The sequence below is a fragment of the Kitasatospora sp. NPDC001683 genome (assembly GCF_053596495.1).
On the sequence record NZ_JBSFGK010000013.1, the window covers coordinates 1 to 57,671 of the forward strand.

Below are 57,671 nucleotides of genomic sequence, written 5' to 3' on the forward strand. Positions count from 1 at the left end.
CGGTCTCACCGCAGATCGGGGTTGGGGGGTACCGGCGGGCCACCCGCGGGGGGGCGGGACCCCACGATTACTGGGCGTTCAGCCGATAGCTTCGAGACGACCTGCTGCTGCGGTTGCCGCCGAAGAAGGTTCGGTGGCAACCGCCCTGACGCCGCACCAGGAGCGCCCGCATATCGAGCCGCGTGATGAATTGAGCTGCGGCCGCCTCATCCTCCTGATTTATCCGCCACTGGGGCAGCCGCGGACCTGTCGGCGCGCACTTGATCAGCGCCGGAAAGAGTCAAGTGCGAACCCGTCAGACTGAGCCTGCGATCACGGCGAGCAACCATCGAAACCATAGTTGTGACTGCCAGAGCAGACATAAAGGTAGGAACAACGCAGCTGGTCACCAGTTCACGACGCCAAGCGGCCTCCGCCCCAGCGTCGAACCGTGAAACCGTGAGACGGGTGTGAGAGGCATGCCCCGGAGAACACCGAAGGCCGCTTCCTCGCGAACACGAGAAAACGGCCTCTGACCTGCGACAATGGGACTAACCCCAGTCGGGACGACAGGATTTGAATCTGCGATCCCTTGACCCCCAGTCAGGAATGGCTCTCCTTTTCCTGCCTGAAATGCGTTCGCCCGCACGTCGTGCGCGTGCAAACCAGCGCACTGCGTGCACCTCGTGCGGCAGTGCGCATGACGTGCGGTCCCCAGCTGGTCCCCAGGTCAGGGGCTTGACGGAGGGTCCGGGTGGTGTTCATGTCTCCAGGGTAGCGCCACTACGGCCGTGGATCCAGCGATTCCCACGGATCGCCCAGAAAGTCGCCGGAAAGGGAGTCCAGCACCGCCGAGCGAAATCAATCCGACCTGGCCGAAGGCCAGCCAGAGAATAGCCGTCGTAAATCCCGGAATCCCCGATGCTCTGCGGGCTCACGGGAATTCTCTGTGCTCGCCGTGGCGCATTCCGAAGACCGCTCCGGTCTGCGCTGGGTTTCGTCGCCGCCCAGCCGCACAACGCCGCCGCCCGCCGACGGGCGCTCGGGGGCGCGCCCGTCGGCGGGCGGCGGCTGTGCCGGTCGGCTCCCCCCAGGGGAGGTGTGAAGTCGGCCGGTGGCTCTACGCGGAGGCGATGGCGGTGAGGACCCGGGTGCGGGCCGCCTTCATCGCAGGGAGGACGGCGGCGGCGAGTCCGGCCAGGGCCGCTCCGACGAGCACCGCGAGAATGGTGGTCCACGGGATGCCGAGCGCGGTGATCCCATACAGCGTCAGAGCCTTCTGCCCGGCGATTCCCCAGGCCAGACCCAGGCCCAGGCCGAGCAGGGCGCCGTGCACCGCGATCAGTACGGACTCCAGGCGGATCATCCGGCCCACCTGGCCCCGGGAGGTGCCGACGGCCCGCAGGAGGCCGATCTCGCGGGTGCGCTCGATCACCGAGAGGGCGAGGGTGTTGATGACGCCGAGGACGGCGATGACGATCGCGAGGGCGAGCAGGGCGTAGACCAGGTAGAGGACGGTGTCGACCTGGCCGGCGATCGACTTCTTGTAGTCGGCCTGGTTCTGCACGGTCACCTGGGGGTAGCCCGCGAGAGTGCTGTCCAGGGCGTTCTGGACGTGCTGCTTGTCGGCGCCCGGCGCGGTGTTGAGGTAGAGGGCGAAGTCCTGGGCCTCGGGGGCGAAGCGGTTGAGGGTGTCGAGGGAGACCTCCCAGCTGCCGCCGTCCTTGCCCGCGCCCGCCGGGGGCTTGGAGATCGCGCCGACGGTGAGGGTGCCCACGTTGCCGTTCAGGAAGTGCAGTTCGACCTGCGAGCCGATGCTCAGGTGGTCGGCGTCGGCGGTGGTCTGGTCGACCATCACCTTGCCCGCCGCGACATCGGCGGTGGAGCCCGCGACGTACTGCGGTTTGACGGCCTGGTCGACCGTGTTGGTGTCGACGCCCGAGACCACGAGCTGGAACCCGTTCAGGTGGGCGACGGCGTAGCGCTGGCGGGTGACGGCCTGGATGCCGGGGACGGCCTTGACGTGGTCGGTGACCTCGTGGCCGATCGGGGTGGCGCCGTTGCCGGAGAGGACGTAGTCGGCGCCGAAGGTGTTGTCGACATCCTTGTTGACGGAGGTGGTGAGCGAGGCGGCGAGGACGGCGACCGCGCCGACCAGGGACAGGCTGATCATCAGCGCGCCTGCGGTGGCCCCGGTACGGCGGGGGTTGCGCACCGCGTTCAGGCGGCTCATCCGCCCGATCGCGCCGAAGAGTGCCGGGTAGGGCGCCCCCAGGCCGTAGACGATCACGCGGGAGAGCGCCGGGCCGAGGACGACCAGGGCGAGGAGGGAGGCGACGATGCCGCCGCCGAGCAGGGCGCCCGCCGTGATGACGGTGGCGTGGTGGGTGGCGGCGCTGTACAGCAGACCCAGGCCCGCCACGAGCAGCACGGTACCGAGCGCGGTGCGCCGGCCCAGCTTCGGCGCGGGCGGCGTTGCCGCTTCGCGCAGCGCGGCCATCGGGGAGATCCGGGCCGCACGGCGAGCCGGAAGGTAGGCGGCGAGCAGCGTGACGATCACGCCGACGGCGTAGGCGGCGATCGGGGTGACGGGGTTGATGACCAGGGCGGTGTCGGAGAGGTCGACGCCGAAGCTGGAGATCAGCGACTTGAGGCCGGCAGCCAGGCCGATGCCGGCCCGGAGGCCGAGGGTGGAGCCGATGACGCCGAGCAGCAGGGCCTCGATGAGGACCGAGCGCATGACCTGGCCGCGTCCGGCGCCCAGGGCGCGCAGCAGGCCGAGTTCGCGGGTGCGCTGGGCGACCAGCATGGAGAAGGTGTTGAGGATCAGGAAGATCCCGACCAGCACGGCGAGTCCGGCGAAGCCGAGCAGGGCCATGGTCACGACGCTGAGGAAGGAGCTGATCTGCTGGGCGGCGGTGGCGGCCTGCTGTTCCTTGGTGGCCACCGAGTAGCCGTCGCCGAGCGCGGTCTTGATCGCCGTCTGGGCGGTGGTGTGGCTGGTCCCTGGGGCGGTGTCGACCGTGATGCCGGTGAACTGGTCGGGCTTGCCGAGCAGTTGCTTCTGGGCGGTGGCGGTGTCGACGTAGGCCATGGTCACGCCGGGGTTGCCGGACTCGAAGGTGACGACGCCGACCAGGGTGCCCGGGGTGGAGCCGGTCGGGGTGAGGATGTGCAGCGGGTCGCCGAGGTGGATGCCCTTGTGCAGGGCGCTGGCCCGGTCGAGGACGATCTCACCACTGTGAGTCGGTGCGTGGCCCTGCACCAGGTGGACCTGCGGGTCGTCGTACCAGTTCTGGCCGAGCGTCGGGGCGCCGGTGGTGGGGCCGACGGGCTTGTTGTCCTTGTCGACGACGGTGAGGTTCTGCAGGCTCACCTGGCCGTGCGCGGCCTTGATGCCCGGGACGGCGGCGACCTTGGCCACGACGCTCGCGGGCAGGGTCGGGGTCTCGCCGGACAGGCCGCGGTCCTCGACCTCGGGGGTGAAGGCCTGCTTCGGCTTGACCGTGACGTCGGCGGCGGTCGAGCTGGAGATGTTCGTGAACGCGACGTTGATGGTGTCGGAGAACACCAGGGTGCCGGACACGAACGCCACGCCGAACAGGACGGCGAGGGTGGACAGCGCCATCCGGCCCTTGTGGGCCAGGAAGTTGCGGATGCTTGCCTTGAACATGCGTCAGCTCTTCCGTCCGGCGCCGTCGAACCTGCGCATCCGGTCGAGGACGGAGTCCGCCGTCGGGTCGAGTAGCCCGTCGACGATCCGGCCGTCGGCGAGGAAGAGGACGCGGTCGGCGTAGGAGGCGGCGACGGGGTCGTGGGTGACCATCACGATGGTCTGCCCGAGGTCGTCCACCGAGCCGCGCAGGAAGCCGAGCACCTCGGCACCCGCGCGGGAGTCCAGGTTGCCGGTCGGCTCGTCGGCGAAGATGATCTCCGGCTTGCTCGCCAGCGCACGGGCGCACGCCACGCGCTGCTGCTGGCCGCCGGACAGCTCGGTCGGCCGGTGCTTCAGTCGCCCGGCCAGGCCGACGGTGTCGATCACCTTGTCCACCCACGCCTGCTCGGGCTTGCGGCCGGCGATGTCCATCGGCAGGGTGATGTTCTCCAGCGCCGTGAGGGTGGGCAGCAGGTTGAACGCCTGGAAGATGAAGCCGATCTTGTCCCGGCGCAGCTGGGTGAGCTTCTTGTCCTTCAGCCCGGTGATCTCGGTCTCTCCGATGAAGATCTGCCCGCCGGTGGCGGTGTCGAGCCCGGCCAGGCAGTGCATCAGCGTGGACTTGCCTGAGCCGGACGGGCCCATGATCGCGACGAACTCCCCGCGCTCCACGCTGACGTCGACGGAGTCCAGCGCCACGACCCGGGTCTCGCCGGAACCGTACGCCTTGGTCAGGCCCTCGGCGCGGGCCGCGATGGCCTGTTGCGACGTTGCTGTGCTCACCGCACATCCTCCTGGGTTCGCTGCCCCGGCACGCACTTGGTCGCGTAGGCATGGCAGACTCTGGGCAGGCAGTAGCTTCTACGAGAACGTAGAATTTCTACGTTGAATGTAGAAGATAGCGCAGGAGGTGACCAAGTCCGTGGGCGTGCACGAACCCACCACAGCCACGGGGCGGGGCAAGGGCGAACTAGAGGCCGAGATCCTCGCGGCCCTGCAACAGGCGGCCCCCGAGGCGCTGACCCCGGGCGAGGTGCTCGAGCAGGTCGACGCCCGGCTCGCGTACACCACCGTCGTCACCGCGCTCACCCGCATGCACGACAAGGGCCTGCTCACGCGCGCCAAGCGCGGCCGGGCCTTCGCCTACACCGCCCTCGCCGACGATTCAGGCCTTGCCGCCCGCAAGATGCGCCGGGTCCTGGACGACGGCAGCGACCGCGAGGCCGTCCTGACTCGCTTCGTCGACGAGCTGTCCGACGCCGACGAGGACTTCCTTCGCCGGCTGCTGGACGGCGGCAAATAGGGCCCGCCGGATGCGCGTCGCTGTCTACCTGCCACTGCTCTTCCCGTTGCTGGCCGCGCTCGTCGCCCGGCCGGTCGGCGAGAAGCTGCCGCCCCGCCTGGCGACCTGGCTGCTGACCGTCGGTGCCCTGGTGCTGGCCGCCGGGAGCACGGCGGTCCTCGGCATGCTCGCGATCACCGGCCTGATCCGCATCCCGTTCCTGGCCCGGCTCGCCCAGGACCACTGGTCTCCGTACGCGGCCCAGCACCACGACCCCGCGTCGTTCTCCGTGGCCGTGCTCGCCGGCGTGCTGTTGACTGCCGCAGCCGTGCTGGCGGGCCGCATGCTCTGGCGCCGGTCCCGAACCCTCGCCCAGGCCGCCCGCGAGGCCGCCTGCCTGCCCGGCCGCGACCAACTCGTCGTCGTCGACGACCCGGCCGCCGAGGCCTACGCCATACCCGGACTTCCCGGCCGCATCGTGGTCTCCACCGGCATGCTGGACGCCCTCGACCCCGCCGAGCACCAGATCCTGCTCGCCCACGAGCGCGCCCACCTCGCCCACCACCATTACCTGTTCGTCGCCCTCGCCCAGTTCGCCGCCGCCGCGAACCCGCTGCTGCGGCCACTGGCCACGACCGTCACCTTCACCGTCGAACGCTGGGCCGACGAGAGCGCCGCCGCGGCCGTCGGCGACCGCGAACGGGTCGCCCGCACCGTTGGCAAGGCCGCCCTCGCCGCCCGCCGCACCCGTGCCCGCAACCGCATCCCCGCGGCAGCCCTCGGCCTGCTCGGGCGCCTCGGCCGCCTTCGCCCGAACACGCTCGGCCCCGTGCCACGCCGGGTCACCGCTTTGCTCGTCCCCGCCCCGCGCCGCCACATCTGGTCCGCCGCCGCGCTCTCCGGCCTCGCCGCCGCGACCGCCCTCTGCGCGGCCGAGGCCGCTCATGATCTGGAGGCACTCCTGGAGCTGGCCAAGCACGCGGCCACGGGCAGCTGACGGCCCCGGCACGAGGACGTTCAGCCGGACCTGCCCCATCGCTCAGGAACGTCGCGTCCGGGCGGGGTATCGTCGTTCGGCGCGGATGTCGGCCTACGATATCCGCCAGCCCGAGCCGGAGAGGGACCCGTAGTGCACACCACCGCGCGACCGGCGACAGCCCGGCTGCTGGCGGTGTGTGCCCTGCTGCTCGGACTGTTCCTCATGCACGGCGCCCCGGTCTCGACCGGCGGGTGCCACGAGCCCATGGCCATGGCCATGGTGGCCCCCGTCATGGCACCGGAGGCCCACACTCACCCGAACGCCTCCCCCGCGCCAGCCGTTGTCGGCCCCGCGGCCCACCTCGCGGCGGGCGCCGACGCGACGGGCAGCGACTCCTGCGTCTCCACACCCGCCCACGACCGCCTGACGGTCGACACGCCGCCGCTGCTCGCGATCCTCGCCCTCGCGCTGCTCGCGGGCTGGGCCCCGGCCTGGCGTCGCGCCCTGACGACAGTGCTGCGCCGCCGTGGCCCGCCGACCGGTGGCCGCTCTCTGCTCCTTCTGGTGTCCGTCGCGCGGACCTGACGGGGCCCGCCGGACCTCACAGCCCGAGGTCTCGGCGCCGGTCCCGTTCACACCGCGCCCCTTTGGCGTGCCCACCAGGAAGAGCTCTCTGTGATGTCCTCCTCCCGTCTGCCCCGCCGCCTCGCCCTGGCCGCAGCCGCCACCGCCGCGCTGCTCACCGCCGCGCTGACCGCCTGCGGCTCCTCCGGCATGGACCACGACATGTCCGGCATGAACCACGGCACGACTTCCGCCCCCGCCTCGGCGTCCGCGACGCCCGGCTCCGAGCACTCCATGCCGGGTATGCCGGGCATGGATCACAGCTCGACGCCCGGCATGGAGGGCAGCAGCGGCCTGTCCGACAACCAGGCCGGCTACCGCCTCACTACGAGGGACACTACCGTGCCCGCGGGCAAGCAGGCCGACTACGCCTTCACGATCACCGGCCCGGACGGCAAGCAGGTCACCGACTTCGCCGTGGAACAGACGAAGCAGATGCACTCCTACGCCATCCGCTCCGACCTCACCGGCTTCCAGCACCTGCACCCCACCATGGCCACCGACGGCACCTGGACCGCGCCGCTCGCCGCGCTCACCCCCGGTACCTGGCGGCTGTACACGTCGTTCACCCCGAACAGCGGCGACGGCAAGGGCAACTCGCTGGTCCTGTCCCGTACCGTGACCGTCGACGGCGCCGCCTCCACCGAGCAGTTGCCCGCCGCCTCGGCCACGGCCGAGGTCGACGGTTACACCGTCACCGTCAAGGGCTCGCCGATGGCGAACATGGCCCACGAGATGACGGTCAGCATCGCCAAGGACGGCAAGCCGGTCACCGACCTCCAGCCCTACCTCGACACCTACGCCCACCTCACCGCGTTCCACGCCGGGGACCTGGCCTTCGCGCACCTCCACCCCGAGACCACCGTCAACGGCGACCACGGCGGCCCGGACCTCACCTTCCACGCCGAGTTCCCCCAGTCCGGCGACTGGCGCCTGTTCCTGCAGTTCCAGACCGCTGGCCAGCTTCACACCGCGGCCCTGACCCTCAAGGTCAGCTGAACCAACGGCTCGGGGTGCCGCCCTCCCGGCGGCACCCCGAGCCGCGTCACCGCCGGCGCTGTCGTACGTCAGCAGGGCGTGCGCGACGATTGCCGACGGCCGGGCCGTCTGTACGGGCCGCATGATCGGCAACGAGGACCTGCCATCTCCGAACGGCCGGTCAGTGAGCCGGGCGGTGATGCCCGAACGCCTCACCGGCACCGGCAGGGTCGGCGCGTAGGCCGGTGAGGGTGACCGCGACCAGCCGCTGGACGGACTCGGGTGACGGGAGACTGGCCGCGGCAGCGAGAGCGAAGAGACAGTAGTTCGCGAGCTCGTCCGGGGTGACGTCGTCCCGGCGATCGCCGGCCGCAGCGCCCTCGGCCAGCAGGTCCCGGACGAGGCCGTTGAGCTGCGCGGCGGCATGAGCGGTTCGATCACCGTCGCGCAGCAACGCAGAAGGGGGAGTCACCGCCGTTCGCAGGTCGGCAGAAGATGCGAGTTGAGCGCGCAGCCTGGTATTGCGCCAGTCGTCGCTACAGATAGATCGCACAGCCTCCATCCCACGGGGCAGCAAGCACCCAGATGATCGCGCTGCGTACAAGGCTTCTGGAGCCAGACCCGCAATTCGGATGGCTGCATTCACGGAGCGCAGAAAATCTGGTCAGGCCTGTGTCATGGCGTGCTGGCTGTGTTCGGCGCTTGTAGGAGCCCGACAGCGACAGCCGCTTGAAGTGAATGGGTATGAACGATGGGGTGGTGCATACCTGGTCAGCGGACCGGGTGGAGGGCGGCGGTGTCGTCCGTGCGGAAGTCCAGGCTGCTGGTCACGTCGATGACGCCGTCCACGCTCCGGCACAGGCGCTCCACGACCGACACCAGTGCGCGGTGCTCGACCGTGCCGGTCAGTGTGATCCGGCCCTCGTTCACCCGGACGTCGACGCAACCCGGGGCGAGTCCCAGGGTGCGGTCGAGAATCTCGTGCGTGATCTCCTCGCGGATCGCCCGGTCCTGGCGGAGGAAGACGCGCAGCAGGTCGCTGCGGCTGACGATGCCGACCAGGCGGCCGGCCTCGTCGACGACGGGCAGGCGCTTGAGGTGCTCGCGCTGCATCAGGCGGGCGGCCTCAACCACGGTCCACTCGGGCCGCCCGCACACCGCCGGGCTGGTCATGAGGCCCTCGGCGGTGGTGGCCTGACTGCGGGTGTGCTCACCGGGCGACAGCTGCGGGGTGAGCAGCAGCCCAGCGGGGTCCTCCTGGGCGGCCTCGTTGAGCAGCAGGTCGGCTTCGGAGACCAGGCCGACCGGCCGCTCCTCGTGGTCCAGGACGGGCACCGAGGTGATGTCGTGCTCGGCGAGCAGGCGGGCGATCTCCTTGAAGCCGGTGTCGGGCCGGACGTGCACGACGGCCGTGGTCATAAGTTCTCCCACGATGCGGTGCCGCATGGTTGGCTCACTCCTTCTGTGGTGCCGGCGGCCCCGGGGCCGCTCGGTCGGGTGTGGTGGGTGCGGTGTGGCGCCCGGCTCAGATCCGGACGGGCGGTGTCGTGCGGTCGGGTGTTCAGACGGCCGTGTGGCGGACCACGACGACGGGGCACGGCGCGTGCTGCACGCAGTGCCCGCTGACGGAACCCAGCAGCGCGCCGACGAAGCCGCCATGGCCTCGGCTGCCGACGACCAGGAGGTCGGCGCCCCGAGCCGCGTCCAGGAGGCAGGACACGGCGCCGCCCTCCAGCACCCGGGGCCGGATCGCGACCGGGCATTCCGGGCCGGCCACCTGCGCGATGGCGTCGTCGAGCACCTTGCTCATCAGGGTGGCGAGGTCCTCGTCGGCCTGGATCGGCACGGTCCAGCCGGTGGACACCGGGTACTGCCAGGCGGTGAGCGCCTCGATGACGGCGCCGCGGGTGCGGGCCTGGTCGACGGCCCAGCGCAGCGCGTCGATCGAGGACGGGGATCCGTCCACGCCGACGACGATCCGGTGCTGCGGTTCATTCTGCTCGGTCACGGTGCTTCTCCCTGTGTTGTGGTCATCTCCACCATCGGCTGACCGGCGCGTGGTGGCGAAGGGCCGAGGGGGCCGCTGTGGCGGGACCTTCAGCCCCGGCGCGGGACGACTGCCGCGCCTCGGGACCGACGGACCTTCCGAACAGGGCCCATGAGTCCCTGCCACCGCCTCGCTCATTGCGGTGCAGTTGGTGCGCGAGACGAAGCCGCCACAGGAGTGGCCGCGATGTGGAGGCAGGTATGGAGCGCGAGGGGCCGGCCATCGAGCTAGCCGGACTGAGCAAGTACTACGGCCGCAAGACGGGTGTCGACCACCTCGACCTCGCCGTGCGGCGCGGCGAGATCTTCGGCTTCCTGGGCCCCAACGGCGCCGGGAAGACCACCACCATCCGCTGCCTGGTGGGCTTGCTGCGGCCGAGCGCCGGACGGATCCGGCTGCTGGGCCTGGACCCGGTCGCCGACCACCGGCGCCTGGCCCCGCGCCTGGGCTACCTGCCGGGAGAACTTCGCCTGTACCCGGAGCTGACCGGTGCTCAGACGCTGCGACTGCTCGGCGACCTTCAGGGCGCCGCGACGTCGCGGCGCGCGGAGCTGTGCGAGCGGCTCGGGCTGACGGTCGCCGACTTGGCCCGGCCGGTGCGGGAGTACTCGCGCGGTATGAAGCAGAAGCTCGGCCTGGTCCAGGCGCTCCAGCACGATCCCGAGCTGGTGGTGCTGGACGAGCCCACCGAGGGCCTGGACCCACTGGTCCAGGAGGTCTTCTTCGCGCTGCTGGCGGAGGCGTCGCACGCGGGACGTACGGTCCTGCTGTCGAGCCACGTGCTGCCCGAGGTGCAGCGCGCCTGCGGCCGGGTGGCGCTCGTGCGGGCGGGGCGGCTGGTGGCGGTGCGGGCCGTGTCCACCCTGCGGCAGGAGCGCGCCAGGCGGGTGCGGCTGGTGCTGGCCGACGGACTGGGTGCCCGGGGGCTGGGGTCGGCGGAGCGCTGGTCACCGCGCTGGCACGGGGACGAGGTCCAGTTGCTCGTCCCGCCGGCGGAGTTGGTCGCGGGACTCCGCGAGCTCCTGGTCGCGCTGCCGGTGGCGGACCTGTCGGTGGAGGAGGCCGGGCTGGACGAGGCGTTCCTCGACCTGTACCGGCAGGATGTCGAAGCAGCGGAGGTACGGTCGTGAGAGCCCGGTTCCCCTTGTTCTGGCTGGCTCTGTACCGGCGCCGCCGAATGGTGGCGTTCCTGGTGGCGGGCATGGTCGTCTTCGAGGCACTGATCGTGGCGGTCATCCGGGCGGTGCCGCCGACGCAACTGTTCGCCGGTTCCGGGCCGGCCGGACCGGGTGCGTTGAAGGCGTTCTCCGGTTCGACCGGCGATGTCTCCATCGCCAGCTACGCCGGACTGCTCGGGGCCGGTCTGGTGCACCCGTTCTGGATCGCCATGCAGCTGACGGCGATCGGCTCGTTCGCGGCAGCGGCGGTCGCAGCTGACGTCGAGTCCGGCACCGTCGAGCTGCTGATGGTCCGTCCGGTCTCGCGCCTGCGGCTGCTGGCCGAGCGGACCTTCGCCGTGGTCGCGGCCTCGCTGGCGCTCAACGCCGCCGCCACCCTGGCGGTCGCCGGTGGCGTGGCACTTTCCCCTGCCATCCACCACGCGGTCCCGCTGCGCGGCGTGCTCGCGGCCGGCCTGACGGGCTGCGCGTTCACGCTGTGCCTGTCCGGGCCGGCCCTGGCCGTCTCCGCCGCAGCTCGCCACCGGGCCCAGGTGATCGGCGCAACCATCGGGCTGGGGGCCGTCGGCTTCGCCGTCAACTTCATCGCCATGGCCTGGCATCCGGTCGCACCGCTGCGGTACCTGAGCCCGTTCCACTACTACACGCCCGGTGACGCACTCGCCCACGGGACGATCGTCTGGGGCTCGTTCGCCGTCCTGGTCGCCGTCGGGGCCGCCGGGATCGCCGCCGCGCTCCCGCTGCTGCAGCGCCGCGACTTGTCGCCCTGACGGCCGACCTGCCCGAGCTGCCGGGACCGTTGTTCCGCCACCGGGACCAATGGCCCACAGACCCGGACCTCAGCCGGGAGCAGGCTGGGGTCCACACCCCGATCGGCGCACCGCCGCAGCCGACCGATTCCGAACACCACAGCAGCACAGCAGAGTTGAGGAGAACTCCAATGGCGAAGGCATACCTGGTCGGCGGCGGCATAGCCGCCCTCTCCGCAGCGGCGTTCCTGATCCGCGACGGCGGCTTCACCGGCAGCGACATCCACGTCTTCGAGGAGCAGGAGGAGGTCGGTGGCAGCCTGGATGCGGGCGGCACGCCGGAAGCGGGCTACACGATGCGCGGCGGGCGGATGTTCGAGGCCCAGTTCCGCTGCACGTACGACCTGCTGTCCGGCATCCCGTCGCTGGACGACCCGGCGATCTCCGCCACGCAGGACATCATGAACTCCCACGAGGAGTCCCCATGGGACGACGCCACCCGACTGGTCGGCGCGGGAGGGGAGATCCGCGACGGCCACGCCATGGGCTTCTCCGAGCGCCACCGCCTGGAGCTGGTCGCCTGCCTGGCCACACCCGAGCGGATGCTGGACGGCAAGCGGATCACCGACTGCTTCAGCGAGGGCTTCTTCACCACCGACTTCTGGTACATGTGGTGCACCACCTTCGCCTTCGAGCCCTGGCACAGCGCGATCGAGTTCCGCCGCTACCTCAGGCGCTTCGTCCACCTGTTCCCGGAATTCGAGACCATGTCCGGGATCTACCGCACCCGTTACAACCAGTACGACTCGATCGTCCGCCCGCTGACCGCCTGGCTGCTGGAGCGCGGGGTGCGGATCCACACCGGCCACCGGGTGACCGACCTGTCCTTCCGAGCCGGGCCTGGCACGAGCGTCGAGCGCATCCACTTCACGGGTGCCCACGCCGACCTGCCGGTTGCCCCGGAGGACCTGGTGTTCGTCACCAACGGCTCGATGACCGCCGACTCCACCCTCGGCTCGCACACCGCCCCGCCGGAAGGCCCGCGCACCTCGCGCAGCCCCTCCTCCTTCCTGCTGTGGCACCGACTCGCCCGGGGCCGCGAGGACTTCGGCCGCCCGGAGGTGTTCGACCGCAGCGTCGCCGACTCCACCTGGGAGTCCTTCACCGTCACCGCCAAGGACCCGGCCTTCCTGGACTGGATGGAGACGTTCACCGGCCGTGCCACCGGTCGGGGCGGCCTGCTCACCCTCACCGACTCCCCATGGCTGCTCACCGTCGTGGTCAACCGCCAGCCGGTCTACCAGCAGCAGCCCGACGGCGTGTCCGTGTGGTGGGGCTACGGGCTCTTCCCCGACAAGCCCGGCACCTACGTCCGCAAGCCCATGCGGGAGTGCAGCGGGGAGGAGATCCTCCAGGAGGTCCTGCACCACCTGGCCGTGGACGCCGCCACCGCGGAGCGCGTCGCCGAGGCGTCCACCGTCATCCCCTGCCTGATGCCCTACATCACCAGCCAGTTCCTGGTCCGCCGGCACGGCGACCGGCCGCCGGTCGTCCCGGAGGGCTCCACCAACCTCGCCTTCATCGGCCAGTACGCCGAGGTCCCCGACGACGTCGTCTTCACCGTCGAGTACTCCGTGCGCACCGCCTGGACCGCCGTGGCGCAGCTCCTCGGCCTCGACCGGCAGCCCCCGGCCGTCCACAAGGGCCACCACGACCCGCACGTCCTGGCCCAGGCCCTGCACACCATGCACCGCAAGTGACGGTAGGAGGTCCGGGCCCTGGGCCCGGACCTCCACCGAGCCCGCCCGCGGCCTCGCGCCACCCCAGCACACTCGCACATCACCAACTCACCATTCCGGCAGCAGAACCAGCAGAGGAGCCCACCATGGCCGTCCACCACGCCCACACCCCCCGGATGCCCCACCGCTTCACGGCCAGGCTCCACCACCTCACCGCACAGCCGGCTGAGCGAGCCGTCGCTGGCACGACGGCGTCCGCAGCCATGGCCCTGGCGCTGGCCGCCGCCCGAGTCAGCCTCGGCTTCGTGTTCCTGTGGGCGTTCCTCGACAAGACCTTCGGCCTCGGCTACGCCACCAGGAACGCCAACTCGTGGCTCAACGGCGCTTCACCGACCAAGGGCTTCCTCAGCCACGTGTCGGCCGGCCCGCTCCGGTCCACCTTCCACCACTGGGCCGGGCAGGCATGGGCCGACTGGCTGTTCATGCTCGGCCTGCTCGGTATCGGCCTCGCCCTCATCGGCGGGATCGGCCTGCGGATCGCGGCGGCGAGCGGGACCCTGCTGCTGGCCATGATGTGGGCCGCCGAGTGGCCGCCCGCTCGCCACCTGGCGAACGGCGCCGCCAGCGGCTCCAGCAACCCCGTCGCCGACTACCACCTCGTCTACGCCCTGCTGCTGATCGTGCTGGCCGCCGCCTCCGCCGGCGACGGCTGGGGGCTGGGCCGCCGCTGGGCCGCTCTCCCGGTCGTGCGCGACCACCCCTGGCTGCGCTGACCCACCGCACGCAGTGGCCGACCGCGACACGATCGCGGTCGGCCACTGCGTTTCTCTCTGGCACGGGTTCACAGGAGCCGGTTCCGGTGAACAAGGCCAGGCACCGAGACACCGGGGAAAGCCGTCAGCGATGACCAGCGGCGTCGGCCAACTCGCGCGTCCCGCCACCCGGATCGGCGCTACCCGAGCACTGGCACACACCATGAGCACGACGAAGCTCCCCGGTCGGTCGGGTGGGTCTCGACCGACCGGGAGCGAATGTGGCTTGCGCGATCAGACGGTGTGCAGCCCATGGGCGGCGAACACCGCTCGGGCCGCGGTCAACTGGTCGCGGGTCGGTGTCGGGGCGTCGGCGAGGGTGAACTCCAGGCCGAGCGCGCGCCACTTGGCAGCGCCGAGCTTGTGAAAGGGCAGGACGTCGACCCGGGTGACGTTGCCGAGGGAGGCGGTGAAGGCTGCGACGCCCTCGATGTTCTCGGCGAGGTCGGTGAGCCCTGGAACGAGGACGAAGCGGACCCAGACCTCTGCGCCGAGGCCGGCCAGCCGGCGGGCGAAGTCCAGGGTGGGGGCGAGTCGCTGCCCGGTCAGGTGCCGGTAGGGCGCGCGGTCCCAGGACTTGATGTCGAGCAGGACGAGGTCGGTGTCGGCGAGCAGCGTGTCGGTGGCGCGGGCACCGAGGAAGCCGGAGGTGTCCAGGGCGGTGTGCAGGCCGAGTTCGTGTTTGAAGCGGTGGAGCAGCTCGCCGGTGAGAGCCGGCTGGAGCAGCGGCTCGCCACCGCTGATCGTCGCCCCGCCGCCGCTGGCGCGGATGAACTCGGTGTACTTGGCCGCCTCCTGGACGATCTCGTCGGCGGTGGTGCGTCGGCCGTCGCGCAGGTGCCAGGTGTCGGGGTTGTGGCAGTACAGGCAGCGCAGTGGGCAGCCTGCCAGGAAGGCGACGAAGCGCGTGCCCGGGCCGTCGACTCCGGTCGACAGGTCCCAGGAGTGCAGCATGCCGGTCACCGGGCACACCCCCGTCCTGCCCGCGGGCGGACAGGACGGGGGTGTGGCGACGCCGGCCGATCCGGGGATGGAGGCTTCGGTCATTCCGGTTCTCCTTGCGCAAAGGCGCGGTGCCGACACCCGTGGTCGGGGAGGGTGTCGGCACCGCGTGCTGGTGGGCGCGGCTACAGCGCGCCGTGGAAGGTGCGGCCGATCACGTCGAGCTGCTGCTCGCGGGTGAGGCGGACGAAGTTGACCGCGTAGCCGCTGACCCGGATGGTCAACTGGGGGTGGTTCTCCGGGTGTTCCATGGCGTCCAGCAGGGTCTCGCGGTTGAGGACGTTGACGTTCATGTGGAAGCCGTGGCAGGTGGTGTACCCGTCGAGCACGCCGACCAGGTTGGCGATCCGCTCCTCCTGCGTGCGCCCGAGCGCGTCGGGGGTGACGGTGTTGGTGAGCGAGATGCCGTCCTCGGCCTGCTGGTAGGGGAGTTTTGCCACGGACAGGGCCGCAGCGACGTATCCGTGGCGGTCGCGTCCGTTCATCGGATTGGCGCCCGGGGAGAACGGTTCGCCGGCCTTGCGGCCGTCCGGGGTGGCGCCGGTCTTCCTGCCGTAGACAACGTTGGAGGTGATGGTCAGTACGGACTGGGTGTGCTCGGCGCCTCGGTAGGTGGGGTGCTTGCGCACCTTCGCCATGAACTCCTCGACCAGCCGGACGGCGATCGAGTCGGCCCGGTCGTCGTTGTTGCCGTACGCGGGGTAATCGCCCTCGATCAGGTAGTCCACGGCGAGCCCGGTCTCGTCCCGCACGGGCCTGACCTTCGCGTGCTTGATGGCGGAGAGCGAGTCTGCGGCCACCGAGAGCCCGGCTATCCCGCAGGCCATGGTGCGGCGGACGTCCCGGTCGTGCAGCGCCATCTCGATCCGCTCGTAGGCGTACTTGTCGTGCATGTAGTGGATGACGTCCAGCGCGTGGACGTAGGTCTCGGCCAGCCACTCCATCTGCTGGTCGAGCTTGGCCAGCACGGCGTCGTAGTCGAGCACCTCGTCGGTGAGCGCGCCCGTCTCGGGGCCGACCTGGGCGCCGGACTTCTCGTCCCGGCCGCCGTTGATCGCGTAGAGCAGGGTCTTGGCGAGGTTGACCCGGGCGCCGAAGAACTGCATCTGCTTGCCGACGGCCATCGCGGAGACGCAGCAGGCGATGGCGGTGTCGTCGCCGAAGCGCGGGCGCATCAGTTCGTCCGACTCGTACTGGATGCTGGAGGTGTCGATGGACACCTTGGCGCAGAACTCCTTGAACCCTGGCGGGAGTTGCGTGGACCAGAAGACGGTCAGATTCGGCTCGGGGGCGGGGCCGAGGTTGTAGAGGGTCTGCAGGTAGCGGAAGGAGGTGCGGGTCACCAGCGGCCGTCCGTCCTCGCCGATGCCGCCGATGGACTCGGTGACCCAGGTCGGGTCGCCGGAGAACAGCTCGTCGTACTCGGGGGTGCGCAGGAAGCGCACGATCCGCAGCTTGATCACGAAGTCGTCGATCAGCTCCTGCGCCTGCTCCTCGGTCAACCGGCCCGCGTCGAGGTCCCGTTGCAGGTAGATGTCGAGGAAGGTGGAGGTGCGGCCGAGCGACATCGCGGCGCCGTTCTGCTCCTTCACGGCGGCCAGATAGGCGTAGTAGAGCCACTGGGCCGCCTCGCGGGCGGTCGTGGCCGGGCCTGAGACGTCGTGTCCGTAGCTCGCGGCCATCTGCTTGAGCTCGCCCAAAGCCTTGATCTGCTCGGCGAGTTCCTCGCGCTCCCGAATGGTCTCCTCCAGCCGCGACGGGTCTCGCGGCAGCTGGTCCAGTTCGGCCTTCTCTGCGCGCTTGGCCTCGATCAGCCGGTCGACGCCGTACAGCGGCACCCGGCGGTAGTCGCCGATGATCCGGCCGCGGCCGTAGGCGTCGGGCAGGCCGGTGATGACGCCGGCCTTGCGGGCGGCGAGGATGTCGGGCGTGTAGGCGTCGAAGACGCCGTCGTTGTGGGTCTTGCGGTACTCGGTGAACACCTTCTCCAGGTCCGGGTCGACCGGGTAGCCGTAGGTCCTCAGCGCCCCGGCGACCATCCGCCAGCCGCCGTTCGGCATGATCGCGCGCTTGAGCGGGGCGTCGGTCTGGAGTCCGACGATCAGCTCCCGTGCCCGGTCGATGTATCCGGGCGCGTGTGCGGTGATGCCTGCGGGGATGTCGTGGGCGACGTCGTACACCCCCTTCGCACGTTCCTCGGGGAACCGGTCGGTGATCTGCTTCCAGACCGCGAGGGTCCGCTCGGTGGGCCCGGCCAGGAACGAGCCGTCTCCCTGGTAGGGGGTGTAGTTGTGCTGGATGAAGTCGCGCACGTCGATCGTCTCGCGCCACCGGTCGCCCTGGAATCCGTGCCAGGCGGTCGCGGTTCCGTGCTGCTGTCCGGTCATGGTCGGTCTGTCCTTCTCGCTCGGGTGGTGGTCAGGACTGATCGCCGTAATAGGCCTGGCGCATCAGCTGCTGCATGTCGGTGAGCAGCGGCATCCGGGGGTTGGCCGGGGCGCACTGGTCCTCGTAGGCGTTCATCGCCTGCTGTGGCAGGGCGGCCAGGAAGGACGTCTCGTCCACGCCGGCTTCCTTGAAGGAGCGCGGGATGCCCACCCGGTCGCGCAGTTCCTCGACCGCGGCGGCCAGGGACTCGACGCCCTGCTCGGGGGTGCCGGCAGGCAGTCCGAGCATCCTCGCTATCGCCCGGTAGCGCTCGGGGGCCACGTAGCTGCGGTACTTGGGCCAGCTGGTGACCTTGGCCGGTGCCGTGCCGTTGTAGCGGATGACGTGCGGCAGCAGCAGCGCGTTGGTCCGGCCGTGGGCGACGTGGAAGGTGGCGCCCAGGGTGTGCGCCATGGCGTGCACCACACCGAGGAAGGCCGAGCCGAAGGCCATGCCGGCGATGGTGCCCGCGTTGTGCATCTTCTCCCGGGCAGCCGGGTTGTTCGGGCCGTCGGTGACGGCCTGCTCCAGGTTGTCGAAGATCAGCCGGATGCCCTGGAGGGCGAGTCCGTCGGTGAAGTCGTTGGCGTAGACGGAGACGTAGGTCTCGATGCAGTGGGTGAGGGCGTCGAAGCCGGTGTCGGCGGTGACGTCCTTGGGCAGGTGGGTGGTCAGCGCCGGGTCGACGATGGCCACGCTCGGGGTGAGCGCGTAGTCGGCGAGCGGGTACTTCTGGCCGGTTGCGGTGTCGGTGATGACCGCGAACGGGGTGACCTCGGCCCCGGTGCCGGAGGTGGTCGGGATGCACACCAGCTTCGCCTTCTCGCCGAGGTCGGGGAAGGTGAAGGCGCGCTTGCGGATGTCGAAGAACTTCTCCTTCAGGTCGGCGAACTCGACCTCGGGGTGCTCGTACATCAACCACATGACCTTGGCCGCGTCCATCGGCGAACCGCCGCCGAGCGCGACGATGGTGTCGGGCCGGAAGTCGCTCATCAGCTCGGCGCCCCGCCGCACGGTGTCGATGCTCGGATTGGGCTCGACGAAGTCCACCACCCGCACCTCGACCGGCTCCGGGCGGCGGTCCAGGATCCCCCGGATCCGTTCGAGGTGCCCGATCTCCACCATGGTCCGGTCGGTGACGATGACGATCCGGTGGGCGTTCGGCATGCTCGCCAGGTACTTGACCGAGTGGCGCTCGAAGTAGATCTTCGGCGGGACCTTGAACCACTGCATGTTGGTGTTGCGCCGTCCGATCCGCTTGATGTTCAGCAGGTTCAGTGCCGAGACGTTCCCGGCCACGGAGTTGTGCCCGTAAGAGCCGCAGCCCAGCGTCAGCGAGGGGGTGAAGGCGTTGTAGACGTCGCCGATGCCGCCCTGCGAACTGGGCGCGTTCCAGATGATCCGGCACGCCTTGACCGCGTGACCGAACTCCTCGACGAACGCCGCGTCCTCGGTGTGTACAGCCGCCGAGTGCCCCAGGCCGTTGAACTCCACCATCGCCGCGGCCAGTTCCACACCTTCGCAACGCGAGGAGGCGGTCAGCACGGCCAGCACCGGGCAGAGCTTCTCCCGGGTCAGCGGCTCGGTCGGCCCGACCCGCTCCGCGTCCACCAGGATCACCGAGGTGTCTGCCGGTACCTCGAACCCTGCCGATGCGGCGATCTCCTGGGCGCTGCGGCCCACCACGTCGGCGTTCAGCCGCTCCCCCGCGCAGGAAGTCCCGTCCCCGGCTCCGAAGAGGTACCGCTCCAGCAGCGACTTCTCCTCGGCGCTCGCGTGGTGCGCCTTCAGCGTGCGGAACTCGGCGAGCGCCGCGTCGCGGATCTCCGCGTCCAGGATGACGGCCTGCTCGGAGGCGCAGATCATGCCGTTGTCGAAGGTCTTCGACAGCACGATGTCGTTGACGGCCCGCCGGATGTCGGCGCTCCTCTCGACGTAGGCGGGGACGTTGCCGGCGCCGACGCCGAGGGCCGGCTTGCCGCAGGAGTACGCCGCCCGGACCATCGCGTTGCCGCCCGTCGCCAGGATGGTGGCCACGTCCGGGTGGTTCATCAGGGCGTGGGTGGCCGCCATCGACGGCTCCTCGATCCACTGGATGCAGGAGCGCGGCGCTCCGGCCGCCACCGCCGCGTCCCGCACGATCCGGGCCGCCTCCGCCGAGCAGCGCTGGGCGGCGGGGTGGAAGGCGAACACGATCGGGTTGCGGGTCTTCAGCGCCAGCAGGCACTTGAAGATGGTGGTGGAGGTGGGGTTGGTGACCGGGGTGATGCCCGCGACCACGCCGACCGGCTCGGCGATCTCCACGATCCCGTCGATCTCGTCCCGGTGCACCACCCCGACGGTTTTCGTCCGGGCCATCACGTGGGTGACGTTCTCGCAGGCGAAGACGTTCTTCACGGCCTTGTCCTCGAACAGGCCGCGCCCGGTCTCCTCCACCGCCAGGGCGGCGAGGCCGGTGTGCTGGGCCAGTGCGGCCAGGGACGCCTTCTTGACGATGTGGTCGACCTGCTCCTGGGTGAAGTCGGCGTAGTCCCGAAGAGCCGTCAGCGCGTCGGCGACCAAGGCGTCGACGGCGGTGGCGGGTGCCGGGGCGGGGACGGGAGGAGCCGGCTCCTCGGTCTGCGGGCGGCGGGGCATGGCGGGACCACCTTTCGGTTCTTCGTCCGGGGATCGAGCGCCGGCGGGCGTCGCCCGCGCTTCCACTGAGAGCCTTCCCGAGCGGCGCACCACGGGGAGGCGGCCGTTGGGGTACACCTGCGGGCCGAAGGTCCCTCGTTCACAGGCTGCCGGGCCCGGCCACGCCCCGGGGCCCACACGCAGGTGGCCGTGGCAGGACCGGGTGTCGGTCCTGCCACGGCCACCATGGCGTGGTCGATCAGTCGTGCGGCACCACCGCGACCGGGCCGTGCGTGTGGTGCAGCACCGCGTGGGCCACGGTGCCCAGCCCGGGCACGGCCGGCCGGTTCCTCGGGGTCCGCCGGCCCACCACCACCAGGGAAGCGCTGCGAGATGCCTCCACCAGCGCCTTTCCGGCCGGCCAGCCGGTCACCTCGGCTTCCACGCTCACCTCGGGAAACTTCTTCTGCCAGGGCGTCAGCGTGTCCTGGAGCCGGACCAGCGCCGCGGCCGCCAACGCGGCCGTGATCTCCGGCGGATCCAGCGGAGCCGCCGTCACGTACCCGCCGGCGGGCAGATCGCGGCTCTCCAGCACCCGCAGGTTCGCTCCCCGTTCGGCGGCCTTCTCGAAGGCGAAGGCGAGTACCTCGGCGCCGGGCCGGCTGCTGTCCACCCCGACCACGACGTCACCGGGCGCGCCGCCCTGGCCGTCCGCGCCCGCCCTGACCAGGATCACGGGGCATGCGGCGTGCGCGGCCGCGCGCAGCGCCACCGAGCCGACCGCGAGCCCGGTGAGCCCGCCCAGCCCGCGCGAGCCGAGCACCAGCTGCCCCTCGCGTTCTCCGGCGGCGATCAGTGCGTGCACCGGGCTGCCGGGGACGTGCTCGCAGGAGACGTCCAGGCCCGGCAGCACCTCCACGAGGTGGCCGCGCAGGGCGAGCACCGCCCGGGGCAACGACTGGGTCTGGTCCACCGGCGCCGCCGACAGCTCCGGCTCGGCTCCACCGGCGTGGATCATCCGCAGCGCCATGCCGCTCCGGTGGGCCTGGTAGGCCGCCCACTCGGCCGCGGCCGCGCTCTGCGCCGATCCGTCGACTCCCACCACCACGGCATGGGACATGATCACGACCTCCTCCGTTCAGCGGCCGCGGCACCGATGCGCCCGACCTCGGGTCTGACAGACAGCCTCGCGGCCGACGAGGGTCGGCCACAGGGGCCGACCAGTCCCCGGCCGGTACCGAAGGTCCCGGCCGGGGCCGCGGTCATGCCTCGGGCACGACCGCCACCGGGCAGGCGGCGTGGTGCAGGACGGTGTGGGCCACCGGGCCGAGGACACCGGACCCGTCCGCCGTCCGGCGGCCGACCACCAGCAGCCGAGCCTTCGCGGACGCCTCCACCAGCACCTGACCCGGTGAGCCGTCCGCGGTGTCCTCGACGACCTCGACGCCGGGGTGGGCCGCCTTCCAGGGCGCCAGGACCCGGGCGAGCAGGGCGGCCTCGCCATACCGGCGCTCGCCGGCCCCCACCACCGCCGGACCCGCCCCGGCGTGCACGACCCGCAGCGGCAGGCCGTAGCGTCGCGCGGCGAGGAGGGCGAAGTGGAGTGCCGCCTCGGCGGGGCGGCGGGCGTCCAGCCCCACCACCACGTGCTCGCGCGGGTGCGCGCCCGGCTCCTCCACAGGGAGCAGTACCGTGGGACAGCCCGCCCGCGCGGCGATGTGCAGTGCGGTGGAGCCGACCCGCAGCTCCGGGAAGCCGCCGCTGCCGCGTGCCCCGAGGACCAGCAGTTCGGCGTCCTCGCCCGCGGCGACCAGTGCCGAGGTGACGGCGTCATGGACCTCATCGGTGCGGACCGGCAATTGGGGGTGGCGCACCGCGAGGACGTGCCGGACCTCGTGGAGGAGGTCGCCGCTGGGCCGGGCCGGCCGGCTCCAGCTGGGGAGCAGGTGCGGCATCAGGGGAAGGGCGTGCAGTACGCGCAGCGGTCGGTCGCGCAGCAGTGCCTCGCGTGCGGCCCAGTCGGCGGCGGCCAGGCTGGCTTCGGAGCCGTCGACGCCGACGGTGACGGTCAGGTCCATGGTGCTCATCTCCCTTTGGTGGGGGTGCCGGCCGGGCCGGGTCAGCTGCCCGGCTGCCAGTCGGCGATCTCCGGCAGGTCGGTGCCGTGTTCGCGGATCCAGTCGTGGTGCCGGCTGCGCTGGTCGGCCATCGCTTGCCGGACGGCGGCGGCGCGCACCGCGAGGTCAGGGACACGGTCGATGACGTCCATGACGAGGCGGTAGCGGTCGAGGTCGTTGCGGACGACCATGTCGAAGGGGGTGGTCGTGGTGCCGGACTCCTTGTAGCCACGCACGTGCAGCTGCGGGTGGACGGCGCGGCGGTAGGCGAGGCGGTGGATCAGCCACGGGTAGCCGTGGTAGGCGAAGATCACCGGCTTGTCGCGGGTGAAGAGGGCGTCGAACTCGGCGTCGGGCATGCCGTGCGGGTGTTCCTCGGCGGGCATCAGCCGGGCCAGGTCGACCACGTTCACCACCCGCACCGCCAGCTCGGGCAGGTGACGACGCAGCAGCTCGGCTGCGGCGATCACCTCCTGGGTCGGCACGTCCCCGGCGCAGGCGAGCACGACGTCGGGCTCGCTGGTTCCGTCGTCGGTGCCGGCCCACTCCCAGATCCCGGCGCCGCGGGCGCAGTGCGCCCGGGCCTCGTCCAGGGTGAGCCAGTCGAAGCAGGGCTGCTTGCCCGCCACGACGACGTTGACGTAGTCGCGGCTGCGCAGGACGTGGTCGGCGGTGGCGAGCAGGGTGTTGGTGTCCGGCGGGAAGTAGACGCGGACGGCCTCGGGGCTCTTGTTCAGGACGTGGTCGACGAAGCCCGGGTCCTGGTGGGAGAAACCGTTGTGGTCCTGGCGCCAGACGTGGGAGGTGAGCAGGTAGTTGAGCGAGGCGATGGGAGCGCGCCAGGGGATCGTCCGGGTGGTGCGCAGCCACTTGATGTGCTGGTTGACCATCGAGTCGACGATGTGGACGAAGGCCTCGTAGCAGGAGAAGAGGCCGTGGCGGCCGGTCAGCAGGTAGCCCTCCAGCCAGCCCTGGCAGGTGTGTTCGGAGAGGATCTCCAGCACGCGGCCGTCGCGGGCGAGGTGTTCGTCGACCGGCAGGGTGGCGGCCTGCCAGGCCTTTCCGGTAACGCCGTAGACGGCCTGGAGGCGGTTGGAGGCGGTCTCATCCGGGCCGACCAGCCGGAAGTCGCGGCGCTCGGCGGTGTCGGCCATCACCTGTTCGAGCAGGTCGCCCAGCACCCGGGTCGGCTCGTGCAGCGTTGCGCCCGGCTTGTCGACGGGAACGGCGTAGTGCTCCAGCTCGGGCAGGGGCAGCTCGCGCAGGAGCAGGCCGCCATTGGCATGCGGGTTGGCGCCGAGCCGGTGACGGCCCTCGGGGACGCAGTCGAGGACCTGGGCGGTGGGCCGGCCCTGCTCGTCGAAGAGTTCCTCGGGCCGGTAGGAGCGCAGCCACGCCTCCAGCTGCGCGAGGTGCGCGGGGTTGGTTCGGACCTGGTCGAGCGGCACCTGGTGGGCCCGCCAGGTGCCCTCCACCGGCACACCGTCCACCTCGTGCGGGCCGGTCCAGCCCTTCGGGGTGCGCAGCACGATCACCGGCCACGCCGGGCGCTCGGTGGCCCCGTCCTCGCGGGCGGCTCGCTGGATGGCGGCGATCCGCTCCAGGGCGGTGTCCATGGCGGCGGCCATCGCGCGGTGCACGGCCGTCGGGTCGTCCCCGGTGACGTACAGCGGATCGTGGCCGTAGCCGCGCAGCAGCGCGTCCAGCTCGGCCTCCGGCAGGCGGGCGAGCACCGTCGGGTTGGCGATCTTGTAGCCGTTGAGGTGCAGGATCGGCAGGACCGCGCCGTCGTGCACCGGGTCGAGGAACTTGTCGCTGTGCCAGGAGGCGGCCAGCGGCCCGGTCTCCGCCTCCCCGTCGCCGATCACGCAGGCGACCAGCAGGCCGGGGTTGTCGAAGGCGGCGCCGTAGGCGTGCGAGAGCGCGTAGCCGAGCTCGCCGCCCTCGTGGATGGAGCCGGGCGTCTCGGGCGCGACGTGGCTGGGGACTCCGCCGGGGAAGGAGAACTGCCGGAACAGCTTCCCCATGCCCTCGCCGTCGCGGGTGACGGAGGGGTAGGTGTCGCTGTAGCTGCCCTCCAGCCAGGAGCCGGCCAGCACCGCTGGCCCGCCGTGTCCCGGGCCCCAGACGCAGATGGCGTCCAGGTCGTGCCGGGAGATCATCCGGTTGAGGTGGGTGTACACCAGGTTCAGGCCCGGCGAGGTCCCCCAGTGGCCCAGCAGCCGGGGCTTGATGTGCTCAGGCCGCAGCGGCTCGCGCAGCAGCGGGTTGGCCATCAGGTAGATCTGACCGACCGCCAGGTAGTTGGCGGCCCGCCAGTGGGCATCGAGTGCCCGCAGCTCGGCCTCGGTCAGCTCTCCGGGCGTTGACGCGGCGGTCACAGTCATGGCTGCGGTCTCCTCGGGAATCGGTCGACTTCACTGGCCGCCGACGGCGGGCCGTACCCATCGTCACGCCGCGCACCCGCTCCGACACAGGGCCGACCGGGTCACGGCTCGGCGACGGGGAATGGGACTTGCGGCCCATCCGAACCTCCCGCGCAGCACCGGAGGGGCTCGACGGGCGGGAAACCGAGGACCAACGGCCTCGGAGCGGGGCCTGTCGGCCCCGCGCGCCCGCGTCGGCGCTGCCGGAGGCTGACGGCACCCCCTGCCGACCGTCGCAGGGGCGGTCCCAGCAGACGAACGGAACCTGACATGATCGACAGTGGGCGTCACGCGAAGGCATACCTGGTCGGCGGCGGGATCGCCGCCCTGGCCGCCGCGGCCTTCCTGATCCGGGACGGCGACGTCCCCGGCGAGAACATCCACGTCCTGGAGCAGCTGCCCCTGGCGGGCGGCTCACTCGACGGCCGGGGCTCACCGGAACAGGCGTACGTGACCCGCGGCGGGCGGATGCTGGAGGACGAGGCGTACACCTGCCTCTGGAACCTGCTGGAGACGATCCCGACCCTGGACGACCCGGAGGTGTCCGTTCGCCAGGAGATCATCGACTTCAACCGGGCGTGGCCGACCGACGCCAGGGCCCGGCTGATCGACCGCGACCACCGCATCGTCGACGCCGCCCGACTCGGCCTCGACGCGCACGACCGGCTCGAACTGACCCGGCTGCTGGTCATGCCCGAGTCGGTGATCGGCGCGCGCCGGATCGACGAGCTCTTCTCCGAGCACTTCTTCGCCACCAACTTCTGGGCGATGTGGCGGACCACCTTCGCCTTCCAGAACTGGCACAGCGCCATCGAGCTCAAGCGCTACTTCCTGCGCTTCCTCCAGGAGTTCCCCCGGCTCCACACCCTGGCCGGCGTGCGCCGCACCCGCCTCAACCAGTACGACTCCATCGTCCGGCCGCTCACCGCGTGGCTGCTGGAGCACGGGGTGCGCTTCGAGCACGGCGTCACCGTCACCGACGTCGACTTCACCGAGCGGGACGGGATCCGCCGCGCCAGGCGCCTGCACCTCGACCGCGAGGGCAGCCACGAGGAGGTCGAACTCGCCGACCTCGACCTGGCGTTCATCACGCTCGGTTCGATGACCGCCGACGCCGCCTACGGCGATGACCACACCGCGCCCGAGCTGGTCCGCGACAAGCGCGACGGCAGCTGGACGCTCTGGGAGACCCTCTCCCGCAAGGCGCCGGACTTCGGCCGGCCGGCCGTCTTCAACGGCAGCATCCCCGAGGCCGCCTGGGAGTCGTTCACCCTCACCATGCGCAGCCCCGCCCTGCTGAAGCGGATCGAGGAGTTCAGCGGGAACGCTCCTGGCACGGGCGCGCTGATGACCTTCAAGGACTCGCCCTGGCTGATGTCGATCGTCGTTCCCCGTCCGCCGCACTTCGACGGCCAGCCGGACGACGTGTTCACCCTGTGGGGCTACGGCCTGTTCATCGACACGCCGGGCGAGCACACCGGCAAGGCCATGGCCGAGTGCACCGGGCAGGAGATCCTCACCGAACTCCTTGGCCAGCTCGGCTTCGAGGACCTCGCCGACGAGGTCCGCGCCACCACGACCGTCACCACCGTGATGATGCCCTACATCACCAGCCAGTTCGCCCGCCGCGACGTGCACGACCGCCCGCGCGTGATCCCGCACGGTGCCCGCAACTTCGCCCTCCTCGGCCAGTACGTCGAGATCCCCGAGGACGTCGTCTTCACCGTCGAGTACTCCGTGCGCGGCGCCATGCACGCCGTCTACCAACTGCTCGGCCTCAGCCTGCCCATCCCGCCGGTCCACCACGCCCTGGCCGAACCCGCCACGGCCCTGCGGGCCCTGCGGACCGCCTTCGCCTGAACACCCGGGCCGAGCTGGCGCCTGGTACGGGACCTTCAGGCCGCCCGCCGGGCACCGGTCGGCCCTGGCCGGGCAGCTCGCGCCCGCGAAGACTGGCCCGAGACGATCACCGCATCCCGCCCGTCCCGGAGAGGAAATCCCCCATGGCCGACTACCTGCTCGCCGCCATCGACGGCTCGGCGCCGAGCATCGCCGCCGCCCGCTGGGCGGCCGACGAGGCCACCCGCCACGACCTGCCGCTGCGCCTGGTCCATGCCCAGACCTGGCTCGACGACCTCCACGCCGACCCCGGCCAGCCGACCGACGTCCGTGCCCTGACCACGCGCATGCTCTCCGACGCCAAGCAGGCGGTCCAGGTCACCCGTCCGAGCCTGGAGATCCGCGCCGAGCTGATCGGGGGTGGCGAGCCCGTCGACGTGCTGGTCGACGCGGCCGCCGACGCGCGAACGCTGGTCCTCGGCTCCCGCGGGCTCGGCGGCTTCGGAGGGCTCATGGTCGGCTCCATCGGCCTTGCCGTCGCCGCCCGCAGCGAGGTCCCTACCGTACTGGTCCGCTCCGGTGAGACCGAGCGCCGCACCGGACCTGACGGACCCGAGATCGTCGTCGGCATCGATACCCGCGAGGCCGCTGCGGACGTCCTCGACTTCGCCTTCCGCGCGGCCGCGCGACGCGGGGCAGTGCTGCGCGCCGTGCACGGCTGGACACCGCCGCCCGTGTGGGGCTACGCCGGGTGGGTGCCCCCGCAGCCCGAGGCCGAGCAGTTCCGGGCGATCGAGGACGAACTCCTCACATTGGCGATGACCGGCTGGCGGGAGAAGTACCCCGAGGTCGCGGTGATCCAGGACAGCCGGATCGGCAGCGGCGCCGCAGCACTAATCGACGCGGCCGCCGACGCGGACCTCCTCGTGGTGGGCCGCCGGCGCCGCCCGCACCACCACGTCGGCATGCGGCTCGGGCCGGTCGCCCACGCCGCAATCCACCACGCCCAGTCACCGGTCGCTGTCGTCCCGCACGACTGACCCGCCCACCACATCGAGGGTGATGAGGATGGTCGGAATTCACCAAGGATCTGGTCGCCTCAGCTCGTCCACTGCGCAATGCAGTGAGGAGTCCGGGCAACGGGCAGCGGCGTGTTGAGGGCAGGGCGACCGGAGGTCGTCGCGCCCTGGTGATCGGTGCGCTGGGGAACATTCCGGCTGCTCGGTGCGCCTGATCTCCCTGCCTATGGCGTCGATGCTTGTCGCTTCGCCGAAACTTGGACAGCAGCTGGTCATTGCCGCCCCCATCCATCGCGGCGTCTTAGTGGAATTCGCCTGCGTGTTCCTCGCACCACTGGCGGAAGGTCCGCGGGGCGATGCCGGTGAGGTTGGTGATGTCGTCACTGACGACTCCGGCGCGTCCGGCGCGGAAGAGTTCGTTGAGGTTCTGCACGGCGACGGCCATCTCGGGCGGGGTGCCCTGCTCGATGCTCTGCCGGGCGAACTGCTCGGGGGTGACCGGAACGAACTCGACGGGCCGTCCCAGGACATCGGCGAGGATCTCCACCTGCTCGCGGGCGGTGAGTGCCTGGGGGCCGTTCAGGATGTAGGCGCAACCGGCGTGGTTGTCCTGGGTGAGGGCGACGGCGGCGACGCGGGCGATGTCGAAGGGGTCGACGGGCACGGTCTTGCCGGGGTCGCTCGCGTCGTAGACGCGGCCTTCGTCGCGGATGGTGGGCAGCCACCACGTCGCGTTCGACATCAGGGCGTTGGCGCGCAGGTAGGTGACGTCGAGCCCGGAGTCGCGGAGGATCTGGTCGCGGGCGGCGATCCTGGCTCCGATCACGGGCAGCGGTTCCAGGACGGTGCCGACGGAGGACAGCACCACGAGCTTGTGGACTCCGGCGGTGCGGGCGGCCTTGATCATGTTCTCGGCCTGTGCGGGCAGCGGGGCGAGCTGCATGAAGAAGACGCCGTCGACGTCGCGGGCGGCCCCGGTCAGGCTCTCGGCGTCGTCCAGGTCGCCGACGGCGATGTCGATGCCGGCCGGGAGAAGTTCGGCGCGCGAGGCACTGCGGACCAGGGCCCGCACGTGGTGGCCCTGCTCGTGGAGCTGGTTGACCAGGGCGCTGCCGACGTTGCCGGTGGCGCCGATGACGAGGAAGGAGGACATGACAGAACCTTTCAGGATCGAGGGGGCGCAGGTGATGGAGGGGGTCGGCTGCCGGGGCAGGTCGCCGTCGCGGTCGCGGAAGGTTCCGGTCCCTCGGGCTTTTTTCCCGGCGCCAGATCGAGTCTGGCCCGCGGGAGCCGGGGCAGGGTGGCCCAGGTTGGGCCACGCAAGGAGCCGGGCGGCGCGTCGACAATCCGGTCATGATCACCGAGAATGCAGCCGTGACTGAGGGACCGGATCTGGCGACGATGCTGCGCTCCTGGCGTGCCAGGGTCCGCCCGGAGGACGTCGGCTCTCCCTTCGCCCGGGGAGTCCGCCGCACCCCGGGGTTGCGGCGCGAAGAGGTGGGGTGGCTGGCCGGTGTTTCGCCCGACTACGTCAAACGCCTCGAACAGGGCCGCGCTCACCCCAGCGCGGACGTCCTGCGGGCGCTGTCCCGCGCCCTGCGCCTGACCGACGCCGAGTTCACGCTGGCGTGCCGGCTCGCCGGCCACGCCGCCGAGCTCGACGGGACCGTCCCCCAGCTGATCGGCCCCAGCGTGCAGCGGCTGCTCAGCCGCTTGGCCGACGTGCCGATCGCGGTCTTCGACGCGACCTGGACCCTGCTGGAGCACAACGACCTGTGGGCGGCCCTGCACGGCGAGACACGGCGCCGTGCCGGCCGCGAGACGAACCTGGTCTGGCGCACCTTCCACAACGACCCCGGCAGGGTCCGGCACCCCTCGCCGGAAGACCACCGGGCCTCCCTGGTCGCCGACCTGCGCGACGTCGCCTCCCGCTACCCGGCCGACCGCCAACTGGCCGCCATGATCAGCGACCTGCGCCGGTCGAACACCGACTTCGCCCGGCTGTGGGACGGCTCCGCCGTCGCGCACCACGCCAGCGGACGCAAGACCATCGACCACCCCCAGGTCGGCGCGATCGAACTCGACTGCGACGTTCTCTCCCTCCACGGCGCAGACCTGCGCCTCATCGTCTTCACCGCCGCCCCCGACAGCGAAGCCGCCGACAAACTCCGCATCCTGTCCGTCATCGGCCTCCAGGACATGACCTCGCCAACCCCCAGCCCACCCGCCCACGCGAAGGATCGCGGTCTGGAGACCGCCTGAGCCTTGGGCACCGCGTCACCACCCGAAGGGTGAGCAAGTCAAAGCGCCGTCAAGGGCGGTGGACCCGACGCCTCGGCCGCACTCCGCGGCCCTGTCGGCAGGGCAGATGGCGCCGTGCAGCCGTATCTCACCGGGCAACCCCAGCAGCCGAGTTCGCCACCACGCGCACCCGAGAACGCGAAAACCGGGGACGGCCCCACACCGTCCCCGGCTCCGCACTTCACCCGGTCGAACCCCCACAGCCGCCGGGCAGGCCCGCGCCCCCTACAGCACGGGAGTGATGAGGCCGTAGTGGCCGTCGTAGCGGTGGTACAGCACGTTGCCGCGGCCGGTGGCGGCGTCGGTGAAGAACACGAACGGCAGGCCACCGAGGTCCAGACGAGCGACCGCCTCGGCGACGGCGAGCCGCGGTGCGCCGAACGTGCTCAGCGGCAACCCCGGCACCGGTTCGGCATGAGGCTCCGCGGTCGCCAGCCGGTAGCCGCCGTCGGCCGGGTCGCGGTGGACCACGCTGTCGCGGCCGCTCGCCGCGTCGGTGAACAGGTGGAATGCGATGGCACCGCCTGAGCTCGCCGCGTTGTCGATCGGGAGGGCGAGTTTCGCGGCGTTGGTCTCTCCTCCCGCGAACTCCCTGTGGATGAGCGCGGTGGTGTACGCCTGCTGGGCGTTGATGACGCTGCCGTACGCCTCCGGATCGCGGCCGAGCTGGTTGAGGACGGCGCGGACGTGGGAGGGGTCGAGGTTGGCGAGTGCTCCGTTCACCGGCAGGGTGTTGTCGAACTTCGAGAAGGAGTGCTGGACGTCGCCCATGTAGTCGGCGACCAGGTGTCCGAGACTGGGGCGCAGCGCGGCGAGCGGGGCGTCCTTGCCGGTGATCCGGGCCAGGCTGCCGCCGGCCGTGGTGTGGCCGAACTCGTCCATCACCTTGGTCATGACCTCGGCCTGGTCGGCGCGGTGCTGGAGCGGCGGGTTGGGCGTCTCGTCGTACGGGTGACCGCTGGTGGCCGCCTCCAGCGCGTGCCCGAACGCGAGCGGTCCACTGGCCTGGGACTTCGCCTGCGCGTCCTTGTCGTAGGAGAGGGTGTCCGGCTTGAACTCCTTGTCGTGTGCGAGGTAGTGGAGGTAGTCGGCGGGCCTGGGCTTTCCGTTCGGGTTGACCGTGCCGTCGGTGTTGTAGGCCGTGGGCTGGTCGTGGAAGAACTTGGTGGCCGCCTCCGGGCTGTGGCCCAGTGCTTCCAGGATTCCCGTAATCGGCTGATAGCCCGCTGCACCGTCCTGGCCGACGATGTTGAAGATTCCCCGTTCGTCGCCCCCGAAGTCGGGCCAGAACGGCCTCGTCCGGTTGGTGTCCTTGGCATCGAGCTGGACGACGTGCTCGGCGATCGGGTTGAGGAAGTGCGGGTCGTAGTTCCCGTTCCGCAGGATGCCCGCCAGCACCTGGTACCCGCGGGGGATGTAGGGCCTCGTGCCCATCCCGACCGGCGGTTCCTCGGACAGCAGTTCGGCGCCTGCCTTGCGCAGGTCGGCGGCCCATTGGTCGGACAGGTGCGGCTGGTTGCTGGTGCGGGTGGCGGTGGCCAGGGTGGTTCCGAGGGCCCCGCCGCTCACGCGGCGGGGCCAGAACGTGGCGTCTCTACCGGCGGTCTAGGCGACAACGCGATGCTCGTCGTGGCAGCGCTCGCCCTCGTCCTCTCTGTCGCGCTTGATGGTGGTGGGATCGGTGGCGGTGTGGGTGATGGTGTCGCCGCCTCCGGTGGCTGTGGCGGTGTTGGTGACCTCGTGGGGGACGCGGCAGGAGACCTTGACCGTCAGCGTGATCGACGGGTAGCTGGCCCCGGCGGCCAGCGGGTCGCTGCGCGTGCAGGTCACCGTGCTCAGGTCACAGGCCCAGCCGTCACCACTGATGCCGGCCGCGGTCAGCCCCGACGGAAGCGTGTCCCGCATGGTGACCGTACTGCCATCGGTGGGGCCGCTCCCGTCGTTGCCCACGGTGATCGTGTACGTGCCCTGCTGGCCCGGGGTGAAGTTCCCGGTGTGGGTTTTGCTGATGGTCAGCGACGGCGGGGCGGTGCCGCGGATGACGCGGTCGACGGCGGTGGCGGTGCCGTCGCCGCCTCCGGTGACCGTGGCGGTGTTGACGAGCTCGCGGGGGGCCTGCGGTGAGACGTTGACCGTCAGCGTGATGGGCGGGTAGCTGGCCCCGGCGGCCAGCGGGTCACTGCGCGTGCAGGTCACCGCGCTCAGGTCGCACGTCCAGTTCGAGCCGCTGATACCGGCCGCGGTCAGCCCCGCCGGGAGCGTGTCCTTCACGATCACCGGGGTACCGCGGGTCGGCGCGGTCCCGTTGTTTCCCACGGTGATCGTGTAGACGCCTCCCTGGTTCGGGGTGAACTTCCCGGAGTGGGTCTTGCTGATCGTCAGCGACGGCCCGGCGGGGTTGATGGTGGTGGGGTCGGTGGCGGTGGCGGTGCCGTCACCGCCACCGCTGGCGGTGGCCGTGTTGGTCACCTGCGCGGGGGCGGTCGGTGAGACGTCGACCGTCAGGCTGATATCCGGATAGGCGGCACCGGCCACCAGCACGTCGCGACGGTTACAGGTCACGGTGCTCAGGTCACAGGCCCAGCCGTCGCCGCTGATACCGGCCGCGGTCATCGCCGACGGGAGCGTGTCCTTCATGATCACCGGGGTGCCATTGGTGGGCCCGTTCCCGTTGTTTCCCACGGTGATCGTGTACGTGCCCTGCCGGCCCTGGATGAAGTTCCCCGAGTGGGCCTTGCTGATCGTCAGCGACGGCACGGCGGGGATGACCGTGGTGGGGTCGGTGGCGGTGGCGGTGCCGTCACCGCCACCGCTGGCGGTGGCCGTGTTGGTCACCTGCGCGGGGGCGGTCGGTGAGACGTCGACCGTCAGGCTGATGTCCGGATAGGCGGCACCGGCCACCAGCACGTCGCGACGGTTACAGGTCACTGTGCTCAGGTCACAGGACCACCCCGGGCCGCTGATGCCGGCCGCGGTCAGCCCGGAGGGGAGTGTGTCCTTCATGGTCACCGTGCTGCCGTCGGTAGGCCCGCTCCCGTCGTTTCCCACGGCGATCGTGTACGTGCCCTGCTGACGCTGGGTGAAGTTCCCGGTGTGGCGCTTGCTGATCGTCAACACCGGGATGGAGAGAACCCTGTAGGAAATGGTCACCTGGCCGTTGTTGTTGGCCGTACCGATCGGGGACGCGACGAAGCTGGTGCCGCTGCCCGACGGCGTGGCGAAGCTGCTCCCGCCTCCACCGCCGCCCCCACCGGCGGCCCCCACAAGGGGGAACTCCCCGAAGTGGTTGATGGGTTCGGCGGAGCCCCCGCCCCCGCCGCCACCGAAGTACCCGCCGCCGCCACCGCCACCGCCCGAGCCGCCCACACAGATGTCAGGAAAATCGTTCGGTGCGCCCTGGCCCCCGGCGCCGCCGTTGCCTACCGCGGCACCGGCGAAGCTGCTTCCCGTCGCGCCGGCCACACCCCTGCACTGAGCTGCGGGGTATTGCCCGCCCGCGCCCCCCGCCCCGGCGGTCCCGCGGGGGGTGCTGGCGCCTCCTCCGCCTTCCCCCGGCGCACTGAGAAGGGGAACGGACACGCCTACGCTGCCGTCGGTCGCGTCGCGCCCCCCGTCACCACCGCGCCCCCCGGACAAGGGCGGAACCGTGAAGCCCGAGCCGTTGCCGGCACCGCCGCCACCGCCCCCGACGACCAGCAGCCCACCGTTCACGCTGACGCTGGACGCCCCACCCCCACCCGCGCCACTGTCACGATCGCCCACGTCTTTTCCGCCCGCGCCACCGCCGTTGTACCCGCCTGCCGCCGTACTGCCGCAGTCCTTGCCGCCGGCACCTCCGACGTTGATGGTGTAGGTGGTCGACACGGTCGCCACCGGGAGCGTGGTGACCACCCGGCCCCCGGTCCCCCCAGGGTTGCCGAAAAAGACCGAACAGCCGGTCAGGTCGCCGCCGCCGGCGCCGTCCGCGGTGATGGTCACCACTGCCCCGACCGGCACCGTGTACGACTCGGAGGCGCCGGTGTAGTCGAAGGTTCGACTCACCAGTGCTGCCGCCCGCACACCACCCGTGTGGCGGGCGGCCACCGGTGCGGCCGTGGCCGGCAGCACCGCCGCACCGGTCAGCAGCGCGCACACCGCCGCGGTCACCCCGATGCGCCGCCCACCCCGTCGTCGCCCGGACGCCGCCGGGCCGTCCGCAGCCGCCACCGACGACGAGCCAGCCCGATGAGAGGCCGTCAGCGGACGGGGGAAGAGCCGTGATCCACGTCTGCGTGCCGGTTCACCGCCGGGATCAACGGGTCTGCGAGCGTCACCGGTCATCGTGGAGGCACCTCTCCTCGTAGGCGAAACCCGCCACCCTCCACATCGGAGCGAAGGGACGACACCGCACCGGACGGCACCATCGGCGGTCACCCGGAAGCATAAAAGCCGCAATCCGTCAAATCCTGGACATGCGCGGCTGACCGCGGCGCGTCGTAACGAGGACAGCCTCCACCACTCGAAAAGTCATCGGCACTGGTGGCCGCGGTGGCGTCGGTCGGGAGCGTGCCCGGGCGCAGGGCTCATGGGTTTTCAACTGGGGAGATGTGATGGGACGCCAGCGTCCGCGTGTCATGAGTGGCATGTGACCTTGCCGAGTTCGATGGACGTGGACTGGTGGTCGTCCCGTGCGTCGCCTGGAAGCAACCCGGCAAGGCCTCGCCGGTGATGCCCTGGGACGAGCCCCAGAACGCCCCAGGGCACGGTGACGGTGTGGACGCCACGGCGGCGGCCACCGGGCTGGTGGGCCGCCGCCGCACTTCCTGTCAACTTCCTGTCAGGCCGGGTACCTGCTTACGCGCCCGCGGGCTCTTTCTTGTGGTCGGTGGAGCGGTACTCGTTGTCGCAGTGCTCGCAGTCTTCGTCGTGTTCGTGGTGCTTGATAGTGGTGGGGTCGGTGGCGGTGTGCGTGGTGGTGTCGCCGCCTCCGGTGGCTGTGGCGGTGTTGGTGACCTCGTGGGGGACGCGGCAGGAGACCTTGACCGTCAGCGTGATCGACGGGTAGCTGGCCCCGGCGGCCAGCGGGTCACTGCGCGTGCAGGTCAGAGTCCTCAGGACGCACGTCCAGCCCTCGCCGCTGATACCGGCCGCGGTCAGCCCCGTCGGGAGCGCGTCCTTCATGATCACCGCGGTGCCGTCGGTCGGCCCGCTCCCGTCGTTGCCCACGGTGATCGTGTAGATGCCGCTTCTGCCCGGGGTGAAGTCTCCGGTGTGGGTTTTGCTGATGGTCAGCGACGGCGGGGCGGTGCCGCGGATGACGCGGTCGACGGCGGTGGCGGTGCCGTCGCCGCCTCCGGTGACCGTGGCGGTGTTGACGAGCTCGCGGGGAGCCTGCGGTGAGACGTTGACCGTCAGCGTGATGGGCGGGTAGCTGGCCCCGGCCGCCAGCGGGTCACTGCGCGTGCAGGTCACCGCGCTCAGGTCGCACGTCCAGCCCTCGCCGCTGATACCGGCTGCGGTCAGCCCCGTCGGAAGCGTGTCCTTCATGATCACCGGGATGCCGCGGGTCGGCCCACTCCCGTTGTTTCCCACGGTGATCGTGTAGACGCCTCCCTGGCCCGGCGTGAACTTCCCGGAGTGGGTCTTGCTGATCGTCAGCGACGACGGTGCGGGGCTGATGGTGGTGGGGTCGGTGGCGGTGGCGGTGCCTCCGCCACCTCCGCTGGCGGTGGCCGTGTTGGTCACCTGCGCGGGGGCGGTCGGTGAGACGTCGACCGTCAGGCTGATATCCGGATAGGTGCCGTCGGCCGCCAGCACGTCGCTGCGGGTGCAGCTCACCGTGCTCAGGTCACATGCCCACCCCGGACCGCTGATGCCGGCTGCGGTCAGCCCCGACCCCGGCGGGAGAGTGTCCCCCACGGTCACCGGGGTGCCACTGGTCGGCGCATCCCCGTTGTTTCCCACGGTGATCGTGTACGTGCCCTGCCGGCCCCGGGTGAAGTCCCCCGCGTGGTGCTTGCTGATCGTCAACGACGGGGCGGTGTTGGTCAGGTCGAAGGACGCCGGAGGGACGGCGGGGTCGTCGGGCAGGCCGGCGGTGACGGTGTAGGAGCCGGGTGTGCCGTTGGCGGTGAAGGCGGGTGCGGTGGCCACGCCACTCGCGTTGGCAGTCACGATGACGGACATGGCCCCACCGGGGAACGTCCCCGACGGGCCCGCAGTCGGCGCGGTGAAGGCCATCCGCACCCCGGGGACGGGACCGCCGGCCTTGTCGGTGACCCTGGCGACCAGAGCAGTGGGGAAAGCGGTGTTCACCCGCGTGGACTGCGGGGTCCCCGCAATCGCCGTGACCGTCGCCGCCACCGACGTGTACTCGATGGTCACCCGGCCGTTGGAGTTGGTCGCGCCGACCGGGGAAGCGGTGAAACTCGTCCCCGTGCCCGAGGCGGTGGCGAAGCTGCTGCCACCCCCACCGCCACCGCCACTCGCCGAGCTCGACCCCAGGCCACCGGCGGCCCCACCACCGCCGCCTGCGAAGTATCCGCCGCCACCACCCCCTCCGGACCCTTGAACGCCGCAAAAACCGCCATCGGTGCCTTCTCCCCCGGCTCCACCGGTCCCCACTGCGGCACCGGAGAAACCGCCTCCGCTCCCGCCGGACCCGCCGTTGCAGCCCACGCTACTGCCGCCCGCGCCTCCCGCCCCTGGGAAGCGGCCGCTGGTACTGCCGCCCTGCCCGCCTCCACCCGGCGCAGCAGCGCTGTACTGACCCTGGGCGCCGTCGGTGCCGTTCGGAAGCCCTCCGTTACCGCCGTTTCCGGAGGAGGAGACGCCGGAATTGAAGCGATTGCCACCCGCACCGCCGCCACCGCCCGCGACGACCAGCAGCGTGCCGTCCACTCCGACGCTGGATGCCCCGCCCCCGCCGCCCCCGCCGACCGCATAGAGTGTTCCAGGGCCGCCTGTACCGCCGCCGTTGAACCCGCCGACATTGTCCAGAGTGCAGCCCTTACCCCCGGAGCCTCCGACCTTGACGGTGTAGGTGGTCGATGCGGTGGTGACCGGCAGCGTGGTGACAACCCGCGCCCCCCTCCCCCCAGTCCCGCCAGGAGAGCAGCTGCCGGCCAGGTCGGCGCCGCCCGCACCGTCCGCGGTGATCGTCACCACCACCCCGGCCGGCACCATGTACGACTCCGGCGCGCCGGTGAAGTTGAAGGTTCGGCTCACCGGTGCTGCCGCCCGCTCACCACCCGTGTGGCGGGCGGCCACCGGCGCGGCCGTGGCCGGCAGTACCGCCGCACCGGTCAGCAGCGCGCACACCACCGCGGTCACCCCGATGCGCCGCCCACCCCGTCGCCACCTGGACTCCGCCGGGTCGGCCGCAGCCGGAACCGGCGACAAGTCGCCTTGTTGATGGATCGTCAGTTGATCGACAGGGAACCGCGATCCGCGTCTGCACGCCGTATCCCCGCCGGGATCAACGAGCCTGCGAGCGTCACCGGTCATCGTGGAGGCACCTCTCCTCGTAGGCGAAAACCGCCACCCCCCACATCGGAGCGCAGGGACGACACCGCACCGAACGGCACCATCGGCGGCCACCGGCAGCATAAAAGCGGCAATCCGTCAAATTCGGGATATGTGGGTCGGGTCGATCACGGGCGCGTTGCACCGAGGACAGCCGCGGGGCGACGCGGCACGGATGGCGGTTTCGCCCGTCCGGTCGAACACGGCCGCCCGGTTCACTCCGGGCCTACGGTGGCGCTCCGTGAGATCCCGCCGGGCACACCTGATCGGCGCAGCCCTACCGGGTGCTCGCTGACACCGAAACCCTCGAGCCCGTCTACTGTCCCGGCATCGCCAGCCCGGACCCGACCGCCTGGAGGACAGCGTTGCGGACCGGACGACGCGGCCCGCAAAGACGGCCTGGAGCACCTGGCGGTCGAAACAGTCCCACCAACTGCCGCGGTAGCCCAACCGTGGTAGCCGGCTGCTCGGGTTGATCCCCGGCCGTACCCGAAGCGCCCTGACCGACGGCGGCTCGCGCGCAGCCCACTCCGATCCGGTAGCCGCCCCCAGCAGGTCCTGGCTGCCTGGAGGCCCTCTTCGAGCGCGAGGGCCATCCGAAGGTCCCTCGGCACCCACACGGCCGCTGAGGGGCTTTCGCCGGGCACCTGGCTCGACAACCCCGAGCCCGGAAGGACAGGTCCAGCTCCTCAGTCGAGTTCGGCGAGGTGGTCGGCGGCGCCCCCGCGCCACTCGATCATGAGGAGGGTGGCGTCGTCGCTGGTGCGCCCTCCTCGTTCCCTCTTCAGCGTGTGCGAAAGCCGGCGCAGGTCCGCTCGCACGCCCCGTGACGCCTCTTCTGCGAGGTGGTTGACGCAGGCGATGAGGTGTTCCTCCCCGAACGGCTCCCCACCTGCGACTCGCTCCTCGATGATGCCGTCGGTGTAGCACAACACCCGGTCGCCCGGCTGGAGCACGTGCTCTTTGACCGGGGCTCCTCACCGCCGAAGCCGACGGGCAACGTCGTCGCGCTCTCCAGCTGCCGCTCGACCCGGCCATCACGGATCAGCAGCGGCGCGGGATGACCGCGTTGACCAGCTCCAGCGCACCGGTGGCGATGTTGATGTGCATCAGCTGTGCCGTGACGAAGTGGTCGGGCCCGAACTGCCGGGAGACGGCGTCGTCCATGAACGCGTACTTCTCGGCCAGGCTGATGAACACGCGCCGGGCATGCCGGTAGGCGCCGATGGCGATGGTCGCCATCGTGGCGGCGTCCAGGCCGAGGCCCATCGCGTCGATCACGGCCATGTGCAGGATGTTGCCGTTGAGGGCGTAGTCGAAGCTGTCGCCGGCGACGCGGTAGGCGGGCTCCAGGATGCCGGCCAGCTCGACCTGCGGGACGGACATCGTCAGCGGCGGCAGCAGGCTCCACTGGATCTCCGCGGACACGCTCATCGGCTCCCGCGCCGGGCTTGGAAGAACTGGTCGGTATGGGCGTTCTTGGTGACCAGCATGTCAGCGAGCCGGCGCAGCAGGCGTCGGTCGTCGTCGACGGCGTCCAGGGTGAGGGCCATCACGCAGACCTGGTCGCTGCCGTCCATCAGCGGCAGGTACATCCGGACGCCGTGGGCCTGCTTCACCTCGACGGCGTCCGCGCGCAGGAAGGCCTGGCCTGCGGCGGAGGTGTCAATCGGTTCGGGCTGGCTGACGTGCTGCCTTCTGCCTGCCAGCGGCACCAGCAGCTCTTGCGCGTAGTCCTGGAGCAGGATGGAGACGTCACGGCCGCCGATCCTGGCCACCTCTTCCGCGATCAGGGGGGCGATCAGCTGCGGCGGCATCAGCCGCGCCCTGTCCAGCAGCAGCCCCAGCAGCCGCTCGCCGAAGCCTTCCGACCGGTCCGCCGCACCGTCTGCCATGGTCAGCCTTCTTTGCTCCCTCTCCCGGCCACCGCCCACGTTGGCACCCGGCTATAGCGGAGCGGCCGGAGGGATCAGACGGTCCGCGCGGGGCCCTCCCGTCCTCCTCACATCCTGTCTGGTCAACCACGCTGACGGACAGCCACGAAATCCAGTCGGCCTTGGGGGAAGGTCCCTCGTCGTTTTTCCTGTGCTATCCGCTCTTCCGTTCGTTGGCCTTCTCGTCTTCCCAGGCATGTTTCCGACCGCCGACCACTCGGTACGGTCGCATCATCTCGTTGTCCTCGTGGCCGAGGACGTGGCAGTGCCAGACGTACTGGCCGACCGTCGGATCGAAGGGGAACAGGTTGAGCCCGGGCCTGGAACGGTGGACGGGGACGCTGGTCGGAGCGAAGCGCACGATCACCGTGGTCACCTGGTGGGGGAACACCTTGACCGTGTCCTTCCACCCGGATTCGCCCGGGTCCGGTGGCATCGGATCCCCCGTGAGGAACGGGCTGACCGCCGGGTTCCCTCCGACCGCCCCATCGGCGTTCGGCTTCCGGTACGACAGTGGCGGGCCGTAGCCCGGGCAGAAGTCGACGTCGGTGGGCTTGCAGGAGCTCGGGAAGGACCCGTCCCAGGCCTTCATGTACTTCTCGTAGTCGATGTTCTGGCGGCTGACGATCTGGAACTGCACCAGGTGCGTGTGCATCGGGTGGTAGGCCTGCGCCGGGTCCTCGGCGTTGATGAACTGCCACACCTCGGTCGATCCCACCTGGGGCAGCTCACTGATGCCGTCCTTCGGGAACTCCCGCCTGATGAACGGGGACTCGCGTCCGTCGTAGAGGGTGTTGTTGACGTACTGCTCGATGTTTCCCCCTCTCGGCTGCGTGCTCGAGGTGTTGAGCTCGTTGAGCACGAACTGCCTGACCTTGTCGACCTTGACGCGCGGCCTGCCGTCCGGCCCGATCAGGTGGACCATGGGTTCCGGGCGGGCGCAGACGCACTCCTCCGGGGCGGGATGAGCGGGATCGCAGCTCTCGTCGCGGCCCGCCAGGGGCTTGGTCACCTGGATCTGCATGATGTTCGGCAAGGGTGTGTCGAGCGTTCCCGTGTTGGTCACAGTGACCGTCTTCCCGGCCATTTGCGTGAAGTCCACGATGATGTCGGCGCGCTCGCCGGGCATGAAGTCCAGGTCGCTGCACTCGGTCGTGGATTCTCCTCCCGCGCACGCCGTGCCGTTGACCGGCACGGGACGGTCCAGATAGGCGTCGTCGGCGCCGATCTGGTACACGGGAGCGCCCCCGAAGTGCAGGGCGAAGCGCCGCCCGTTGGCGCCGTTGAGAAGGCGGAAGCGGTAGCGCCTCGGCTCCACCTGGAGGTAGGGCCAGGCCGCTCCGTTCACGGTCGCGACGTCCCCGAACTCGCGCACACCCCAGAAGGGGTGGTAGTCCGGATTGGACGGCGGGATGACGAGCAGCTGACTGTTGGTGTCGAAGACACGGTCCTGCAGAGCCATCTCGATCTCGTAGGGACCGCTCGGCAGGCCCTTGGGCTCCTCCTTCGGGTCCCTGAGGAAGTAGAAGCCCGCCAGTCCGCCGTAGACGGTGCTGCGGGTCGCCCCGAGGACGTGGTCGTGGAACCACAGTGTCCCGGGGTCCTGGGAGTTCTGATAGGTGTAGACGGCTTCACTCGGACCGGGCTTGTCGTCCGAACAGTACTGCGACCCCCTCAAGCCGTTCGGCGTGAACCACGTGTCCGGACCGCCGTCGTAGCAGGCACTGATCTCGGCCCCGTGCAGGTGCACCGCGGCGGGCTGCGGACCGGTGTAGGGCTGACACAACGGATTGTCCGCGTTCTGCGGCTCATCGCAGTTCACGGGCATCCCGGCGCCCGGCGTCTTCAACGGATTGGCCCAGTGAACGGTCTGATCGACCTTCACCAGACCCTGCACCAGCCCCGGGCCGTACGGATTCGACGGATTGAAACTCGGCAGCCTGTTCTCGTAGGTGACCCGCGTCGGCGTGCTCCTCTCGGCTTCGAGCGTCACCGCCGGCCAGTGCGCCGGACCCAGGACCTGCTTACTCGTCGTGTCCGAGGTCTCATACGCCCACACCCGGGTCTTGCCGAACGTCACCCCCATGCCGCAGGTGTCCTGCCGGCCCTGCGGAAGCACCTCCTGATCGGTCTCCGTCATCGCGACGGACAGATCCCTGTGGGCCGCCGCATCGACCCGAGGCGTCGACCCCGCCGGACCGAACACCGGCAACGGAGTCGCGAACTGGGGGATGCACTCCCCCGGCAGAGGCGTCTGCGGAACCAAACCACCCACACGCGGCGCCCCCAACGCCGGAGCCACCACCGCGATACTCGACAACACCGCCAGCAACCCCACCGCCGCGCTACGCCCCCGCCTCCTTGCCCCGCCACCGAGCCGCGGCACCAACACCCTCAGCGCCACCACACCTCCCGACATTTCGCAAACCGCCTCATGGAGCAACCGGACCAGGCCAACTTGGCCTGCCGGCACGTCGGCCCCGGCCAGCGACACCTCGATGTCACCCACTCGGGCGCCACCTGTCCGAACGCCGCGACGGCGCGCCCGGCCGGTCGGCATTCCGGTGCGGGGCGTGCCGTGGTCGCCACCACCGCCGCCTTCCCGTGGCGCCCGTTCACGCCTGAGCTGGTCGCCTCCCCGGCCCGGGAACCTGCCGGTCACCGACCGCGCCTCGATCAAGCTGGGACGACACCCGGGTGCGTGAAGGTCCGCCCGAACCTGGTCATCCCCATCGGCCGGTGCAAAGGGCAGAACCCCTCGCCGCCCGGCATCTACCGGGTGCTCGCCGAGCAGGAGAAGCGCAGTCCTACCCGAGGCCGTCGAGGCGGCCCACCCCGACTTCGCCGCCCTGCAGGCTGGTACGGCACCGGACGAGGAGATCCCGCGGCCCAGTCGCCAGTCCAGGTGTCAACTGTCCGGCATGCAAACGAACATGAAATCGGGCTTCAGGCCACCGCCTTCCCGCGTGTCGCCCTCACTCTTCGCCACCCGGGATTCGACTCTCGTACCTCCGATAATCACTACCGAATGGTCGCTACCGCCCCCTTGTGCACTTTCCAAGGGGATCATCCCGGTTCACGGGCCCAGATGGTCGCCAGCTTCGCCTCCCCGTCGCCATGATCCGCCCCCTGCCGCGCCAGGCTGCTCGGCCGTGAAGCTGGGCCCAGCCCGATCACACAAGGAGTCGATTCCCGTGAACCTGACCGATCCTCAGCGCGGACGCGTCTACCGGCGCTGCGGCTGCCGTGACACCGACGGCCGCCAGTACGGCGCCCGCTACCCCAAGCTGAAAACCCATCCAGACCATGGCAGCTGGGCCTACGCCGTAGACCTTCCCTCCACCTCAGGCAAGCGCGAGACCCGGCGCCGCGGCGGCTTCCCCGACCAGAACGCGGCCCTCACCGCCCTGCAGGACTTCCTGAAGGCCGAACGCACCGGCATCGCGGTGGACGAGGCTCTGACCGTCGCCGACTACCTGACCGAGTGGCTGCTCTCCAAGCAGGAGGTCCTCAAGGCCACCACCTACGCCGGCTATCACCGCCACGTCCACCACGACCTCATACCGGCCTTCGGCCCACTACCCCTGACCGGCCTGCGCGACCGGCACGTCCTCGCCTGGTCCCGCCGGCAACTGGCCGCCGGTCGCGGACGCCCCACGGTCCACCGCTGCTGCGCCATCCTCTCCAGCGCCATGAACGCCGCTGTCAGCGCCGACCAGCTGGCCCGCAATCCCGCCCGCACGCCGCGCTGAAGCGACCTGCCGCACCCGAGCGCCTGTGCTGGACCCCGCAACAGGCCTCCGCATTCCTGCACCACAACGCCGAGACCTACAACGACGTCTACGCCGACATCTTCGAGGTCATCCTCGGCACCGGCATGCGCCGCGGCGAGGTCCTGGGCCTGCACTCGCCCGACATCCACTTCCAGCAACGCGTCCTGTTCGTGCGCTGGACCCTGGCCTCGGTGAACAACGCCCGCCTGCACCTGCAAGCACCCAAGACCCGCGCCAGCCGCAACTGGGTCAGCCCCCCGGCGCGTCACCGCCGCACTACGCCGCCAAGCCGCCCGCCACCGCAGCGCCCACCCCGACCAACCCCGCCTCCAGGGCATGGTCTTCACCCGCCCCGACGGCAAACCCATCAACCCCGAACGCCTCCTGCACACCCTGCGCCAACGCTCAGCCGAGATCGGCCTGCCCAAGATCGGCCTTCACGACCTGCGCCACACCGCCGCCACCATCATGATCAGCTCTCAGGTGCCACTCGCCGTCGTCTCCAAGACCCTGCGGCACTCCACCCTGGCCACCACCGTCAACATCTACGGCCACCTGCTCCTTCAAGCCGCCCGCGAAGCCGTCACCGCCCTCGCCGACGCACTCGACCACGCAGACCTCCCTCGCGAGATCACCTGACGTGCCATCAGGTGATGCGATCGCCCCGCACTCGCCTCAGCCGCAGACCTCCAGGTCAGAGCGCCGGACGCGACCACCCTGCGACCACGCGCCCTCCGGAAACGCGTGAGAGCGGGTACCCGGTTTCCCAAGTAGCCGCTCTCACAAGCGACTTCACAGTCGGGACGGCAGGATTTGAACCTGCGACCCCTTGCCCCCCAGGAGTTGCTTGCACGACCCCGGACCCGCAGGGGTTCACCGTGAACGACGGCCGCATCCACACTGTCCGCCACGCGCTGCGGAGACGCCGGGATACGGGGACTCCCAGAAGTAGGTGTGCGATGACAAGGTGATCCGCCGCGCGCATGACGCCGAACAGCCCTCCGGAACCTGCACCAGGTCCTCCTCCGTGGCGGCGGGAGGAGTGGCCGAGGTCGCCGCGGAGCCGAGGGCCGGCAGCTTGAGGTGGTTGAAGAGCAGGTTGAGGGTGAAGGCGAGGATCACCGTCAGGGTGATCGGGCTGCCGAAGACGGTCTGCGCCCAAGCGGGGCAGTGCCGGAAGAACACCTCGTTGCCGTACGGGTCGGTGGCGACCGCCGGCAGCAGGCCGACACCGAGCGAGACGGCGACGATCAGCAGGTTGTGATTGCCGTTGAACTCGACCTTCCTCAGCGTCTGCACGCCGACCGCGGTGACCATCGCGAACATCACCAGGGCCGCGCCGCCGACCACCGGCTCGGGGACGGCCGCGATCAGCGCGCCGACTTTGGGCACCAGGCCCATCACCAGCAGGAAGCAGCCCGCCACCGCGACCACCCAGCGGCTGCGCACCCCCGTCATCTGCACCAGGCCGACGTTCTCCGCGTACGCGGTGTCGGGGAAGGAGTTCATGCAACCGCCGAGTACGGCGGACAGGCCGTCGGTGGCGAGGCCGCGCGCGATGTCCGCGTCGGTCAGCTCCTTGCCGGTCATCTCGGCCACCGCGAGCATGTCCGCGGTGGATTCGGTGTAGGTCACCAGCAGCACGATGCACATCGAGGCGATCGCCGCCGCGTCGAACCGGGGCGCGCCGAAGTGGAACGGCGAGGCGATGCCGAACCAGCCCGCGGAGCGGACCCCGCTCAGGTCGAACAGGTGCAGCGGGATCGAGGCCAGCGTGCCGAGGGCCAGCGCCAGCAACGGTGCGAGCTGGCCCAGGAAGCCGCGCAGCAGCCGACTGAACAGCACGATCAGCGCGATCACGCCGAAGCCGAGGGCGAGATGCGACAGCTTCCCGTAGTCGGCGGCCGAGGTGTCGTGTCCGGCGATCATGCCCGCTCCCGGGCCGATCAGCGAGAGCCCGATGATCACGATGACCGTGCCCGCCACCAGCGGCGGGAAGAACTTGATCATCTTGGCGAACGGTTTCGCGATGAGCAGGCCGAACACGCCGGAGACGAGCATCGCGCCGTAGACCGTCGGCAGTCCGTGCCCGGCCGCGATGGTGATCATCGGACTGACCACGGTGAAGGTTGCACCGGCGACCACCGGTAGCCGGACACCGAGGACGCGGGAGACGCCCACCGCCTGGATGATCGTCGCGATACCGGCGACCAGCAGGTCGGCGTTGACCAGCAGGGCGATGGTGTGCAGGTCGAGCTTGAGGGCGCTGCCCACGATGAACGGGACGGCGACGGCGCCTGCGTACATGACGACGACGTGCTGGAGACCGAGGATCGCCAACCGTGGTGCGGGCAGTACCTGATCGACGGGGTGGACCGGCTCGGAGTCGGGTGTGGCGTTTTCGGGCTCGCCGTGCGCGTGCATGGGTACCTCCGGTGGTGCGCGGACAGCGCCGTTCCGGACCGGGCGCGACGTTGCGACGGTCCTGGCGGCAGGGGGAATGGCGGCCAGGGCGGAGAGGGTGGGGAAAGGCGTCCAGGGGGCGCTGATCCCGCCTGGTGCGGGGGTGCCGGCATCCGGTTGTGAAGACTCTAGAGGCCCGGCCGGTGGCCAGAGCCACTGTGCGATCCGCCATCCCGCTGGGTCGGACAGCCGGACCTGGCTAGAGGTTCCACCAGCACCGGACAGCCGGTCCATTGGTCGTGACAATTCGTCAAACTGGTGGAAACAAAACACTGTTCTCATGGGCACGCGGCCCCAGCTGGCTGCCGCCTCCGCCTGCCCGCCGGGGCACGGCTCAGGGGCGCGGGCAGTGGAACGGACCGCCAACGTCCGCACGGACCCTGTCGGCCTCTCCTCGTCCCCACGCGTCCACGCGGAACGCGATGTCCGTATCAGGGAGCTCAAAGGAGGGCCCCATGCGCCTCGCCCTACGCGAGATCGACAAGCCGTGGCCCGATCCAGCCCACCCCCACCCTCGTCCTGGCCGAGAGCCACGAGAGCGGTCGTGCCCGGGACTTGCACGGCCTCATCGCGCGCAGGTAAGCGCGCCGACGGCGTCGAGGCGGACATCGTGTCGTGCGTTGGGCTCATCGCGCGGTGCCGAGGTCGAGCGTCCACCACGGGCCGCCGTCGCCCTGGTGGACGCCGACCCCGATGTCGGTGAAGCCGCAGTCGAGGAGGCGGCTTCGGGCGCTCGGATCGGCTGTCAAGTCCGACATCACCGTAGCGGCGTCCTGTTGGCCGCGGGCGTTGGCCTCCATCGCCGCCGTCCACGGGTAGCCGGCCTCGTCGATCCGCCGGTTCGGCCCCGCACCGCCGGAGTCGTCCCGGCCGAGGTGGCGCCGGGCCGCCATGTCGTCGGCGTGCCGTTGGGCGGCGGACTGGAGGCGGCCGTCGGTGCGGAGGGGAGCACACCCAAGGACCCTGCGCTGGGCATTCATCATCGTGACCACCTGGTGGGCCGGCCCCTGGGCCGGGTCGGGACCGATCGTCGACGGCGTGGGTGCGGCGGGCGGGCGCGACACCGGGGCTGTGCTGGGGCGCGGGGACGGACGGACCGACGACGTGGCGGACGGCGTGGGCGACGAGGTGACCGACGGGCCCCCGGACGGGCTCTGCGCCCCTGCGGGAACGGCGGCGGAGGCCACCGGGGCGGGCCCGGCAATGGGAACGGCGGTGGGCTCCGCGGGCGGCGTGGGACGCGCCACCGACGTCTCCATCGCGTCGACCGGGCCCACCAGCACGGCTGACGGTGCCTGCACCGGGCCGCCGCAGAGGGCGGCGAGCACACACACGCCGGTCACCGCTCCTGCTACCGACAGCGAGACCCACACGCGGGTCGTCAGCGCGGTGACCGTCCGCCGCCTGCCCGAACGGCGGTTGCGGCGGTGCCCTGTGCCCGCCGGCGCGCCCACCGACGCCCCGGCCGTGAGAAGACCGGGCAGGGGTACCAGGGGCAGTCCCCCGAGGACGTCGTCGGCCGGCGTCAGGGCACCGGAGCGCCGGAAGCAGGTCACGCATCCGGAGGCGTGGCCGGCGATCCGCTCGCGCCAGCCGGGGTCCGGCACGCCGCTCCAGGACTCGACCAGGGCCCTCAGCTCTCCGCAGCCGGGCACGGCCGCCACCGCCCGCTGCGCAACGCGGGCGGCGGCGAGGCCGGCCGTCAACCGGTCCAGCAGTACCGCCGCCTGCTGGCGCGAGAGGTCCAGCGCTTCGGCCAGCTCGGGCCGGTCCAGGAAGCCGCAGGCCTCCAGCCACCACAGGGCCAGCACGTTCCACCTGGTGTCGCCGAGCCACCGGGTCGCCTCCGCGATCTCTCGCCGTTCGCCGGCCAGCTCCAGGCGTACGACCGTCAGGTCGACGAAGTCGACGGTGGGCCGGGCCGGTTCCTCCGGCCCACCACCGCCCCGGGCCGCTGACATCGCCCGGACGGCCAGACGGTGCCGGCGGACCTCGTCCACCGCAGTCGCCATCAGCCGCACGCGGAACCGGGCCGGGGCGTCGGGACCACCGTGCGCCTTCCTCGCCCGGACCACCGCCGCCCGGGCCACGGCGGCGCGCACCGCCTCATCCGTGCCCGGACACCCGTCGAGGGCCCGCCCGACGATGTTGTAGGCCAGGAGCAGCGCCTCGGTGAGGAGCCGAGTGGTCGTCTCGTCGTCCTCGGACCACGCCCGCACCGCGGGCCCGCTCGCAGTCAGCATCTGTCGTCCGTTCCCTTCATCGGTCTCTCCTTTGCCGCGCCCGGCCGGTCGGCGTCGCCGGTCAACCGGGCGCGGCAGGACAGGGGGACATCCCACCGGGTCGGACGGGGCCGCCAGGGCGGCTGCCGGGAGAGGTCATCCATCCGTGCCCGTTCCTGCTGTGCTCGCCGCCGGGGCGGGGTCGCTGGCCGGGTGCCCGCTCGTCGCCGCTGCCCCGGAGGGCGGTGCTGCGGCCTGGCCGGCTGCGCCGGCCTGCGGGCAGCCGAGGCTGGTGAGTGAGGCCGCCAGTCTCGTCGTCAGGAAGTCGTGGAGGTTCTGGCCGTCCACCGGCGAGGGCGCCGTGGCGGTGAACGGGCGGTCGAGCTCGATGCGTGCGGCGCCGAATGTGGACAGGTTCGCGCAGTACTCCCCTGGGTCGCCGCTCGCCGCCGGGCTCACCCGGGGCTGGTTCACACCCGCGCGGTAGAGGTCCGCCTTGGCCGTGCTGGGCCGGTCACCATCGCGGACCATGGGGTCGTTCAGGGGGATGATCGCCGCCGGAGAGGCCTGGTGTGCAGCCGCCTGGAGCTCGTTGAGGGGCAGCGAGGTGACCGCGTGGCCCGGGTCGGCGAGATCGGGAACGGTCCACGGGGTGCAGCCGAGCGCCGGGTCGACGAACCGGGTCAGCAGCAGGTTGTCGCTACCGTTGAGCAGGGAGGTGGCCTGCAGGCGATGGGAGTTGGCGGCGGTCTTCTGCGCGGTTGCACCGCGCCTGCCGACCAGGTACTCGGTGGTCACGTTGTCGCTCTGGTCCTGGTCCACCAGGCCGAAGTCGCGTGTGGTCGGGCAGGGTTGGCCGTCCCGGGCGGTGCCGAGCGGTGGCACGGTCAGCATGCCCGCCCGCCGGGCCGCATCGGCGGCGGTGAAAAACGCCGGGGCGTTGCAGTACGCGAACTGGCCGAACGGCTGCCCGGGCAGACCGTTGACGCAGTCGGACTTGGGCTGCGCTCCCCGCAGCGTGAGGACCTGTCCGTTGAAGCCGAACCAGATGCCCACGACCGCGCCGGGCGGCAGCGCGGGCACGACCGGCTGCACGGCCGGCTTGCGGTTCTTGTCGATAACGAGCGGGTTGTACACGGAGACCGCCCCCGTAGCCGGGTCGATCACCGTGGCCTGGACGAACGCCGCCTGTTCGACACGGGATTCGTGGCACGGGCCCTTCTGCGGATCGGTGGCCGTCAGCCGGTACGGGGTGGCCAGGCCCTTGGCAGTGAGTGGGGCGCGCGGCACGATGAGCGTGCAGTTGCCGTTGGGTTCGGCTCCGTCCGCATCGGGGCCGTCCGCGTCGGGCACGGTGCCGGCGTAGGACACACCGAGCATGGCTGCGCCGACGGCGAGCGCACCGCCGAGCGAGACGCTCAGCACGGCGAACCGACGGCCCCGAAAGCGCCGGCGGTGGCGGTTCGGCTGTGTGGTGACAGGCAAGGGATTCCTCTCTTGGCAGGGCACGGGAGCGGAGCGGGTGGCGCATGGGCGCGCATCCGCGGGTCCACCGGCCTCCTATCGGGGGGTGGCAGCGGGCACGGGTACCCGGCTCGGTGGCATGGGCGGCGCGGCGAGCAGGACGTGCGCGTACAGGCCCATGGCCGCGGCCGTCGCGATGAGAATGAACGGTCGGCGGATGCCGAGCCGGGCCGGCAGACCCAGCAGCAACCGAAGTGGCCCGCCCGGCGGCAGGTCGGCCCGGCGTCGGCGCCGAGGTGCCCGATGGTTCATCGCGAACCCCTTCCGCCCGCCGCCCTCGGCGCTGGCGGGGAGGACCGCGGACGGATCGTGCCGATGCGGTCGCGGTGGTCCAGGAGCTCCCTCGGCATGTCGAACGCCACCGCGGCCACCGTCTGTTCGCCCAGCGGGGTGTCGCGGTGGTAGGTGGCGACGAAGCGCTCGGAGCGCAGCGAACCCGCCACGACCTCGATCCGCTCGCCCAGCGCCGGGAGCCCGACGGCCTGTAGGCGGGTGCCGTGCTGCTCCGACCAGAACCTGGGGACGGGGGTGAACGGCGCCGCGCGGTCGGGCCCCAGCAGCAGCGAGTCCGCGGCGTGCTGGCCCATCTCGACGGCGTGGATGAGGTGTTCGACCCGGCGGGGCACGGCGTCGAAGCGCAGGTTGGGCCAGCGGGCGACGTCGCCCGCCGCCGCGATGTTCGGGACTGGCCGTCCCGCCAGGTCCACGGCGTGGCAGCCGGCGCTGCACAGGACTCCGTCGGCGACGTCCAGTCCGCTGCCGGTCAGCCAGTCCGTCCGGGGCACGCCGCCCAGGCCGAGGACGGCGAAGTCGGCCTCGACCGTCCCGCCGTCGTCCAGGCGCAGGCGCAGGCCGTCACCGGTGTCGGTCCACTCGGTGATCCGGGTGCTCAGCCGGACGTCGACGCCGGCCCGCGCCTGGATGCGCCCGACCACCCGGCCGAGCCGGGTGCCCAGCACCCTCCGCAGCAGCGGCGCGCTGTGCACCACGAGAGTGACCTCCAGGCCCATCTCCCGGAACGTGCAGGCCAGTTCGCAGCCCACGAAGCCGCCGCCGAGGATCAGCACGCGGCGGGCGCGGGCCGCGTACACGGCCGTCCGGATGGCGTCGGCGTCCTCCAACGTCCGTATGGTGCGGATGCGTTCGCTGGGGACCGGGGTCTCCGGCAGCCGCTTCGCGTCGACGCCGGTGGCGATCACCAGTCCGTCGTAGCGCAGTCGTTCACCGCCCCGGAGGAGCACGTACCGGTTCACCGGGTCGAGCCCGGTCAGGTGGGTGCCGAGCAGCCGGTGGGCGTCCAGCGGCTCGTCGGCCCGGAACGCGAGGTCCGCGCGGTCCAGCTCGCCGGAGAGGAACTGCTTCGACAGCGGCGGCCTGCTGTACGGACGGTGCAACTCCTCGCCCACGACCACGAGTTCACCGTCGAAGCCGCGTTCGCGGATGCGGGCCGCCGCGCTGAGCCCGGCCAGGCCGCCACCGGCGACCACGATCCGCTGACCACCGGACGATGCGCTCGGGCCGCGTCGGCCGGAGCGGCGCCCCGCACCGGGGCGCGCACTGCCCCGGACGGTGACCGCCTGCATCGGGCAGCACCGCGCCGCTTGGCGGGCCTGGGCGGCGAGCCGGGCCGGGAGGTTCGCCGTGTAGTGCAAGGAGCCGCTCTCCGAGATCCGAAAGACCTCGGGGGCCTCCTGCTGGCAGATGCCGTAGACATGGCAGCGGCTGTTGTCCACGCTGACCTTCACCGGCCCGCTCTCGGGCACGAGTTCGGGCCGAGTCGGACGGACGGGCCCGGGGTGGACCGGCGTCGGCGCAGGCCGGACCGGCCCCGGCGTCCCGATCACCGTGCGCCGCCCGGGTCGTTTCCGAAGGCACCCCTTCGAAGCCTGGACTCCGACGGCAGCACCCGGGTCATGAAGACGAAGAGGCAGGTGCCCGCGCCGGCGGCGACCGTCACCGCCACCCGGTCGAAGTGGCGCGGCTCCGGATGCACGGTGAAGATGTGCAACCAGACGAGTGCGAAAGCCGCGTAACCGAGCTGGTGGAACCGCAGCCAGCGCCGGTACCCGAGGCGGCGCTGCAGCCACACCGAGCACCCGACCGCGATTCCGAGCTCGGTGCCCAGGATGCCGAAGCCCACCGGGATCCTCTGCAGGCCGCCGGCGAACGGTACGACGAGCTCGTGCGCGCCGATCTCCCAGACCGGCTGGTAGCGGAAGGTCACCCCGTGGACCCCACCGAAGATCAGGGCGGAGAGGGCGACGGTCATGTGCGCGCCGTACACCGTGGGCCGGTTGACGATCCGCTGGAACCAGCGCATGCGCAGCATCGCGCCGAGAACGACCGCGGCCACCATGAGCACATAGGAGACCAGCGCCATCAGCCGGGCGATCTCGTGGACGCCCGGGTCGTAGGGCAGCTGCTTCTCGTACGCGTCCAGCGGTGAGCCGGGGATCGGGGCCGCCCCGACCCCGGGCGCCGCGTGGAGCGCGGACAGCAGGTGCGGCGCCGCTTCAGCAAACATGGTCAGGATCGGTCCTTGCCTTCTCGTCCGGGCGGGCGCCCCGCAGTGGCATCGCCACGGCAGGGGCGCCCGCGAGCGCTCGATCACGGCGGACGCGACGGGGTGGGGGAGTTCACCGCCCGTCCGCCGACGGAGCGCGTCGGCCGCACGGGGAAGGCGGGCCGACGCCACCGATCGTAGACACGTTCGAACGCGTGGATCGCGGCCCGCAGAGGACCCTAAAGAACCCCTAAGGTTCTGCTCACCCGTCCCTGCGTCGCCGCCACCGCAGCCTCGGAAGCCCGGGGTCGGCGGCCCGGTGGTCCTGCGCGGTGGCACGATCGAGCTCGACCTCCACCCGGGCGCCGCCCGACGCACCGCGCAGGATCCGCAGCTCTCCGCCGGTCGACGAGGCCGCGCGGCGGGCGATGTCCAGGCCCAGTCCGGTGGATCCGCCCGTGCTGGCACCCCGGGACAGGGCCAGGTCCGGATGCGGGATCCCGTCCCCGTCGTCCTCGACCACCAGGCAGGCGCCCCGCGCGGTGGGTCGGACGCTGACGCGCAGGGCCGTCCCCCGGGCGGTGTGTCGGAAGACGTTGCCGATGAGGGCGTCCACGACCGCGCCGAGTTCGTCCGCCGACAGGGCGACGGGCGTCGGGGCATCGGTGTCCGTGAAGACGCACTCCCGGTCCTGCTGTGCCGCCAACACCGCCCAGAAACCGACCCGTTGACGCGCCACTGCGGAGACCTCGCAGCCTCCGTCGTCCCTCCGGGCGGGACGTGCCTCCGACGCCCCGTCCTGCTGCCCGGACAGGTGCCGGGCGGGCCGCGTCCGGGCGGTGCGGATGATGGAGTCCACTTCGGACTCCAGCTGGCGGATCGCGGTGGACATCCGCTCCGCGCCGGGCACCTCGCCGACCTGTTCGTCGGCCAGGTGTAGCGCGGTCAGCGGTGTCCTCAGCCGGTGCGACAGATCGGCGATCAGCTCCCGTTCGTTGTCCAGCAGTTGGACGATCCGCTCGGCCATCGCGTTGAACGCCGAGCCCGCCTCGTGGAGCTCCCTGGGTCCGGCGGGCTCCACCCGGACGTCCAGATCGCCCGCCCCGAGCGCGTTCGCGGCCTGGGACAGACCGCGCGAGGAGCGCACCATCCTGGAGCCGAGCCGGTCGGCGACCAGCACCGAACCGGCCACCAGCAGCGCGGCCAGCACGGACATCACCGTCCAGCCGGTGGCCACGCCCCGGACCAGATCCTCCTCCGGCACGAACGCCTCGACCACGGCGACCCGGTCGCCGCCCAGCAGCACGGGCTGCAGATAGTCCCAGCCGCCGGGCACGTTCCGGCCCGCCGACTCGCGGTCGGCCGCCGCCGCGCTCAGCTGCCGCTCGGAGGCATGGCCGACGCCGATCGCGGTGCCATCCGGCAGATGGACGCACAGCCGGTCCGACGCGTCGAGGCCCGCCACCACCTGGCGCACCGCCGCCGGATCGGTGGAGACCGCCAGAACGGGCGCCAGTACTGCGGCGCGTTGCTGCGCCGACTGCGTCGCCTGACTGTGCACCTGGGTGCTCAACAACAGACCGAGCGGGATCAGGAAGGACAGCGCCACCATGGAGGTCACAGCCAGCGCGACCATGGCCAGGGTGACTCTCACAGCGGAGAGACCAGTTTCACACCGACGCCGTGAACGGTGTGAAGATAGCGCGGCCTCACGGCGCGCTCGCCGAGCTTGCGCCGCAGGCAGGAGAGATGGACGTCGACGGTCTGCTCGTCCACGTAGGGCTGGCGCCACACCTCGGCGAGGATCCGCTTGCGGGAGACCACCCGCCCGGCGTTCTCCACCAGGAAGGAAAGCAGGTCGAACTCACGGCGCGTCAGCCGTATCTCCTGCCCCGCCAGATGCGCGGTGCGCGCGAGCGGGTCGACGCGCAGCTCGCCGACGACCACCGGGGGGCGCTCCCCATCGGCCGCGTCCAACGCCCCGCCTGCGGCGGCGGAATGCGGCCCGTGCGCCCTGGCCGCCGCTTCCGCCCCGACCGCCACCGGTGCGCAGCGGCGCAGCACGGCGGACAGGCGGGCGGCCAACTGGGCGCCGGAGAAGGGCTTGACGAGGTAGTCGTCGGCACCGGCTTCTAGAATCCTGATGATCTCCCGCTCGTCGTCGCGTGCGGTGGCCACCAGCACCGGGACACGGGACAGGCCGCGGATCATGCGCAGGACGTTCTCGCCGTCCAGGTCCGGAAGCCCGAGGTCCAGCACGACCGCGTCCGGCGGGGACTGGGTGACCTCCTGCAGGGCGCTGAATCCGGCGGCGACGCCGCGCACCGTGTGGCCGCTCGCGGTCAGTGCGTTGACCAGTGATGTTCGAATGATCGGGTCGTCTTCGACGACGAGGACGGACGTCATGCGGCACACCGTAACCGATGGGCCAGGATGTCCCCATGAAGCCCGCATTGCGCTATCCGCTCATCTGGCTGGGGTGCACGGCCGTCGGCGTCACCGCGGTCGCCCTGACGGTGCGTGTGGTGATCCGTCCCGCCACGGCCGGTGTTCCGGCCGCCCGTTCGATCCCCACCACCGTCGTCACGGTGGCCCCCGCGCCCGTGGCGACGACAGCGACGGCCACCCCGACGCCGATCGCCGCTGCCTCCGCTGCCCCTGCTGCTCCGTCCGACCGGGCGACGCCCGCGCCGGCACCCACCGCCCCGACGGTCTCGACGGGCAGCGTGGAACCGACCGCCGGTCGTTCCCAGCACCCAGCGGCCGACCGCGGTCCGTCCGCCTGCTCCCGGGACGCCGTGGTGCGGACGTACCAGGCCACCGGCGGTACGGCGACCGTCGCGGTGGACCCGAGCGTCGTCTGCCTGGTGTCCGCGGTGCCGGCCTCCGGCTACACGATGAAGGTGAAGCAACCCGGCCCCGCCTCGCTCGTGGTGGACTTCTCCGACGGAACTCAGACCTCCGAGATCAGCGTCACCAGCAGCTGAGCCGCCACTGACGCACACTGCGGCCCGATGCCTCCGCATGGTCGGCGGCATCGGGCCGCGCGGCGGCACGTTCCGGCTGGTTACGGCAGGTAGTACATCGGGTTCGGCAGCTTGAAGGTCCGGTCGGCGTGGCCGCCGGACAGGTCGCTCTGCTGGTCCCCGAAGTTGCCCACGATGTCGTAGCCGAGGCTCTCGATGTGGGCCCGGGTACCGGACTTGTACTCCACGACGGAGCAGCTCGCGCCGCAGCTCAGGTAGGGCGGGGGTGCGCTCTTGTCCTTCATGAACAGGTGCGACTCGTCCGCAGCGGGATACCCGACAGCCGCGAGGTTGGCGGCCGTGGCGGCGCGCTGGGCCTCGGGGCGGCCGGTGATGTAGAAGACCGTGTAGCCCTGCTGCTGCGCCCGGGTCGCCAGTTCGTTCATGCCGAAGACGGCCGGCATGGTCTTGGTGGCGATGTACTGGGCGTTGCTGACGGGGTTGTAGACGAAGGTCGTCTCCAGCTCGTAGTTGTACGTGGACAGCGTGGTGTCGTCCACGTCGAGGACGATGGCCTTGTGGTCGCCGTGGTCGTGCTTCGCGCGCTGGGCCAGGTACTTCTCGGCCTGGTTCTCGATGCCGCGCACCTGGACGGCGTAGTTGCTGTCGGGGGACGGCCAGTGCTCGCCCTTGGCGTCGACCGTGTCACCGTAGTACGCCTTGATCTCGGCCACTTCGTCGGTCATGTTCGTGATCTGACGGTCGGTCCTGGGGGCTTTGGCGTCCGCCGACGCGAGTCCTCCGCCGGCCACCACCGCGCCGGCGACCACGCCGACGGCAAGGGCGGCCAAGCCGCGGGCAGGTGACGTCAAGGTACTTCTGCGCATGAGGGTTGGCTCCTTCTGCCGCGCGCCACGAGGGGCGCGAGTCGCCCGTCGAGCGGCGCGGCGGCTCCGTGCTGCCCCGCACCGTAGGGTCGGTGAACCTGGCAGGTCAAGGCTCGTCTACGCGCATGGTCTACGCGCGATACCGGCCGGACCGCGTCTCAGCAGATGAAATATCAACCTGATTGTGTTCTACAGACTGTTGCGGCGAGTTCGGGCTGTGGCAATCTTTCGTTCACTTCGTCGGACCGTCATCCGGTCGACGCGCGCCGTTCCCCGTGCGCTGTCCTTCCTGCGCGCCGTCGTGCCCGCACATCGTCGTGCCTGCACATCGCCATGCCCGCACATCGTCGTGCCCGCGCGCTGCCGTTCACGCGCGCCCCAACCCCCGTCCCCGCCCGACAAGGAGTCAGCATGGGCACCCGACGCCCCACCGTCGTCGCCCTGGCCGCAGCCGCGGCCCTCGGCGCAGGCCTGCTCGCCGTCCCGCAGGCCTTCGCCGCCGGCGAGCACCCCGACGCCCGCCATCGCGAGAGCGGATGCGTCATGCAGGCCGGAGACAACCGGGTCGACCACGTCATCTATCTGACGTTCGACAACGTGCACTTCACCCGCGACAACCCGAACGTGCCCTCCGACCTGGAGCAGATGCCACACCTGCTCGACTTCCTGGAGCACAACGGGACGGTCGACACCTCCCACCACACCCCGCTGATCGCGCACACCGGCAACGACATCCTCACCCAGCTCACCGGCCTGTACGGCGGCGATCACGGGCAGCCGGTGTCCAACTCCTTCCGGTACTACAAGTCTGACGGGACGAGCACCTCCGCTCGCACCTTCGCCTACTGGACCGACGGCATCGCCGATCCGGCCACCCCCACCCCCAGCGACACCGCGCCGACCATGGTCACCCCGGACGGCCGGAACACCCCCGCCCCCTGGACCGCCTACACGCGGGCGGGCTGCGACTTCGGCGCGGTCTCGGTGGCCAACACCGTGCTGGAGAACACCACCTCCGACGTCGCCAAGGTCTTCGGACCTGACTCCCCCGAGGCCGCCGAGGCCAAGGCCGACCCGGTCCGGGCCCAGGCCGACATCGTCGGCATCGGCGTCCACTGCGCGCAGGGCTCCGCGCGCTGTACCACCCCCGCCGCGCGGCCGGACCTGCTGCCCGACGAACCCGGCGGCTACCACGGGTACCAGGCGCTCTACGGCGCCCACAGCGTCGACGCCGTGATCTCCCCCGACCACCCGGTCCGCGCGATCGGCGGAGCCCCCGTCGCGGACAAGGCCGGCAACCCGGGCTTCCCCGGCTTCGACTCGATGTCCGCCGACAACACCCTCGGCTACCTCGCCAGCATGCAGGAAGCCGGCGTGCCCGTCACCTACGGCTACATCTCGGACGCCCACGACCGCTACCCCGGCGGCACCGCCTTCGGCCCCGGCGAAGCCGGATACGTCGCCCAGCTCAAGTCCTACGACCAGGCCTTCGACGGCTTCTTCCGCCGCCTGGCCAAGGACGGCATCACCCCCGCCAACAGCCTCTTCGTCGTCACCTCCGACGAGAACGATCACTTCGTGGGCGGCAAGTCCAGCCCGGCCGGCTGCGACGGCGTCACCACCCCCTGCAGCTACCAGCAGATCGGTGAGATCAACGCCAACGTCCGCGGACTGCTCGCCACCCAGCAACACCTCACCACCCCCTTCCAGCTGAAGTCCGAGTCCGCCCCGAGCTTCTACCTCGACGGCAACCCCGCCTCCGACGCCGCCACCACCCGCGACTTCGAACGTGCCGTCTCCAAGCTGACCGCGGTCAACCCGCTCACCGGCACCACCGAACCGATCAGCCACCAACTCGCCGACCGCGCCGAGATGAAGATCCTCCACATGGTCACCGGCGACCCCCTGCGCACCGCCACCTTCACCGACTTCCTCGACCCGAACTACCTCGCCGTCGCCGGCGCCGCGAACTGCGCGACCCCCTGCGTGGGCCTGAACGCGGAGGAGGCCTGGAACCACGGCGACTTCGCGCCCGACATCAACACCACCTGGCTCGGCCTGGCCGGCCCGGGCGTCAAGCACCTCGGCGCGAGCGGCGCCGTCTGGTCCGACCACACCGACATCCGC

General features: G+C 71.2%; 38 protein-coding genes and 2 pseudogenes (1 of these 40 running past the window's edge). 15 read left to right on the forward strand and 25 right to left on the reverse strand.

The features are described from left to right. Window positions 1-1,099: 1,099 nt before the first annotated feature. Both ACWCYO_RS09650 and ACWCYO_RS09655 read right to left on the reverse strand, forming a co-directional pair. Window positions 1,100-3,652, reverse strand: coding sequence for an ABC transporter permease (locus ACWCYO_RS09650; protein ID WP_449783879.1), 2,553 nt, complete (start codon window positions 3,650-3,652; stop codon window positions 1,100-1,102). Between the two features lie 3 nt (window positions 3,653-3,655). Next, window positions 3,656-4,390, reverse strand: a complete 735-nt coding sequence (locus tag ACWCYO_RS09655; RefSeq protein WP_449783937.1) for an ABC transporter ATP-binding protein — start codon at window positions 4,388-4,390, stop codon at window positions 3,656-3,658. Window positions 4,391-4,544: 154 nt separating this feature from the next. Between ACWCYO_RS09655 and ACWCYO_RS09660 the strand changes: the two genes are divergently transcribed. The 4 genes from ACWCYO_RS09660 to ACWCYO_RS09675 all read left to right on the forward strand — a co-directional run bounded on the left by ACWCYO_RS09660 (window position 4,545) and on the right by ACWCYO_RS09675 (window position 7,518). Then, a complete protein-coding gene (locus ACWCYO_RS09660; protein WP_270142854.1) occupies window positions 4,545-4,937 on the forward strand; it encodes a BlaI/MecI/CopY family transcriptional regulator in 393 nt (130 codons plus the stop codon). Window positions 4,938-4,947: 10 nt separating this feature from the next. Then, on the forward strand, window positions 4,948-5,913 hold the full coding sequence (locus ACWCYO_RS09665; RefSeq protein ID WP_270142855.1) for a M56 family metallopeptidase: 966 nt from the start codon (window positions 4,948-4,950) through the stop codon (window positions 5,911-5,913). A gap of 132 nt (window positions 5,914-6,045) precedes the next feature. Further along, window positions 6,046-6,480 carry a hypothetical protein gene (locus tag ACWCYO_RS09670; RefSeq protein WP_449783880.1) on the forward strand — a complete coding sequence of 145 codons (435 nt, stop codon included), beginning with the start codon at window positions 6,046-6,048 and terminating at the stop codon, window positions 6,478-6,480. 93 nt (window positions 6,481-6,573) lie between these two features. Next, window positions 6,574-7,518 carry a hypothetical protein gene (locus tag ACWCYO_RS09675; protein WP_270142858.1) on the forward strand — a complete coding sequence of 315 codons (945 nt, stop codon included), beginning with the start codon at window positions 6,574-6,576 and terminating at the stop codon, window positions 7,516-7,518. A 160-nt stretch (window positions 7,519-7,678) separates the two neighbouring features. Here ACWCYO_RS09675 and ACWCYO_RS09680 read toward each other — a convergent pair whose 3' ends face one another. The 3 genes from ACWCYO_RS09680 to ACWCYO_RS09690 form a co-directional block, all read right to left on the reverse strand. Further along, window positions 7,679-7,969: an SbtR family transcriptional regulator gene (locus ACWCYO_RS09680; RefSeq protein ID WP_449783881.1), complete on the reverse strand. Its 291-nt coding sequence runs from the start codon at window positions 7,967-7,969 to the stop codon at window positions 7,679-7,681. Between the two features lie 299 nt (window positions 7,970-8,268). After that, complete coding sequence (locus tag ACWCYO_RS09685) at window positions 8,269-8,943, reverse strand: CBS domain-containing protein (protein WP_449783882.1); 675 nt, start codon at window positions 8,941-8,943, stop codon at window positions 8,269-8,271. A gap of 115 nt (window positions 8,944-9,058) precedes the next feature. Beyond that, entirely contained in the window at window positions 9,059-9,505 is a 447-nt protein-coding gene (locus ACWCYO_RS09690; RefSeq protein WP_270142863.1) for a universal stress protein, read from the reverse strand. A 239-nt stretch (window positions 9,506-9,744) separates the two neighbouring features. On the opposite strand from ACWCYO_RS09690, the gene ACWCYO_RS09695 reads away from it, so the two are divergent. The 4 genes from ACWCYO_RS09695 (at window position 9,745) to ACWCYO_RS09710 (ending at window position 13,983) form a co-directional block, all read left to right on the forward strand. After that, window positions 9,745-10,674 (forward strand): ABC transporter ATP-binding protein, encoded by a 930-nt coding sequence (locus ACWCYO_RS09695; protein ID WP_270142864.1) that lies wholly within the window; start codon window positions 9,745-9,747, stop codon window positions 10,672-10,674. A gap of 47 nt (window positions 10,675-10,721) precedes the next feature. Continuing rightward, window positions 10,722-11,492 carry an ABC transporter permease subunit gene (locus ACWCYO_RS09700; protein WP_449783883.1) on the forward strand — a complete coding sequence of 257 codons (771 nt, stop codon included), beginning with the start codon at window positions 10,722-10,724 and terminating at the stop codon, window positions 11,490-11,492. Between the two features lie 170 nt (window positions 11,493-11,662). Next, on the forward strand, window positions 11,663-13,231 hold the full coding sequence (locus tag ACWCYO_RS09705; protein ID WP_270142867.1) for an oleate hydratase: 1,569 nt from the start codon (window positions 11,663-11,665) through the stop codon (window positions 13,229-13,231). Window positions 13,232-13,356: 125 nt separating this feature from the next. Beyond that, window positions 13,357-13,983: a hypothetical protein gene (locus ACWCYO_RS09710; protein ID WP_270142869.1), complete on the forward strand. Its 627-nt coding sequence runs from the start codon at window positions 13,357-13,359 to the stop codon at window positions 13,981-13,983. Between the two features lie 273 nt (window positions 13,984-14,256). Here ACWCYO_RS09710 and pflA read toward each other — a convergent pair whose 3' ends face one another. The 6 genes from pflA to ACWCYO_RS09740 form a co-directional block, all read right to left on the reverse strand. Beyond that, the gene (gene pflA / locus ACWCYO_RS09715) at window positions 14,257-15,069 is read right to left on the reverse strand and encodes a pyruvate formate-lyase-activating protein (RefSeq protein WP_449783884.1); all 813 of its coding nucleotides are present in this window, start codon (window positions 15,067-15,069) and stop codon (window positions 14,257-14,259) included. An 80-nt stretch (window positions 15,070-15,149) separates the two neighbouring features. Further along, window positions 15,150-17,411, reverse strand: coding sequence for a formate C-acetyltransferase (gene pflB / locus ACWCYO_RS09720; protein WP_449783885.1), 2,262 nt, complete (start codon window positions 17,409-17,411; stop codon window positions 15,150-15,152). Between the two features lie 31 nt (window positions 17,412-17,442). After that, window positions 17,443-20,088, reverse strand: a complete 2,646-nt coding sequence (gene adhE, locus ACWCYO_RS09725; protein WP_449783886.1) for a bifunctional acetaldehyde-CoA/alcohol dehydrogenase — start codon at window positions 20,086-20,088, stop codon at window positions 17,443-17,445. A gap of 238 nt (window positions 20,089-20,326) precedes the next feature. Beyond that, window positions 20,327-21,187, reverse strand: coding sequence for a universal stress protein (locus ACWCYO_RS09730; RefSeq protein ID WP_270142874.1), 861 nt, complete (start codon window positions 21,185-21,187; stop codon window positions 20,327-20,329). 142 nt (window positions 21,188-21,329) lie between these two features. Continuing rightward, window positions 21,330-22,154: a universal stress protein gene (locus ACWCYO_RS09735; protein WP_270142875.1), complete on the reverse strand. Its 825-nt coding sequence runs from the start codon at window positions 22,152-22,154 to the stop codon at window positions 21,330-21,332. A 32-nt stretch (window positions 22,155-22,186) separates the two neighbouring features. Next, entirely contained in the window at window positions 22,187-24,571 is a 2,385-nt protein-coding gene (locus ACWCYO_RS09740; RefSeq protein WP_449783887.1) for a phosphoketolase family protein, read from the reverse strand. A 309-nt stretch (window positions 24,572-24,880) separates the two neighbouring features. Here ACWCYO_RS09740 and ACWCYO_RS09745 point away from each other — a divergent pair, with 309 nt between their 5' ends. After that, entirely contained in the window at window positions 24,881-26,470 is a 1,590-nt protein-coding gene (locus ACWCYO_RS09745; protein ID WP_449783888.1) for an oleate hydratase, read from the forward strand. Window positions 26,471-26,613: 143 nt separating this feature from the next. Further along, the gene (locus ACWCYO_RS09750) at window positions 26,614-27,489 is read left to right on the forward strand and encodes a universal stress protein (protein ID WP_449783889.1); all 876 of its coding nucleotides are present in this window, start codon (window positions 26,614-26,616) and stop codon (window positions 27,487-27,489) included. 280 nt (window positions 27,490-27,769) lie between these two features. Here the strand turns inward: ACWCYO_RS09750 and ACWCYO_RS09755 are convergent, their stop codons facing one another. Then, window positions 27,770-28,621, reverse strand: a complete 852-nt coding sequence (locus ACWCYO_RS09755) for an NAD(P)H-binding protein (protein WP_449783890.1) — start codon at window positions 28,619-28,621, stop codon at window positions 27,770-27,772. A gap of 221 nt (window positions 28,622-28,842) precedes the next feature. Here ACWCYO_RS09755 and ACWCYO_RS09760 point away from each other — a divergent pair, with 221 nt between their 5' ends. Continuing rightward, entirely contained in the window at window positions 28,843-29,730 is an 888-nt protein-coding gene (locus ACWCYO_RS09760; protein WP_449783891.1) for a helix-turn-helix domain-containing protein, read from the forward strand. A 264-nt stretch (window positions 29,731-29,994) separates the two neighbouring features. On the opposite strand, the gene ACWCYO_RS09765 is transcribed toward ACWCYO_RS09760, so the two are convergent. From ACWCYO_RS09765 to ACWCYO_RS09785, 5 genes and pseudogenes are all read right to left on the reverse strand, one after another. After that, entirely contained in the window at window positions 29,995-31,338 is a 1,344-nt protein-coding gene (locus ACWCYO_RS09765; protein WP_449783892.1) for a sigma 54 modulation/S30EA ribosomal C-terminal domain-containing protein, read from the reverse strand. A gap of 36 nt (window positions 31,339-31,374) precedes the next feature. After that, window positions 31,375-33,852: a hypothetical protein gene (locus ACWCYO_RS09770; protein WP_449783893.1), complete on the reverse strand. Its 2,478-nt coding sequence runs from the start codon at window positions 33,850-33,852 to the stop codon at window positions 31,375-31,377. Between the two features lie 750 nt (window positions 33,853-34,602). Next, window positions 34,603-37,356: a hypothetical protein gene (locus ACWCYO_RS09775; RefSeq protein WP_449783894.1), complete on the reverse strand. Its 2,754-nt coding sequence runs from the start codon at window positions 37,354-37,356 to the stop codon at window positions 34,603-34,605. 605 nt (window positions 37,357-37,961) lie between these two features. Continuing rightward, a pseudogene (locus ACWCYO_RS09780) lies at window positions 37,962-39,167 on the reverse strand (PP2C family protein-serine/threonine phosphatase). A gap of 193 nt (window positions 39,168-39,360) precedes the next feature. Continuing rightward, complete coding sequence (locus tag ACWCYO_RS09785) at window positions 39,361-41,715, reverse strand: multicopper oxidase family protein (RefSeq protein ID WP_449783895.1); 2,355 nt, start codon at window positions 41,713-41,715, stop codon at window positions 39,361-39,363. A 685-nt stretch (window positions 41,716-42,400) separates the two neighbouring features. On the opposite strand from ACWCYO_RS09785, the gene ACWCYO_RS09790 reads away from it, so the two are divergent. After that, a complete protein-coding gene (locus tag ACWCYO_RS09790; RefSeq protein WP_449783896.1) occupies window positions 42,401-42,958 on the forward strand; it encodes a tyrosine-type recombinase/integrase in 558 nt (185 codons plus the stop codon). Window positions 42,959-43,309: 351 nt separating this feature from the next. Next, a pseudogene (locus ACWCYO_RS09795) lies at window positions 43,310-43,618 on the forward strand (tyrosine-type recombinase/integrase); the annotation flags it as partial. 234 nt (window positions 43,619-43,852) lie between these two features. Here the strand turns inward: ACWCYO_RS09795 and ACWCYO_RS09800 are convergent. The 7 genes from ACWCYO_RS09800 to ACWCYO_RS09830 form a co-directional block, all read right to left on the reverse strand. Next, on the reverse strand, window positions 43,853-45,403 hold the full coding sequence (locus tag ACWCYO_RS09800; RefSeq protein WP_449783897.1) for a nucleobase:cation symporter-2 family protein: 1,551 nt from the start codon (window positions 45,401-45,403) through the stop codon (window positions 43,853-43,855). A gap of 665 nt (window positions 45,404-46,068) precedes the next feature. Further along, on the reverse strand, window positions 46,069-47,685 hold the full coding sequence (locus ACWCYO_RS09805; RefSeq protein WP_270142897.1) for a CAP domain-containing protein: 1,617 nt from the start codon (window positions 47,683-47,685) through the stop codon (window positions 46,069-46,071). A 135-nt stretch (window positions 47,686-47,820) separates the two neighbouring features. Further along, window positions 47,821-49,149, reverse strand: a complete 1,329-nt coding sequence (locus ACWCYO_RS09810; RefSeq protein WP_449783898.1) for a hypothetical protein — start codon at window positions 49,147-49,149, stop codon at window positions 47,821-47,823. Window positions 49,150-49,436: 287 nt separating this feature from the next. Continuing rightward, window positions 49,437-50,933 carry an FAD-dependent oxidoreductase gene (locus ACWCYO_RS09815; RefSeq protein ID WP_449783899.1) on the reverse strand — a complete coding sequence of 499 codons (1,497 nt, stop codon included), beginning with the start codon at window positions 50,931-50,933 and terminating at the stop codon, window positions 49,437-49,439. A gap of 95 nt (window positions 50,934-51,028) precedes the next feature. Then, the gene (locus tag ACWCYO_RS09820) at window positions 51,029-51,712 is read right to left on the reverse strand and encodes a ferric reductase-like transmembrane domain-containing protein (RefSeq protein WP_270142903.1); all 684 of its coding nucleotides are present in this window, start codon (window positions 51,710-51,712) and stop codon (window positions 51,029-51,031) included. 241 nt (window positions 51,713-51,953) lie between these two features. Beyond that, entirely contained in the window at window positions 51,954-53,345 is a 1,392-nt protein-coding gene (locus ACWCYO_RS09825) for a sensor histidine kinase (RefSeq protein WP_270142905.1), read from the reverse strand. Then, complete coding sequence (locus ACWCYO_RS09830; RefSeq protein WP_270142907.1) at window positions 53,342-54,097, reverse strand: response regulator transcription factor; 756 nt, start codon at window positions 54,095-54,097, stop codon at window positions 53,342-53,344. Before ACWCYO_RS09830 ends, ACWCYO_RS09825 begins: the two co-directional genes overlap by 4 nt. 35 nt (window positions 54,098-54,132) lie before the next feature. Here ACWCYO_RS09830 and ACWCYO_RS09835 point away from each other — a divergent pair, with 35 nt between their 5' ends. Continuing rightward, window positions 54,133-54,678 carry a hypothetical protein gene (locus ACWCYO_RS09835; RefSeq protein WP_449783900.1) on the forward strand — a complete coding sequence of 182 codons (546 nt, stop codon included), beginning with the start codon at window positions 54,133-54,135 and terminating at the stop codon, window positions 54,676-54,678. An 80-nt stretch (window positions 54,679-54,758) separates the two neighbouring features. On the opposite strand, the gene ACWCYO_RS09840 is transcribed toward ACWCYO_RS09835, so the two are convergent. Further along, window positions 54,759-55,544, reverse strand: a complete 786-nt coding sequence (locus tag ACWCYO_RS09840) for an HAD family acid phosphatase (RefSeq protein WP_449783901.1) — start codon at window positions 55,542-55,544, stop codon at window positions 54,759-54,761. A gap of 411 nt (window positions 55,545-55,955) precedes the next feature. Between ACWCYO_RS09840 and ACWCYO_RS09845 the strand changes: the two genes are divergently transcribed. Then, window positions 55,956-57,671, forward strand: the 5' portion of a protein-coding gene (locus ACWCYO_RS09845; protein ID WP_449783902.1) for a hypothetical protein. 423 nt of this gene lie beyond the right edge of the window; the window shows 1,716 of its 2,139 coding nt (coding positions 1-1,716); it begins with the start codon at window positions 55,956-55,958; its stop codon lies beyond the right edge, outside the window.

What these genes read in the sequence shown, in the direction of transcription:
- ACWCYO_RS09730 (WP_270142874.1), bottom strand. Translation starts at nt 21,187, where the DNA reads ATGTCCCATGCCGTGGTGGTGGGAGTCGACGGATCGGCGCAGAGCGCG.
- ACWCYO_RS09650 (WP_449783879.1), bottom strand. Translation starts at nt 3,652, where the DNA reads ATGTTCAAGGCAAGCATCCGCAACTTCCTGGCCCACAAGGGCCGGATG.
- ACWCYO_RS09695 (WP_270142864.1), top strand. Translation starts at nt 9,745, where the DNA reads ATGGAGCGCGAGGGGCCGGCCATCGAGCTAGCCGGACTGAGCAAGTAC.
- ACWCYO_RS09840 (WP_449783901.1), bottom strand. Translation starts at nt 55,544, where the DNA reads ATGCGCAGAAGTACCTTGACGTCACCTGCCCGCGGCTTGGCCGCCCTT.
- ACWCYO_RS09755 (WP_449783890.1), bottom strand. Translation starts at nt 28,621, where the DNA reads ATGTCCTCCTTCCTCGTCATCGGCGCCACCGGCAACGTCGGCAGCGCC.
- ACWCYO_RS09820 (WP_270142903.1), bottom strand. Translation starts at nt 51,712, where the DNA reads ATGTTTGCTGAAGCGGCGCCGCACCTGCTGTCCGCGCTCCACGCGGCG.
- ACWCYO_RS09745 (WP_449783888.1), top strand. Translation starts at nt 24,881, where the DNA reads ATGATCGACAGTGGGCGTCACGCGAAGGCATACCTGGTCGGCGGCGGG.
- ACWCYO_RS09835 (WP_449783900.1), top strand. Translation starts at nt 54,133, where the DNA reads ATGAAGCCCGCATTGCGCTATCCGCTCATCTGGCTGGGGTGCACGGCC.
- ACWCYO_RS09700 (WP_449783883.1), top strand. Translation starts at nt 10,722, where the DNA reads ATGGTGGCGTTCCTGGTGGCGGGCATGGTCGTCTTCGAGGCACTGATC.
- ACWCYO_RS09685 (WP_449783882.1), bottom strand. Translation starts at nt 8,943, where the DNA reads ATGCGGCACCGCATCGTGGGAGAACTTATGACCACGGCCGTCGTGCAC.
- ACWCYO_RS09750 (WP_449783889.1), top strand. Translation starts at nt 26,614, where the DNA reads ATGGCCGACTACCTGCTCGCCGCCATCGACGGCTCGGCGCCGAGCATC.
- ACWCYO_RS09740 (WP_449783887.1), bottom strand. Translation starts at nt 24,571, where the DNA reads ATGACTGTGACCGCCGCGTCAACGCCCGGAGAGCTGACCGAGGCCGAG.
- ACWCYO_RS09800 (WP_449783897.1), bottom strand. Translation starts at nt 45,403, where the DNA reads ATGCACGCGCACGGCGAGCCCGAAAACGCCACACCCGACTCCGAGCCG.
- ACWCYO_RS09675 (WP_270142858.1), top strand. Translation starts at nt 6,574, where the DNA reads ATGTCCTCCTCCCGTCTGCCCCGCCGCCTCGCCCTGGCCGCAGCCGCC.
- ACWCYO_RS09735 (WP_270142875.1), bottom strand. Translation starts at nt 22,154, where the DNA reads ATGAGCACCATGGACCTGACCGTCACCGTCGGCGTCGACGGCTCCGAA.
- ACWCYO_RS09665 (WP_270142855.1), top strand. Translation starts at nt 4,948, where the DNA reads ATGCGCGTCGCTGTCTACCTGCCACTGCTCTTCCCGTTGCTGGCCGCG.
- ACWCYO_RS09705 (WP_270142867.1), top strand. Translation starts at nt 11,663, where the DNA reads ATGGCGAAGGCATACCTGGTCGGCGGCGGCATAGCCGCCCTCTCCGCA.
- pflB (WP_449783885.1), bottom strand. Translation starts at nt 17,411, where the DNA reads ATGACCGGACAGCAGCACGGAACCGCGACCGCCTGGCACGGATTCCAG.
- ACWCYO_RS09710 (WP_270142869.1), top strand. Translation starts at nt 13,357, where the DNA reads ATGGCCGTCCACCACGCCCACACCCCCCGGATGCCCCACCGCTTCACG.
- ACWCYO_RS09830 (WP_270142907.1), bottom strand. Translation starts at nt 54,097, where the DNA reads ATGACGTCCGTCCTCGTCGTCGAAGACGACCCGATCATTCGAACATCA.
- adhE (WP_449783886.1), bottom strand. Translation starts at nt 20,088, where the DNA reads ATGCCCCGCCGCCCGCAGACCGAGGAGCCGGCTCCTCCCGTCCCCGCC.
- pflA (WP_449783884.1), bottom strand. Translation starts at nt 15,069, where the DNA reads ATGACCGAAGCCTCCATCCCCGGATCGGCCGGCGTCGCCACACCCCCG.
- ACWCYO_RS09775 (WP_449783894.1), bottom strand. Translation starts at nt 37,356, where the DNA reads ATGCTGCCGGTGGCCGCCGATGGTGCCGTTCGGTGCGGTGTCGTCCCT.
- ACWCYO_RS09805 (WP_270142897.1), bottom strand. Translation starts at nt 47,685, where the DNA reads ATGCTGACTGCGAGCGGGCCCGCGGTGCGGGCGTGGTCCGAGGACGAC.